The sequence below is a fragment of the Desulfitibacter alkalitolerans DSM 16504 genome (assembly GCF_000620305.1).
Classification (GTDB): Bacteria; Bacillota; DSM-16504; order Desulfitibacterales; family Desulfitibacteraceae; genus Desulfitibacter; species Desulfitibacter alkalitolerans.
In genome coordinates, this window is record NZ_KK211101.1 from 173015 (window position 1) to 230685 (window position 57671).

Here is a 57671-nt window from a genome sequence, read left to right on the forward strand (position 1 = left end):
TGAGGAAAAACCAAAATACATTGCAGTTGCCTTTGATAAAGGGAAAATCACCTTCAGAAATGAAACATTTAAGGAGTATAAGGGTCATAGGAAAGCCACTCCTCCTGAGCTTAAGCCCCAGTTTCCCCTTGTTCAAAAAATCCTAGAAGCATTAAACATTGCCTTTTTTGAATTGGACAACTATGAGGCGGATGATATTATTGGAACCTTTGCCAGGCTTGGCGAAAAAGATGGACTGACAAATATTATAGTTAGTGGAGACAAGGATACCCTTCAGCTCATATCAGAAAAAACCAGGGTCCTTCTAACAAAAAAAGGAATAAGCCAAACAGAGTATATAGACTTGGCTAAGCTTAAAGAAATGTATGAGCTAACACCACGGCAAATGGCTGATTTAAAGGGACTAATGGGTGATCAATCTGATAATATACCAGGTGTGCCCTCTGTGGGTGAAAAGACAGCCTTAAAGCTTTTAAAACAATTTGGAACCATTGAGGGAATTTATGACAATATTGATCAAATTAAAGGAGATAAGCTAAAAGCCAATTTGCTTGAAAATATGGACAAGGCTTTTTTAAGTAAAGAGCTTGCTATTATTGAATGCTGTGTTCCCATGGCCATAAACATACAGGAGTGTTTGTACCAAAAACCTAACTACAAGCAATTACTAAGCTTATTTAAAGAGCTGGAGTTTAACAGTCTGGTTGGTAAATTCCTTGAAGAAATGGAGCCCGACATTAGTGAGAGCCTTACACAAAGGCTTTCGGTCAAAGAGTTTATTAGCAACTACAATCAGAAGAAGTCAGTTTCACTTATTTTAGAATTGTGCGGAGACAAAACAGACCCTCAGTTTGCGTCTGCCGTAATGGTACAGGCAGGCCTGGCAGCCAGCTTTGAATCCTCCCACGAAAAGGAATTTATTGAGTTTCTGCAAAACCATCCCCAAATAGATCTTATAGTCCATGACTTTAAAGATTTGTACAAATATTTTAAGTTTCAAGGCATACCAGTAAAAAGAGCACAGGATATTCAAATTGCAGCCTATCTTTTAAACCCTGCCCGTTCAAGTTATGGGATAGAGGAATTGGCTCTGGAATACTTAAACTCAGCCCTGGCTGAGGGCAGTGATCCCATTTATAATGCCATAGAAAAAGCAGCTGCCCTTCTGGAGCTTTTTATAAAACTTAAGGAACAACTAGTAGAAAATAATTTATACGATCTGTACCTTAATATAGAACTCCCCCTTATAACCATATTGGCTGATATGGAATTAGCAGGCGTTACTGTTGAGAAAAATGTTCTTGAGGAAATGGGACGAAAATTAGAACAAAAGTTAGAGCAGCTTACTAAAGACATTTTCACCCTGGCTGGTGAAGAATTTAATATTAACTCCCCAAAGCAGCTTGGTACTATACTTTTTGAAAAAATGGACCTGCCAGGGGGGAAGAAAACAAAAACAGGATATTCCACTAATGCAGAGGTATTAGAGCAGATTACCCATCCCATTGGAGAAAAGCTCCTGGAGTATCGACAGCTTACAAAGCTCAAGGGTACATATATTGAAGGTCTAAAGGAGATTATTAATGAAAGAACAGGGAAAATACACACCACCTTCAAGCAGACAATAACAGCAACAGGGAGATTAAGCAGCGTAGAACCTAACCTGCAGAATATTCCCATCCGGCTTGAGGAAGGAAGAGTGTTAAGAAAGGCATTTGTTCCATCTAAAAAGGGTAATGTACTTATTGCAGCAGATTATTCCCAGATTGAATTGAGGATATTAGCCCACTTATCCAGGGATGAAAACCTCATGGATGCATTTAAAAAGGGTCAGGATATTCATACAAGAACAGCTGCTGAGGTTTTTGGAGTTCCTATGGAAAGTGTAACATCCCAGATGAGAAGAAGTGCCAAGGCAGTTAATTTTGGCATCGTATATGGAATTAGTGATTTTGGGCTTTCGCGTGACCTGGGAATAACTCGTAAGGAAGCAAAAATGTATATTGAAGAGTATTTTAAACGATACCAGGGTGTACATACATATATTAATGATACTATTGCAAAGGCTAGAGAAAATGGTTATGTAACCACCCTTCTCAATAGAAGAAGATACCTGCCAGATATTTTTAGCCCCAATAAAATGGTTAGGGCTTTTGGGGAAAGGACTGCAATGAACACGCCAATTCAGGGGAGTGCTGCTGATATTATTAAAATAGCCATGATCAAATGTCATGAATTCATTAATGAACAGGGCCTTCCCATTGAAATGCTTTTACAGGTACATGATGAGCTTATCTTTGAATGCCCGAAAACAATATATAAAGAGGCCGCTGCTTCAATAGTAAAGCTTATGGAAAATGCTTATGAGCTTGAAGTACCCTTAACTGTAGATGCAAAATATGGTTTGAACTGGTATGATTTAAAGAGCATAGAATAATAAGGTGGTGGAAGTAAATTGCCTGAATTACCGGAAGTTGAAACAATAAGAAGGAGCCTTGAAGAAAAAATAAGTGGCTTGACTATAATTGGCGTTGATGTATACCTGGAGAAGGTTGTTAAGGAACCTGCTAATATAGACAGTTTCAAGGAACAAGTTATTGGCAAGAAGATAGAAAGACTGGACAGAAGAGGGAAATATCTTTTATTATGCTTATCAGATGGATACGTTATAGTAATCCATTTGCGCATGACCGGACGATTATTGTATGTTGCCCAATATGAAGATGTAACAAAGCATACCCATTTAATATTTCAGGTTAGCAATAACTATCATTTGCGGTTTGTGGATATTAGACAATTTGGAACCATTTACCTCTTAAAAGAAGACGAGTTAGAAACTATTAAGGGCCTGGCTGTCCTTGGCCCTGAACCTTTATCAGAGAACTTTACTGTGGAGTTCTTGAAGGAAAGACTAAACAAAAAAACAAAAAAAATTAAGCAGGTTCTTCTGGATCAAGATGTGGTAGCTGGTTTAGGGAATATCTATGCAGATGAGGTCTTATTTGAATCAAGGATACTCCCCGATAGAAGGGTAAACACACTTACAGAAGATGAAATATACAGACTGTATCACAGTATTGTCAAAATAATTAAGGAAGCCATTTGTCATAGGGGAACTAGTTTTAGGGACTATGTGGATGGTGAAGGGGAAAAGGGTGACCATCAAAACTACCTAAAAGTCTATCAAAGAACTGATCAAACCTGCAATCGCTGTCAATGCCACATTAAAAAGGAAAAGATAGCTGGCAGAAGCAGTCATTTTTGCCCTGGATGCCAGAACTAGATTAATTTTTCCCATACATGCACCTCTAGCCTTCCGAAGCATATGATGTAATTATCATAATGTAGACACGGGAGGCGAAAGTCTTGGAAATATTATCTGTCATCTTGTTCTCATTGGCAGTTAGTGTTGATGGATTTGGTGTGGGTCTGGCATATGGCATGAGGAGTATCCGTATTTCTTTAATACCACTCCTGGTAATTTGCATAACATCTGCTGCAGCCATAACCATATCCATGTATTTTGGCACCCTTGTGGCGTCTTTATTCACACCTGAGACTGCTGGTAGATTAGGTGCTTTTATATTAATAGCAGTTGGCTTTTGGATTATTTTTGAGGCCTGGTCAAAGTGGAAAAAAGTTAATGAACCTAATATTAAAGAGAAAAAGGATCCTTGTTTAATGCGTTTTAGAATACCGGGGCTTGGCATTGTAATTCAAATATTAAAGGAGCCTGAAGAGGCTGACTTTGATAGATCTGGGAATATTAACTCTAAAGAAGCCTTGTTTTTAGGTTTTGCCCTTGCAATGGATGCCCTGGGAGCAGGCTTTGGAGCTGCAGTGGCGGGCTATCAAATGTTTTTGGTACCTATATTTGTAGGAATTTTTAAGTTTGTATTAGTCTCAACAGGCTTGTGGCTTGGTCAAAGGAGCTGCATAAGCAGTTTAGGAATAACCGGCTCCCTGCTGCCAGGTGTAATTTTGATCATGTTAGGAATATCACAGTTTTAGGAGGCAGTATGAAGGTAATAGGTCTTACAGGTGGAATTGCCAGTGGAAAATCCACAGTAGCCTCAATTCTTGCTGAATTTGGGGCTACTATAATTGATGCAGATAAGGTTGCCAGAGACGTGGTAGAGCCTGGACAGCCTGCCTGGCGCGACATACGCAAAGCATTTGGTGAGGATGCTTTGCTTGCTGATGGCAGTTTAAATAGGCAATGGCTGGGGAATTTAATCTTTAATGATCCAACAAAAAGGCAGATGTTAAACTCCATTATACATCCAAGAATTATAGAAGAATGTCAAAAAATACTTGAGCATTACAAACAAGCTGGTGAAAAGGCAGTAATCCTCGAGGTTCCCCTGCTCATAGAAACGGGAATGGATACCATGGTAGATGAGGTGTGGCTGGTAGCTGTTGAAGTTGAAACCCAAATAAGCAGGCTAATTAAGAGAGATGGTCTGTCAAGGGGACAAGCATTAAAAAGAATAGAATCCCAGATGTCCTTGGAGGAGAAAATCCCAAAGGCAGACATAATCATAGATGGCCAGTTGACTATTAATAAATTAAGATCCTACCTAAAAACTTTATGGAATAATATTTTAGCAATTGGAGTAGAGGTAAAGGAGAAGGATTAGAAAATGTAGTGAGGGGAATGAACTGATACTTGGGATTTATAAAAAAGCTCTTATTTTTAATTTTTATTTCAATAATATTTCTATATGCATTAGTACCAATTGGTCTTAGGTTGTGGTTTCCCTATTATCACCGGGAAGCTATAGAATTTTATTCTAATCAGTATGACCTTGACCCTCTTTTTGTGGCCTCAATAATCAGGGTCGAGAGCAAATTTGATACCATGGCTGAATCTGTAAAAGGAGCAAAGGGATTGATGCAGTTAATGCCGGAAACAGCAGAGTGGGTAAGTCAGCAGATAAATGTACCCTATGATGTACAAAAGCTTTATGAACCTGATTATAATATTAGGCTCGGCTGCTGGTATTTGGCCAATTTAAGGAATGAATTTGACAATAACACCAACCTTGTCCTTGCAGCCTATAATGGAGGAAGAGGCAATGTAAAAAAATGGATAGACACAGGTGTATGGCAGGGTGATGAAAGGGATATAGATAAAATACCATTTAAAGAAACTAGAGACTATGTAAGGAGAGTTAATGCTGCATATAAAGTGTACCAAAAACTTTATGGAAAATAGTTGTTAAAAAGAGGTTTTTAGAAAAGTTTAACGAAAAATAACCTGATATAAATAAACCTGGCCTATATGGTTGCAGATATTTTGTTTAGTGAACGGAGTGATGGCTTTGGAAAGAAATGAAGTAAATTCCCTGGAGCAGGTGAAAAAATTAAAAATAGAAAAGGATAGGCCTTTTTTTTCAGCTCAGCACGAGGAAATAGCCAATGGAGCAGTTTCGGACATATATTTCATAAGAACCAATGAAATACTTAAGAAACAGGGCCTGTTAGAAACAACAGTTACAGCTGAGGTATTCCCCAGGAGAGATGGAGTTTTGGCAGGCATTGAAGAGGTTAAAAACCTTCTTAGTGGGAAAAACATTAAGGTTTGGGCTTTAAAAGAAGGACATGCCTTTAAAGCTAAAGATGTGGTTATGAGAATAGAAGGAGCCTATGGCGAATTTGGAATACATGAGACTGCCCTCTTGGGAATACTTGCACATTCTAGTGGGTGGGCAACAGCTGCCCACGAAATCAAGCAAATTGTAAAAGAAAAACCTTTTTTTTCCTTTGGTGCAAGACATGTTCACCCCAGTGTAGCTCCTGTTATGGATAGGGCTGCCCTTATTGGAGGTGCCAGTGGTGCCAGCTGTATTTTAGGTGCCAAGCTTTTTGGTGTTGAACCAGTTGGAACGGCTCCCCATACGCTTTTTTTGATTGTTGGAGATACAGTGAAAGCGGCTCAAGCTTACGACAAGCATATGCCAGAGGACGCATTACGCTTGATGTTGGTTGACACTTTTAAAGACGAGGCTGAGGAGGCCTTAAGAGTTGCCGGTGCCTTAAAGGAAAAGCTTTATGGCATTAGACTTGACACACCTAGTGAGCGTGGAGGCGTAAGACCCGAGCTTATAAGAGAAGTACGTGCACGATTAGATCAAGCAGGCTTTCAGCATGTGAAGATTTTTGTTTCAGGAGGACTGACTCCAGAAAGAATAGAAAAACACATTGAGGCTGGAGCCGACGCTTTTGGTGTAGGAAGCTACATTTCAGGCAGACCGCCAATTGACATGACCATGGATATTAAAGAAATTAATGGAAAGCCTGCGGCCAAAAGAGGAAGAATACCTGGAAGAACTGCAGTAGAAGGAATCGAAAGAATATTATAAAGGAATAATATGATTAAATGGTTAAAAGTGCATTTAATTATTTAGTATATGATTTTATACAGGGCAAAAACTAGAGTTAATATGATTAACCCTGAAATGGGGGATGAAATGATTGATTTAAGATATCATATAGCTACAGTTGCTGCCCTTTTTCTTGCTTTGGGACTTGGAATATTTATTGGAAGTACTGTGATAAGTGATGGTATTTTAATTAAAGAGCAGGAGCAATTAATTGTCCGCCTTGAAAAGGAATTTGATAAGCTGCGGGATGATAATCGTTCTTTAAAAGCAAGTGTGATAAGCCTTCAAGAAAGCTTAAATGCATATGACGAATTAGGAAAGGAAATTTTTCCGGTACTAGCCCAAAACAAGTTAGCTAGAAAAAGTGTTGGGCTTATTATTACAAACCCAGACTTTAACCCAGAAGAGTTTATTGGAGTGCTAATGGAAGCTGGAGTAGAAAAGGTACACCAGGTACGGATTACAAAAGAGTTTTTTTTCAATAAGCAAAGTGAAAATATAGTGCCTGATATTATAGCTATTATTGCGGGGGTCTTTGTATCTCTTGGGCAGGAACAAACGTCAGGAGAATTGATTGGATCAAAATTTGTTAATGGCAGTATGGCAGGCCCTGTTGACTATCTATTAATCATTGGAGGCCATACCATAAATACAAGTATAGATTATGCAAAACTTTTGGATATGCCCCTGGTAAAGGAAATTATGAAATTAGAGATACCAATTATTGGCGTTCAGCCCAAAAATGTGAAATTGAGTTATATTCCTACTTACAAAGCTTTAGGAATACCTACAGTTGAAGATCTTGATACATTTATAGGCAAGGTCAAGCTAATTCAGCTTTTGGAGCAATAAGTTTTATCAATGGTTCTTCATCAATGGTTTTTTATCATTTACATGCTAAAAATAATCTGTTATAATACCTTTTGAGTAATGCGAGAGTGCTGGAATCGGCAGACAGGCATGTTTGAGGGGCATGTGTTCATTAGGGCGTGCGGGTTCAAGTCCCGCCTCTCGCACCATTATAAATAAAATCCTTATAAATTAAGGTCTTGCCAAATTGGTGATTGTAATTTTATCATCAAATACATGCAGGATTTTTTTATTGCACGGATCTTTCCATATCCTTCAGAATTATTGGAAAGATTGGTTTATATTTACATGCTGCAGGCCATTTACCAGAACATATGTACGTGGTATAATTGAAACAGAACATATGTTTTGGAGGGCGGTTTAAAAGATGGAGGATAGGATTATAATGCATGTAGATATTAACTTTGCATTTTTGGCAATGGAGGCTGCTTATCGTTTGCAATGTGGAGAAACGCTAGATATTCGTACCATTCCATCTGTAATAGGAGGCAATGAAGAAACCCGGCATGGCATAGTACTGGCAAAATCCAACCTGGCAAAAAAGGCCGGGATAAAAACAGGAGAAAGCCTTTGGAACGCCAGATTAAAATGCCCTGGCTTGCTTGTAATTCCTCCAAACTACAAATTATATATCAAGGCAAGTAAAGCGTTAACTGAAATATTAAAAAGGTTTGCACCAGTTGTTGAACAATTTTCTATTGATGAAGCCTGGATGGATTATACAAATATGGACAAAAACTTTGGCTATTATTATACTAGAGCAATTGAACTTAAAGAGACAATTAAAAAAGAGCTTGGCTTTACAGTAAGTGTGGGGATTTCTTCAAACAAAATATTAAGTAAAATGGCTTCAGATTTGAAAAAGCCTGATGCTGTCACTACCCTGTTTCCCAATGAAATAAAAGTGAAGATGTGGCCTTTACCGGTGGAAGATCTGTTTATGGTTGGTTCCAAAACAAAAAAGAAGCTCAATGATTTAAACATTAAGAACATTGGCCAATTAGCTGCATCTGATCCTCAATTAATCTATGAAAAATTAAAATCACATGGGTTGCTTATCCATGGTTATGCCAATGGGATAGACAATTCACCAGTTAGAATGGGTCAGCGCTTTGAAATGAAGGGCATAGGTAACTCATCCACATCATCAAAAGATTTAACAACCAGGCAAGAGGTTGTACTTTTTATTCGCTCCCTGGTTGAAACCATGGCAAATCGAATGCGAGAGGCAGGTAAAATGGGCAGGGTATTTTCTTTGGGCCTACGCACATCCGGTTTTATGTATTATTCTCATCAAATTAAATATCCTGTGCCAACAAACATTACTTCTGAAATTATGGAAATTTATGAAAGGTTATTAGATGAATTATGGAAGAAGGAACCTTTAAGGCATTTGGGAGTAAGAACTTCAGAGCTTTATGACGAATACAGTTATCAACTAACCTTTTTTGATAATCCTAGAAGAGAAAAACTAAAAGCATTAGATCGAACTATAGATGAATTAAGGGATAGATATGGCAGCAATTCTATTTTTTCTGCAAGTTTTATTAACAGTGGTTTAAGGTGTTTAAATGGCGGTTATCCGGAAGATGAATATCCTCCAATGAGCAGTATGCTATAAGAATGCAGGGGAGGTGAGTGAATGAAAAATTTACTTGTAGATGTTTTAGGGTTATATTTAGCCAATGGTAAAATTAAACCTCTGAGATTTAAATATGATGATCAGTTGGTAGCTGTGCAAAAGATATTAAAGGTGGAAGTGGAAAATATTGCAGGAAACAAAAGGGTGGTATTTACATGTTTACATGTAAATAACCATACACGTTTTACATATCAATTAAAATATGAAATAGAAAGTCTTAAATGGTACTTGTTCTATTAAATATGCTATTTCAAATAAAACCTCACTGAAGTTGACTTTAACTAGTTAGGACCCGGATAATCACTTATATTTATTTCAGTGGGCGGCTTTATGTTGTCTTCTCTCAAATCCACATAAAGCTTTCCTTCACTGTCTAAGGTACATAAGCTTACCTGGTCAAGAGAGGTTATTTTTTGTTTTTTTAACTCTTCCATAAGCCATTTTTCAGTGAGTCCTATCATCTCTAAATTTTGATATATTATTTGCCCATCATATATTAATTCGGTTGACATGCCTTCATATTTAGTAGGTATTTTAAGATCAGCAGGTGTAAGAGTTCTTTTTTGGGACTTCTTCTTAACTGACAAATAGCCATTGGTTTCTAAAACTGCAAATTCTACATCCTTGGGATCGAAAACTCCACGAATTCTCAGCTGCTGCATCAATTCATCCATATGGTAATTCATTTTTGCCATGTTCCTTTCAAGAATTTTACCGTTATGAATAATAATGGTTGGCTCTCCCAAAAACCACTTTGCTGCTACTCTGTTCTTAATAGTAACTGCTCCTAAAAGCCATGAAAAAAGAAACCAGACAGACATTCCCAGTAAATGTGTATAAGGCGGCGAATCCAGTTCGGTAGTCATTGAGGCGGCAATAGAGCCAACAGTTATACCTACAATATAATCAAAGAATGAAAACTGGTTTATTTGCTTTTTCCCAACAAGTCTGCTAAATAGGAGGAGAAAGGCAAAGGCAAAAAAGCCTCTTAAAGCTACATTTAAATAGTCCATAATAATTCACCCCTTAATAGCTTAACCAAATAGTGTCTAAAAAACCGTCACATGTCAAAAGACTAGACAAATTATAAGTATATTAGATTAATAAATGTCGGAATTATCAATGCTATCATGTTGGCATGAATTTTGCAAGATATAAATCTTAGCACATTTATTTTGCCGTTTATAAAAAAGAGGGGGAGTTAAGATGAGTAATGTGGCTAGAAAAGTAGTATTAACTGTAGCGGAAAATAAGCTTGTAACAAATTTCGTAAACAAGTATGGACTCACTCTTGGAGCTAGTCGTTTTGTTGCTGGAGAAAAGTTAAAGGATGCCATAAAAGCTGTAAAACAGCTTAATGCTAAAGGCATATGTGCTACTCTAGATAATCTGGGTGAAAGCTGCCATGATGAAAGAGTAGCTGCAGAAGGCACCAGGGAAGCAATTAGGATACTTGAAGCTATTAATGAAAGTGGAGTAGACAGCAACCTTTCAGTAAAATTGACACAATTGGGTTTAGATATAGACCATAATTTCTGCCTCGGCAACATGATGGAGATAGTTGGCAAAGCAAATGAGCTTAGTAACTTTGTGAGAATTGACATGGAGGATTCCTCGAAGGTAGATGCTACCATTGCCATCTTTAGAGCATTGAAGGAAAAATACCCACAAAATGTTGGTTTAGCACTTCAATCATACTTATATAGGACTGAAAAGGATATGGATGACCTCGCTGATTTAAAGCCGAGTTATAGATTAATGAAGGGTGCTTACAAGGAACCGAAAGAGGTTGCGTTTCCTAAAAAGAAAGACGTTGATGATAATTTAATAAAAATCATTAAAAAGCATTTAGACGCAGGTTTCTATACTGCAGTTGCTTCCCATGATGAGAATATAATTAATGCTACAAAAGCATATGTCAAGGAGAAAAATATTCCTACTTCCCAGTATGAGTTTCAAATGCTTTACGGTATCTGCTCTAATCTTCAGGAGCAGCTTGTGAAGGAAGGACATAAGGTTCGCTGCTATGTTCCCTATGGAACTGACTGGTACCCATATTTCTCACGAAGACTTGCTGAAAGGCCAGCAAATATTCTATTCATTCTAAAGAACCTTCTCAAAAAATAACAGTGGTATATATTTCCTTTTACGGGTATAATAAAAAGATGTATAACCCATTAGGAGGATTGCTATGTTTAGAAGAACTATAGAATTAAAAGGTCATATTGTTGACAGCAAGGTATTGCCCACAGTTTTTGAAGAAATTGAAAAGCTAGGCGGAGAGATTTTTATTGAACATAGCGTTATCGGCAAAAAAAAGGAAGACTATAGTTATTTAATTATGGAAGTTAGTGCTCAGTCTCAAGAAACATTGGATGATGTCCTTAACGTTGTTGTAAAACTAGGGGCAAACATTCTAGATGAAGCAGAGGTAGTTCTTGAACCTGCTCCCAGGGATGGTGTTTTTCCTGAAGGGTTTTATTCTTCCACAAACCTGCCTACATTTGTCTGGTACAATGATAGTTGGATTAAGGTAGAAGCTATGGAAATGGATTGTGCTGTTGTTCTAGAAGAGAAACCTAATCTCAAGGCTTACTGTGTACCCATCAGCAGGGTGAAGAAGGACCAATTAATAGTAGTGGGCAAGACAGGTGTAAAGGTTTTGGCCATAGATGCAAATGCGGATAAAGAAGTATTTAGCTTTATGGGCAGCGAGGTTAGCAGCGAAAAGCCCAAAAACCTGGTTATCAAGGATATTGCTTCTCAAATGGAAAGCATAAAAAGAAGAAATGGCAAAATCCTTTTTGTACTTGGTCCTGCTGTAATTCATACAGGTGCAGGAGTTTGGGTTGAAAAGCTTATTGAAAATAATTATTTGGATATTATTTTTGCAGGAAATGCTGTTGCAACCCATGATGTTGAGAATGCTTTTTTTGGGACATCCCTTGGAATATGCTTAAAGTCCGGAAAGTGTATACACGAAGGCCATTCCCATCATTTAAGGGCTATTAACAGGATTAGAGCAGCAGGAAGCATGGAGGAAGCAGTTATTAAGGGAGTCCTTACAAAGGGACTTATGTATACAATGATAAAGCATAAAACCCAATATGTACTTGCTGGTTCCATAAGAGACGATGGTCCAATGCCAGAGGTAATTACTGATGTTATTAAAGCTCAAGAAGCTATGAGATCAAAACTGGATGGTGTGGAAATGGTTATTATGCTTTCCAGTATGCTTCATGCAATAGCTACAGGAAATATTCTGCCAGCTTCCATAAAAACTATTTGCGTTGATATTAACCCTGCTGTAGTAACAAAGCTTGCTGACAGGGGAAGCTTTCAAACTGTCGGTCTGGTTAGTGATGTTGAATGGTTCCTGCGCCAATTAACTGAACACCTGGGGATTGATACCAAAAATTAGCATATTATAATAAGCAGATTTTATGTTTAATCAAAAGAAGAAATCAGTATAATAATTATAAAAAGCGGTTTTCTCTATGTTAAATAGAGTTAGTCGCTTTTTCTTATCCTATTTTTAGGCCCCAAAGTCACTTAACTTACTGTTAGCACTAATAATACTAATAAAGCTGTTTTTTAAAAAAATAGAAGGGAGATATTAAGGTGGAGGTCTTTAAACCCAAAAGGGTGCTGTTCGAACAAAAATCCATTGATTACCCCCTTGGGGAGAAACTATACGAAAAATTTAGAAGGGATCCTGATGTTATTGTAAAGATGATTGGATCTCACAACAGGGTCATGGGAATACCAGGCAAGAACTCACAGGAAGGTTTTAGAGAGGCAAAAAGAACTCTGGTGGTTGGTGTTAGAAAAAGTGGGGAATTCCAAACCTGCAAGCCTTCAGCACATTATCAACTGCCATTATCAACCAGCTGTCCTGGTATGTGTGAGTACTGCTACCTGCACACTACCCTTGGGAAAAAACCATACTTAAGGATTTATGTTAACATCCACGAGATTCTAGCTAAAGCCAGGGAATACATTAATGAAAGACTACCTGACATAACAGTATTTGAGGGAGCAGCTACTTCAGATCCTCTAGCCTTAGAACACTTAACAGGTAATTTAGAGGAAAGCATTAAGTTTTTTGCCAGCCAATCCCACGGAAGGTTCAGATTTGTAACAAAATACACCAATGTTGATTCTCTGTTAAACATAACCCATGGAGGTAATACTCGCTTTCGTTTCAGTATAAACACACCTTTTGTAATAACCAAATACGAGCATAATACTCCTGCCTTAGATGATCGTCTAGAAGCAGCCAGGAAAGTAGCAGCTGCAGGATACCCTCTAGGTTTTATTATAGGGCCGGTCATAGTATATGACGGTTGGGAGGTTGATTATAAAACACTATTTTTAAATTTACAGGCTGGTTTAGCCAGGGTGGTTAAGGAGCCCTTAACCTTTGAAATTATAACCCATCGCTATACAGCAAGAGCTAAGAAAAACATAATGGATATTTTTCCAAAAAACAATCTCCCCATGGATGAGTCAGAACGCCAGCTAAAATATGGCCAGTTTGGCTATACAAAGTACTTATATCCTAAGGAAGAAATGAAAAATATTAATCAAGTTTTTGAAGGCTTGGTAGAGAAATACTTGCCGAATAGCAGGATAGAATACTTTGTTTAGAAAAACAATTTACCTCTCAATTTCGTAAGCTGCTTCATATGATGGAACCTGCTAATAAGAGCAAAAGATATTATGAAGGTAAAAAGCATTAAGGAAGCTTAATGCTTTTTAAATGAAGGAGTAAAAGGATTTATGTAGAAATGTAGTTTATAAACAGTTCAATGCAAAGAACAGAAAGTAGGTTTGATATGGCACAAGTAATTTCATTTGTTGGTAGATCTAACGTGGGTAAAACCACCCATTTAGAGAAGGTGATAGCCGAAATTAAAAGACGGGGCTATAAACTAGCTACAATCAAACATGATGTACATGGGTTTGACATTGATGTACCAGGTAAGGACACATGGAGACACGGTCAGGCTGGTGCAGATAGTGTTGTTATCTCATCGCCTAATAAAATTGCTATAATTGAAAAAGTTTCAGAGGAGAAAACCCTGGATGAAATAGCACAAAAACTGCAAAATGTGGACATAATTATAACTGAAGGGTACAAAAGAGGTAATAAGCCCAAGGTTGAGATAGTTAGAAGGGAAAGATCAGCACAGCCTATATGTGAGCCCATGGAATTATTTGCCTTAGTTACAGATTGTGATATTAGCATGGATGTACCCAAATTTGGTTTTCACCAGGTAGCAGAGCTGGTGGATCTAATTGAAGAAAAATTCATTAATAAAAAAGACTTTGTCTAAAGATGACAAGGTCTTTTTTATTCTCGCCCCTTTTTGTCAATATTCATAAACTTGCTTGAAAAAAGAAGAAATTGTGGAATTTTAAAAAATAATTAGGTGTTTTTAATTAATAATGTAGAAAAAATAGCAAAAGAAGGAAATAATAACCATATAAAGAATACACTAAAGTGGTTAAAATATTACAGCTGGTTTGGAGGTATACCATGGATTTTGTTAAAACCCTTATTATTGCAGGGAGCATGCTTGTTTACCTAGGCTTTGCTCCTATTACAACTGACCATTATACTTTGAGTCACCAAAGCAATAATCACTATGAGCAAAAGGATCATGAAACCTGGTGGGAAGAATATCATAAACTGCCCAGGAAAAGTGGGGCTTTAGCTGACAGGATTACTCAAGCCCTAGAATATAGTGGATGGCTTAACGAACCATTAGAAGATGTCATTGTTAAACTTGAGGAATTTTATGGAGAGCCTTTGTTAAGTGAGATTGTTAAATCTGTATCTGAATTTAGAGCAACCCCAACTGACTGGCATTATTTATATAAGGTAGATAGTGTGTATTTGCTGCAAAAGCATGGTGAAAAAACATATTTAATTGTTGAGGTGCTGGAACTACTAAATGATGAAATAATTGATAAGGCCCTTGCACTAATTATAATTAATAGTGATTCTAAGATAATTGAACAGGATTTCAGGTGGGGGTATTAACCTAGTATTTCTTTAAAAAAATTACAGAAGTCTTGTCAATTTCACCATGTTATTTTATACTTAATGTTGCTGGGAATAAAGTAATGCACATTAAATCTAACTATTCTAGTATAAAAAATGTAAAAAACATAGAAGTATTGTACAAAAAGGAGGAAACTTTAAATGCCAACTTACGAGTATAAATGTGAAAAATGTGGTGTTTTTGAAAAAATGCAGCCAATTACTGAAAACCCTTTAACCAGCTGCCCTGAATGTGAAGGTAGGGTTCAAAGACTTATCAGCAAAAATGTGCATGTAGTATATAAGGGTGGTGGTTTCTACACCACTGACAATCGCAGCCCAGATTATAAGTGTTCTGAGGGTAAATGCTCTGATGGTAAATGTTCAAATGACTCCGGCAGCAAGGCCAGCTAAGCTGCCTTTTTTTCATATACTCTTTAATGTTAAGGAAAGGTAATTATGGGTCGAGAATTAAAGGAGTTTTTAATTAATAAAATAGCTGCAGGGCCTTTGCGATTTTATGATTTTATGAAATATGCGTTGTATCATCCTTGTTGGGGATACTATGTAAAGGATAAAATTAAAATAGGGAAGGAAGGGGATTTCTATACTAGTCCCCATGTACATAGTGCCTTTGGACATTGCATAGCAGATCAACTTCACGAGATGTGGACAATCTGCCATAAGCCCAAGGACTTTTACTTAGTCGAGGCGGGGCCTGGGACAGGCTTATTAGCAGGTGATATCCTGGAGTACTGTCAAAAGCATGAAGATTTCTTTACAGCAATTAAATATGTATTAATGGAAACCAGCCCTTATATGATTGAGATACAAAAGAATAAACTGGAGAAATATGCTGCCAAATGCATATGGATAAAGTCCCTTGCCAGCTTGAACAGCTTTACAGGAGTAGTTTTTTCCAATGAATTGTTAGATGCTTTTCCTGTACATAAGGTTACAAAAATAGGTAATGAATTAAAAGAAGTCTATATCAATTATCAAGATGGCTCCTTTTATGAGACTCCTGGTGAAATATCTACCCATGATATTATGGTCTATATTAATGAATTACATATTGAGTTAAAAGATGGGCAAGAATTAGAGATAAATTTAGAAGCCAAAGAATGGTTGACAGAGCTGGCTTCAAAGCTGGATAAGGGTTTTGTAATAACAATTGATTATGGTTACAAGATAAGCGAATTAGATGAGCCCTTCAGGTTTAAGGGTACATTAATGAGCTATTCCAACCATACAAGCACTGAGGATGTTCTGGGGCATCCAGGAGAGCAGGATATAACCTCCCATGTGAACTTTTCTGCTTTAAAGCATTTTGGGGAAAAGGTCGGATTACAAACTGCAGGGTACACCTCCCAGATGAGATTTCTAATTAACTTAGGTATAGCAGATAAAATGACCCTAGGACCTGATGTTGAAGGTGTAAAAAACTCATTGGCATTAAAAAGACTTACCTTGCCTGATGGCATGGGTGAGAGATTTAAGGTTTTGGTACAGTATAAAGGGTTGGAAGTAACAAAATTAAAAGGTTTAAGCGGTTTTTTTGATACCTTAAAAATATAAAACATGAAATAAAGGAGGATAATTTTCAATGGAAGGAATTTGGTTTACAGAAAAACAACTGCCAGGATTAGCTGTTTCTTGTCTAGTAAAGAAAACATTGCACCATGAAAAAAGTGAGTATCAAGATGTGAAGGTTGTTGAAACTGATACCTTTGGTACAATGCTGCTTCTTGATAACGTTATACAAACTAATGTAAGAGATGAGTTCATCTATCATGAAATGATTAGCTTTCCAGCACTTAATACCCATCCAAACCCTGAAAACGTACTGGTCATAGGAGGAGGAGATGGAGGAACCATTAGAGAGGTGGCTAAACATCCCAGAGTTAAAAAAGCCACTTTGGTTGAAATTGATGGAGTAGTAGTAGAGGTGAGTAAAAAGTATTTACCGACAATTGCTGCTGGATTAGAAGACCCAAAGGTGGAGGTCAAGATTGATGATGGCATTAAACATGTAAAGGATAACAAGAATACATATGATGTAATCCTGGTTGATTCCACAGATCCAATTGGGCCAGCGGTTGGCCTATTTGCAAAGGAATTCTATACTGATGTATTTAATGCATTAAAGGAAGATGGAATCTTTGTTGCCCAAACTGCTTCACCTGTGTTTAATGGAGAAATGATTAAGAGAATCCATAAGGATTTAGGTGAAATCTTCCCGGTTAAAGACCTCTATGTTGCCACAATACCTACATATCCTGGTGGATACTGGTGCTTCACCATGGGCAGCAAAAAGCACAGCCCGAGAGAAGTGGCAAAGGAAAGTATTGCTGCACCCAACACCAGGTACTACAGCCCAGATGTTCATTTTGGAGCCCTTGCACTTCCTCCCTTTGTTGAAGAATTAGTAAAGTAGCAGGTATAAAATAATGGAAAACAGTTTTTATAAAAGCGGACAATTTTTAGGAGCAGTTTCTGAATATGATGGAGCCAGGGCTGTCATCTATGGTGCTCCCATGGATTTTACTGTCTCCTTTAGGCCTGGCACTCGCTTTGGCCCTGAGAAAATAAGAAGTGTTTCTATTGTATTGGAGGAATATAGTCCATATCAGGACAGGCATCTGGAAGAGGTAGTCTTTTATGATGCAGGTGACCTTGCATTGCCCTTTGGCAATGTTGAAAAGAGTTTGCAGATGATATACCAAGCAACAAAAAGACTCCATGAAGATAAGAAGTTTCCAATTCTTCTTGGTGGAGAGCATCTTGTAAGTCTACCTTCAATTCAGGCTGCCCATGAACATTTTAGAAACTTAAAAGTTATTCAATTTGATGCTCATGCGGATTTAAGAGAGGATTATGAGGGAGAACCTAACTCTCACGCTACTGTTATTCGAAAGGCGGCAGAATTAATTGGTGGCTCCAATGTATTTCAGTTGGGAATCCGCTCTGGAACAAGGGAAGAGTTTGATTACGGGAAGAGGAATACAAACTTCTATTTTAATCAGGTAATAGAACCTTTAAATGAAATCGTTGAAAAATGCAGCGCAGATCCGGTATATATAACAGTTGATATTGATGTGCTTGACCCAGCCTTTGCACCTGGAACTGGAACACCTGAACCTGGGGGATTCTCTGTTAGAGATTTATTATATGGCTTCAAGGAGCTTGGTAAATTGAACATTGTAGGTTTTGATTTGGTAGAAGTGTCTCCTGCATATGATAAATCAGATATAACATCTATAGCAGCTGCAAAGCTCGTGCGAGAAGCGCTTCTGGGCTTTGTCAAAACATAATACTCTTGCATTTATAATGCAAGAGCATCCAATTTTTTAGGGCACTTAATCTATTTACCGATAAAAACTATTTTATATGATACTTCAAAAAGGGCTTGTTATAATACAAGAACCGTGCTATAATAATCAAGCGTTAGGACGGAAAGATAAATTACCAAGAAATTTCTTTTGACATTTATCTGAGTTTGATGTATACTAAATCTTGTCGGATTTAAGGGGAGCTGTGGTGTAGTGGTCTAACATACCGGCCTGTCACGCCGGGGATCGCGGGTTCGACTCCCGTCAGCTCCGCCATTTAATCTGCCTCGGTAGCTCAGTCGGTAGAGCAGAGGACTGAAAATCCTCGTGTCGGTGGTTCGATTCCGCCCCGAGGCACCATTTTCATGCGGGAGTAACTCAGTGGTAGAGTGCAACCTTGCCAAGGTTGAAGTCGAGGGTTCGAATCCCTTTTCCCGCTCCATTTATGAAATGGCGGCATAGCCAAGTGGTAAGGCAGAGGACTGCAAATCCTTTATTCCCCAGTTCAAATCTGGGTGCCGCCTCCATTAAAATACTAATATAATACTTCCTGCCGGGGTGGCGGAACAGGCAGACGCACAGGACTTAAAATCCTGCGGGACTTAACTCCCGTATCGGTTCGATTCCGATCCCCGGCACCACTTACACAAAGGTTTCAGCGATTTAGAACAGTTGCCTAATAGCGGCTGTTTTTTTGATTCGTTGCCATGATTTTTTCTTGCCTTAATGTTATGACAGTGATACCTTCAGGGCCCTATGGCTATCATAAAGATAGAATGGGTTTATTTTTATATTATTGGAAAATGAAGTAAAAACTTAAGCTATAAGTAGGAAATTGGAAAAATTTATCGAATTTAACAGTGTAGTTACCTGTTAAAAGTAATGATTATAAATTGATCAAAGAATTAGTTTGCCGATTGGTATAGGTGACAGAGTTCAGGAACTGAAAGAATATGGGGGTTATGGAAAGGAAAATGAAAAGGTTTATTTATTATCCTGATTTTGAAGTGAGGGACGAGACTTGGTTGAAGTTTGCACCATTGTATCTTGAAGAAATCAATCCAATAATCCCATTTTCGGGAGAAAAACATCTAAGCAAAGAGTTTGCAAATCTAATTGAGAGTTCTGATTTAATTAAGCCAATTAGACCAACAGACAATCAAGGCAGGACCTCTTCCTTAGATGCAACAGGAAAAGATATGCAGATGAAAAATACGAATTTGCTAAACTATATTCTGAGTGTTTGGAATTAATTGAAATATATATACCCCACGATTTCCTTTATCATAAGCTATATAAAAATGCACTCAAAACAACACTTTTAAAGTCATTTAATATAAAAAAAACAGTAGCCTGGCTATTAGGTAAAGATTTTGAGTTATTTGAGTGGGTTACATTACCTCAAGATGCTCTATATGTAAGTAAACAAAACTGGTACAATGAATTTAAGTCTAAAACCATAAATATAAATTATTTAGATAGACTAGATAGTTGCCGCAAAGAATTATCGCTAATGCTAAAAGAAGCATCTGAAAAGTATTTAGTGTTACACAGCAAATTAAACTAGCATACCAAAGTCAAAATATATAAACCTAGAAATGAACAGAAAAAGAAGCAATTAGAGCAGATTAAACAATCTGCATCCAAGGAAAAATGCTAAAAAGGCAAATAGAGAAAACCAAAACCTTGAGGCGCTACCCCAAACCCCGGGATTTATCGCTTTCATTCTCCAAGAGTAAAAAGAAAAAGGGCAGCAAAGTGTACTACCCTTTTACTCTTTATAGAATCCCGACAGGCGCTCAGGTTGCATCCCTGCAGAACCCTAATATAAAACTTTAAATTAATTACGATGTAAAAATTTTGAAGGAAACGTGCTATAATGTAGGTAGATAGAAGACAGATAAAGGGGTTGGGTCAGATGAATTTCGTGAGAAAACTAGTCAATAGCAATATTTTTTCCGGAATAATTGATATTCCTCAAAGTATGAAAAATAGAAAAGTTGAAGTTATTATTAAGCCAGTAGATGATGAGGCTGATAAGAATAATAATACAGCAAGCATAATTAAACTACGAGGAGCCTTAAGTAAATACAAAAAACTTGACCTAATAGATGAAGAAAAAAGAGCCTGGTCTATAGCAGTGGTGGAAAAACATGAAGATAACAGACGCTAATATAATACTAAGATACCTATTAGAAGACGTACCTGAGTTATCCAAGAAAGCTTCTGAAATTCTAGAAACCAATGAAATATTTATACCCAATGAAGTATTTGCTGAAATTGTATATGTTTTGGAAAAAGTTTATGAAGTAGACAGAGAAGAAATAAGCTCTACTCTTATGGAGTTAATTAATACTCAAAATATTAATGTAGCAGATAAAATAGTGCTGAATAAGGCATTAGAGCTTTACTCAGCAACAAAGTTTGATTTTATTGACACTATTTTGTACTCCTATAATAAATATAAGAATTATAAAGTTTTTACTTTCGATAAAAAGTGGATACGCTATCTTTTAAGTCTACCATCCCAAAACACATTTTTCATTTTTAGTGCTATGACCAAATGACCCACTGCAAACAAGCAGTAATAATAGATATACAGTAATGCTCCTGGAGTTAATTATTAAATTGCTGATAACAGGATTGGTTTCAGGCATAAACATTTCAGACTTACTAAGAAATAATGTTTCTACGTAGAAATTCCATAAATATGGTTTTCTGTCAGTCATTCTTAAACCAACAAGCGATAGCTATATAAAAAAGAGACGGCTACTATGCACACCGGCTCTTTAAATTTAGCTATTTATTTCTTAGATGCTTCTTTTTAGCCTTATAAGATAGAATATCTCCTTTAGCCTCACGTAACTTCTCCTCAAAAACTGTCTTAAACCAAGCAGTTCGGTTTTTAGTTGGCGGATACTGATACAATTTATCGCTTAGCTTACAAATAGCTTCAATCATCTCGATTTGACCATAAGCTAACTCCTTGGCCCTCTTAACAGCTAGAGGCAATAGGTCATGGAACCCGGTGATAACAAAGAACTCTTCTAACTTCCTATTTTGCATATTACCGTTAGGGTTCGTAATAAATTGGGTAAACATACTCCAATACCTCCTTTATAAAGGTCTAATAAAGCTTCTTAAAAAGCTTAAGCTATAGATACTACAATAAGTTCCTTTAAATCCTAAGGTTTATTCCTCTTTTGAAGCCTGTAGTTTTCACCATTCATATTTAAAATAGTAGATTGATGCACCAACCTGCCTATTAAAGCAGAGGTCATATGCTCATCCTTACCAAGAAAGGTGACCCATTTAGAAAATTCAAGATTAGAAGTAACCATAATGCTTTTTGTTTCATACCTAGAAGCAAAGATTTGAAATAGTAAGCTTGCACCGGCAGCATCATAAGAAAGATATCCCAGTTCATCGATTATCAAGGCGTCGCAGGCATTAATGTTCTTTAAAAACCTGGTTAAGAGTTTTTCATTAGCAGCCTCAGTCATTTGAGTAACAAGCTCAGAAGCTCTTCTAAACTTTACCGTATAGCCCTTTCTAATAGCCTCAACACCAAGAGCAGTAATGATGTGGGTTTTTCCTGTTCCACTTCCACCTATTGCAACGACGTTTTGTTTTTTTGCAATAAACTCACAAGTAGCAAGTTCCATCACAGTATCCTTCTTAAGCTCAGGCAGTCTGTCTTGATCAAACTCAAAAGTATCCAGGGTTTTTACAATAGGAAAGGCAGCATTTTTTAAACGATACCTGTATCTATTCTGGTCCTTAATAGAAGCTTCCGTAGAGAGCAGATTATATAGGAACTCTTGCTTGGTTAAATCGTTTTTCATATACTCTTTGTAATCAGCAAAGGTATAAAGCTTCAAATCCTTTGCCATAGCCAGTATCTTTTCATGAATAGAAGAATTATCTAGTGCACTTGTCATTAGTATCAATCCTCACTTTCTAATAGTTCATCATACTTATTAAAATCCACAGATGAAACTTTAACTGCATCATCAACATGCAGTTTATCAGTCAGGCTTTTTTCCTGTATCTCAAGATAAAAACATACCAGTTCATAGGAAGGACTACCTGTCATATTTGCCTGCTTAACTGCCCAAAGAAGAGTATCTTGGGGTATCTTTTTACCCAACAGCAGTATGTTTACCAGCTGATAATTTCTATCCTTACCCTTACAAAGGTGCATGAAATCAGTTAGTTCTTTAGGCATAATACCCCTATTAATAGGAGCAGCATTTTTAATAGCCCTGGGCTTTCTTTCTAAGATCTTAAGATAATGCTCTGGAATATATTGATGATCAGATGAGCTAAGAGCCTTTTTGTGCCTATATATTAAAGAACCCTCGTGATAGATATCCACATTAAAAGGAGATAACTTAAGGGTTACAGATAACCCCACATAATCTGCCGGTACAGAATACTTTGTACAACCTAGTCTAACTGTCAAATCATGATAGACTAAAGCCTTAATCTCCTCAGCAGGGTCAAAAGGATATACTGGTAAAGGTAGCAGATGTTCTTTTTCCTCATCAAGCATCTGCTTTATTGACCTTGGGCGATCCTTAATCTTATGGTTTAGGCAGTACTCCATACATTTATGGGTTACATGCTCCTGCAGCTCATTAAAATTTGCTGCATGCGGCATGGGAGTAAAGGCAATTTTACGAACAATGGATACAAGGTTCTCGACAGCACCCTTTTCCCACCCGCTATAAATATTACAAAACACCGCTTCAAAGGCATAATGGGCTTCAAGCTTTTTAAACTTTTCCTGTTTAATGGCATCCTTGCCTGAGCCTTCAAGAACAGCACTTTTTAAGTTATCATAATTATTTAGTATACTAAATAATTATGATTATGCCGCAGAAATGATTATCTGAGATAAATACGCCAAACCCATCTGTCAGGGCATCATTGTTAAAAACTGCGGAATAATTTTTTAGTCCAAAGAGTACAATTTCTTACGAATATCCGGATCCTTCCACAACTCAATTCCATCCAAGTGGCCTTCATTTGCCTTTTTCATTGCCTCACTTACCATATCCCAGGTAACAAAAGCATAGAATCCGGATGTAGTATTCATGCTTGAGTGTCCCAGTAGTTCCATTATCGCAGGCAGCTGTACACCCGCGATGTATAAGTGCATCGCTCTGCTCTTTCTTAGAAGATGACAGTGGATTCTATCCGGGATGTCTGGGACTTGCTTACGCGCTTTGTCAGCACTTTCCTTTAAAACTCTGCTTACAGAGTCTACAGATAGCGGCCATAGTGATCCTGTCCGTCTTGTGTAAAATAGTGGGGCATGTCTATCCATTTTAGGATGAAACTCATTCAAATATGATTGAATAAGCTTAGCAGTCTTGGGCGACAAAGTAACGTTTCGAAATCTATCGCCTTTTCCGTGCAGAGTCACAAAAGAATCGCCTTCTGTACCAGACTTTTCATTTAAAAAAAGATCGCCAACTTCAATGTCAACGAGTTCCTGTACTCTAGCAGCACTATCATAGAGCAACGTTAACATAGCTATGTTCCGCCTACCCATGATTCTCCTGCTGTCGGGTGCACTCATAATAGCCATTGCAGCTTTATTGGACATGTATTCAATCTTATCTTTTCTAACTTTTTTTGATGGGACTTCAAGGACTTCACGACTGACCGATTCATTGGTGATAACATGGCGCGCACAATAACGCAAAAATGTCTTAATCGCGGAGAGCCTTAAATTACAGGTTCTCGGCCTGCAATTTAGTTCTTTTGACATCCATACCATAAAGCCTTCAATGCAGGCAGGCGTTAACGCTCCAATTGTGATGGTGTCTCTGGTAAGCCCCGAATTTTCAATATATTTGATTAAGGTCTCAAGCGCTTGTTTGTAGGCTTTTACGGTATTCGGAGAGACTTCCCTTGCGTTTGGCAAATACACCTTAAGAAAGGATCGAGCCAAAGACCAGAACTCATTTACATCAGAGTCTTGTTTCCTTTTACTCATATGGAACCTCCAAAATATCGGGCATCATCCAGTCCAGGTCCGTTTTGATCTGGGTTATTTCTTTTCGAATAGGCGGTGATAAATGAAAGTAATACTGAAAACTTTCTGGTAACTTATGTCCCATATGTCTCATTAAATATGGCCGCAGAACATTTACATCCTCTATAGCCACTCCGCTGCGCATGCATAATTCGACATTTCGATATAGAAAATGATGGCGAAAGTCGTATAGCCTGGGCTCTCCGCGCCTACTGGGCAGGATGTAGGAGACCCAAATTTCCCTAAAGTGTTTGGAAAAATCATCGCGTGACCGGTTAACAGAAGCAGGAAATAGATACTTGTGACATGGGAATATCTTTTCGATCACAGAATTGTATTTGGAAAGAACTTTAGACAACTCATCGCTCATATACACAACCCGGTCTCCGGTCTTAGAGTCGACAATGGTGACTTCTCCGGTTTGAAAATTCACATTTTCCATCAATATTTTCAATTCACAGGTTCTTACCCCTAAACAGTGCATAAACAAATATGCCGCTGGAAGTACAATATGCAATGATGGCTCTTTCTCATCCGGCTTCAATTCAGTGCATGCGCCAAAGAATAATTCGATATCATCTTCTGAAAACAGATACGGCGGTTTTGGAGTCCCTCCTTGTGCAGTATCTTCTTCAATTACAAAGGCTTTTGGGTACCCAATACTTGTAAGGTATTTGCCAAAAACTCTGACCGACCCTACCCGACCAGCACGTGTATTTGGATGTTCATCGCCCCGTTTCAAAACCCATTTGTCAGCCAACTGTTGCGGGGTAAGGAGTTCATTTTCTTTTGATGCGCAAAAAGCATCGAAAGTCCTCAGACGATACCCGGCTTGTTTGTACTTAAAACCACTAGATATTTTAAATGCAATAAAAGTCGATATTTCCTCTGCGTAAGGACCTGCGATGTAATTTCTGTCCGGGATAGAAAAGGCGTTTGAACAGCCAATTGCTGTAAGGTAGATACCAAAAGCTCTAATAACAGAAGTATTCCTGCTGCGCTTGCTACAACTGCCATCATCTTGAGTAAGTAAAAATTTATCCGCCAACTGTTGAGGGTTCAATTCCAAATTGGACTGCTCATTACAAAACCTATCAAAGTCCTTTAAGCGAAACTCCTCATTTGTGTACTTCAAACCAGAAGACCTTTTTGTTTTAAGAAACGATACAATTTCTGGCGCAAATAAACCTGTGTATCCAGTAAACGCCGGTTTTGGCATAACTCCATTTACATAAGGAACCTCAAAAGATTTCAAACTACTCTGCATGGTGAGATACATGCCGAACTCTCTGATCATCCCAATATTAGCTGTGCTTTTTTCTTTAACAATCTTGCACCAGGTGTCTGCCAACTGCTGGGGAGTCAAAAATTCATTCTCCTTCATTGAGCAAAATTTATCAAAAGCTTTTAGGCAGTACTCCTCGGAAATATATTTTCGACCCGCTGATCTTTTTTGTTCAACAAACGCCTTGATTTCACTGGCAAAAGGACCGGAATTTATACTAAACAGCTTGGGAGCGTTTCCTTTGGCGCTAAATACAGTAAATGCTTTGGGGTGTCCCTGTGCGGTAAGGTACTGCCCGAGCTGCCTGACACAGCAGCCACCATCATATTTCGGTTTATCATTACCTGGCTTTACCCAAGCTTCAGCTAATTGCTGAGGAGTTAAGGCTCGGTTTTCCACAGCATTACAAAATCTATCAAAGGCTTTTAACGCAAACGCAGAGCTTGTATAAAGGGATCCTGATTGCCTCTTGAAATCAATAAACTCCCCGATTTCTTTAGCTAATGGGCCGATAAGGTTATATTGTTGTTTTTTATCAGCAATCATGTCATCAACCATTCTTTCATTGAATTCGGTATAGGCAGACAGATCGATTTCATTTTTTTCATATCCAGTTCAGTATATAAATCAACGGAGTCTTCGCCAACGTGTCCGATAGAGGCAGCGGCCTTTTGTATGGGAATACCTTTTGCAATCATTCGTGATACTAAACTGCGTCTTAGTGCTCTTGGACAATGAAGGCCGTCGGCAACAAAAGTGACACCGGCTTTTTTTAATGCATTTTTAAGAATATGATTGCAATTTTCTGGCGAGATGCGACGGTAGGGAGCCCCTTTAGTAAGAAAAATATATTTCAACCCTGTTCCTTTTGGACGTTCTTCTGTCATATATCTGATAATCGCTGACCCCATCACCGGAAATAGCTCAATGTTCATCCATTCACCTGTTTTGCTCTGAATGAATCCGATACTGCCGTTGCTCCAATTAATGTCATCAAGTTTGAGACCGGTGATATCTACTGGTCTCATGCCCGTTGCCAGCAGTATCGTCACTATCGCCTTTGAGCGCAAATCTACATCGCTACTTTCAGTGTACTTCCAGAGGACTTCTATGTTTTCAGTGCTCATAGCGTGAACTGGTTTCCTCTTATGCAAGGTGTGAAAACTCGCAAATAGTATGAGGTCAATAGGGAACTCTGCAAATTTCAGGTAGGTTTTCAGAAGCGATGGAACAATCTGCAGACTCCTATGCGACCATTTACCGCCCAAATCAGTAATAAATTCCCGAATATCAATTACTGTAACCTTAGATGGAACACTCTTTTTTTTCGTATCAAGATAAAGCAGAAATTTTGTTGCTACCTGAAGATATGATTTTATCGAATCCTTTCTTTGTTCTTGCACTTTGAGATGCTGCTCATAGGCATTTAGACTTTCTCGTAGAAACTTGGTACGGATTTGATCATCTTCTTTTTCAATTGTGAAAACATGGGCGGCGTCAACTGCTGTTGCGGTCAAGTTAAGAAGTGCTTTTCTTTGGACGCTTCCGCGAGCATGGTTAGGACTCCTTTGTTTGCCTTCTTCAATATACTGAGCTATAAATTCTGCAGAGAGTTTTTCTGCGTTTAATAAATCTGCAAAATGTTGAAGATCGTTAAACCTTTCGTTGTAGTGCCATATTGTTGACTTCTGATACCCCTTTGCTTTCACCAGCAACTTTGCTTTCACAATTAAATCTGATATTGGTATTTTTTTTAATTCATTCGAGAGCTTTATTCGCTCACTTAATCGAGGCATATTTACACATCCATTCTATGTTGTATTACAGCATAGAGTCTTCCCTGGATGTGCTATATTATTCCGCACTTTTTAACAATGATGCCCCTGACAGGCGGCTTTGAAGTATTAATCGCCGATAATCATTTCTGCGGCATAATCATAAATACATCTTAAAGGCACACCACCAAAGTACTCAAAGGCCATCACATGACCGGTAAAAAAGCTTGAGCTTGTCTTATCAGGAAAAACTGCGGCAAATATTCCAAAGCTGTAGGGAAGTACTGCACAAAAGATAGATACCCTTGTTTTAACCTTATTTATATACGCATAAACATCACCCCAATCAAATTCAGCGGCTTCACCTGGTTCAAACTCTAAGGGGATAAAAACCTCCGGCTTGTCTACACGCATCTCTTGAATATATTTTCTAACAGTAGATTCGCCAATTGAAAAACCTGCTCTAGTAAGTATCTGCCAGATGATTTTTGCATTTAACTTTTGTTTTTTAGGAGCATCTTTATTGTCATTTATGATTTTAATTATCTCAGCCTCAATTGTTAAACGTAGCGGATTCTTCTCTATTTGATACTCCTTTCTAATACCGGGCAGGATAGCACCGTTACAATATTTTCTAATTGTGGTTCTGCTTACCTTAAGGTGTTTTGCTATTTGTCTTTGACTTAACCCTTCTACTGCATAAAGTCTTCGTATCATTTTGTATGTCTCAGTATCAATAGTTGGCACTGTTAGCACCTCCTGATGCAGTTTTATTGTGACTAGGAAGTTTCCCCAGGGAAACAAGATGGTATTCTATTAGTGCACTAAAGCGACTAGTGCTGTCATATACCACCTTTAATACTCCTTGATAGTTTTTAATATCATCAGCTTTTGTACTGGCAAGATACATTTCTATTTCAGATATGAGCTTGATTAATAGCCTCATTGCTGCATTAAATTTAGTAATATTTATGCTGGCATCTTTAGCTATATCTTCATCAGCACATTTTTTAATCATTACTGGATGAAGGTTATCTGCTGCTGTAACTGGATCTTTTATGATTTGTTGTTTTAAGCTTTCCGGGGTAGTTTTACTGTTATATGCACTAACCAAACGCTCTACTGTAGACTTTGGAATATCTTTTTTGTAGATTTCCGTGGCAAATTTATGCTGCACTTCATTTGGAAGACGTGCAATGTCTGCAGCACTTGCTGGACATATCTGCTTTTTAAATACCATTTCGGAAACGTTAGCATTTAATTGTTCTGCTAAGGATAGCCTTTTACTTACCCAGGATTTTGATTTAAAAAGAGCCTCCCCTAGCTCTTTTTGTGTGTAGCCCCCGCTTGTTAGCAGTTCCCTTAGTATTAATCCTTCTGACAATGGGTTTAATCCTTTTTTAAATGAGGATAGCATTAGAATTGCTTTACAGGTATCTGCTTTACTTTCTAGCTTTGTTACAAAGACATCAGCTTTTTTTACATCCATTTCTTTTAAGACTTCCAGCTCGTTTTCTCCTGTTAGTGTCATTAGTTCCCCTTGGTGGTTTTCCATGACCACTATTGGGCTTAACAGGCCGTACTGAAGTATGCTCTTTTCACATAGGGACCTTTGGGTCTTTGTTATGCCTAGTGAGAGCATTTTATTTCTTGGTATTAGTTTAATTTCTACTTCTTTTATGGGATATTTTAGTGTTTGCATCCCATATCACCCCCTTGCCATGATAGTACTTGTATTTTTGGTGCAAGGATATATGGGTTTAGGATCTGTGGTGCTTTTAAATGATGAATTTTACCTTGTGGTTATAGTAGCTATAGTTTAGTAGGCTACTGTATTCTATGGTGTGAGTGATGTTTAGTACAGGACCTAGTACTGTAAGTAGTATGGCATATTTTTTTAAATCTTCATCCTCCCAGTGCTTTCTATGGACTAGTTTAATGGATAGTAGATCAGTTTTTATCTTAATGGCTGGTGCTTTGATAAGCTCTAGTAGTTCTTCTGCTATTTCTTTTAGTTTTTTTAGGCTTCTTGATATGGTGGAGTGGCTAAATGTATCTAAGCCAAATTTTTCTTTTGTTTTTGCTGCTGCTGCTCGCATGCTTAAGCTGCTGCTCAAATACAATGCTACTGCATATAGATGGACGTATACTGGGTGTTTTCTATTGGGGAGTTTAATTGAGGGCCAAAGGACAGTATTTTGTGCATGAGGATTTTTTAGCAGGGGACAGATTTGCACAAGTTCGCGGTTTTTGATAAACAGTTTATATGAAGCTGTTTTTCTGCGCATATACCCACTTTTGGATAAGTTTTCTAGCGTCTCTTTGCTTAAAGTTGCTTGGGAATTTTCTAAATTAATATTGATTTTATCGTGTGTCAGTGTTATTATCATATTGCTTTTGGGAAAAGAACTTTGAGAGTTAAATGTTGGCGCATTTAACATAAACATCTCAAAGTTCTTTCGTTTTTCCTCTTTATTTTCATAATATTTGCTGCTAGAGTGTGGTTCACTTCATGGCCCCATTTTTTCTTAGCACGCTAAAAAAAGTATACCACATGTTTGGTATACTTTTGCTGTAGCATTGGTTGCATTTTTGGTACACTTAATTCGTAGCGTATCCAAAAAAGTTGAGCAAGCTATTAACTTAGGAAATCTCAATACAAGAAACTGCCTCGAATGAAATATAAATAGGGCTCTAGCTGCTATTTGCCAAAACCCTATAATAGAAAGATTGTATGGATTTTCTGTTATCAATTAAGTTACCTTTAATTTATTTGATAAGGTTATGCTTAGGACGACACCCGTCCCCGGCACCATCCATTGAATACCAAGGCTTTGCAGGTTTTTACATGCAAAGTCTTTTTTTATTTGTTTTCGTTAGACTTTTAAAAAATCCACCCTATAGTCCTGCGCACCCTTAAATTAAATATTATTTTACCGTTAAATATAACAAGGTACGTATCCCCTGCTAAGCAATCGAGCAGATGCACCAGAAGAAGCGGCTAAGGCCTATACTAAACGATGGAAAATTGAAGTTTTTTATCGTACAGCTAAGCAGAACCTTGGATTAACTTCATGTTACGCTAATCGGAATCAGCTCACTTCGCACATGTGGAATTATTTCCGGCCAAAATTTTTGACACTAAGGTTATGAAATTGGGATTATTATCCTGGAATTGCATAACTACTGTAAGTGTGATAAGTAGATTGATCGAATAAAATTTGCTCAACTAGCTATACGTATAAAAGAGAAGGTTGAGGAAAAACATAGAGCCCAATGCCATCATAGAGGGTTTGTGCGTGCAAATCATGCATATAGACATTATTACAGGAATTGTTCCAGTGGAGCAGATATTTCTTTTTGGTTCATATGCAACTGGTACACCACATTCTGACTCAGACTTAGATATTTTTGTTGTAATAAAAGAGGATGCTGATATTCGAGAAATTGATGCAATGAAACTGATAAACAAAGCAATTAGAGATAAAAAAACAATGCCTGTAGATGTGATAGTTAGCAAGAAAAATAAATTTAATCAACGAAAGTATATTCCATCTATAGAGCGTCAAATAGCGCAGGAGGGTGTGGTGCTCTATGGATAATTTAACAAGTGCAAAGGAATGGCAAAGGTTTGCAGAAATGGACTTAATGAGTGCAGAATATCTTCTTAAGATGCGTCCTGTTCCTATTGAAATTATCTGTTATCATTGTCAACAGTCAGCTGAAAAATATCTAAAGGGATATCTAGTACTGCATGAGATGAATCCACCGAAGACTCATGACCTAAATCAATTACAAAAGCTATGTGCCAATATATCTGGTAGTTTTTCAGATATAACAGATCATTGTTCTGATTTGACAGCTTATGGGGTACAACCTAGGTATCCGATGCAATTAATGCTAGAGGAAAGAGATATGCAGGATGCCTTAATAAGTGCGAAGGCAATTAGGGATTTTATTATCAATATAGCACCACAAATGGTACAAGAAGAGTAGGAGTATATATGATAATAGAACTACCATCCTCCGTAGGGTATGACACATCATATAGGATGCGACGCGTTTGATGGTTTATGCGAAGCTATGACATATCCTTTAACCAAGAGAGTAAACCTTAGAAATACTAAAGAGTAGCCAACAAGATAGCTACTCTTTTTTGATGTCATTCGAGACTTTTTATGACAATTAGATTATAGACTCAGCCATTTTGATTATTTCTTCTTCATTTATATTGCCGCTTATTATAAAAACAAATGTTTTATACTGCCATATCATTTGAACCCTATCCTCGAAGACAATTAACGTTGCATCACTTCCATTAACAGCTATAGTTTTTTCTTCAATACTTCCTCTAACATTATGTGAAAAACTAGTGGCACCAGTAGTAGGTATTTGAGTCACAATAAGCTTGTCATTGACATCAGCAGTAGAAAAGTGGATCTCAATAGATGTTGAAATAGATTGTGGATCATCTATATAAATACCATCAAACATAAAGCCTAACGGTACATAAGAAGGCATGTTAATAGGATATTTAACCATCTGACTTGCTTCATCCATTGACAGCAGGTCTTTTTCTGTTGTTACTCCCAATGGATTAATAGGTGTACCCTCTTCAGTACTAGTTTGTTCATTAGTAGAGGTAGTTATGTTTATACTTGTAATTCCATCAATAGTGGTTCTAATTTTTTCAATAAACCACATGTAGCTTAGCAAATTAATATCGGAAATTTAACCAAATATTATCACATTAAAATAGGTGACACAAAAGAGTAATCCTACTGGAAAGTGCAAAAATATTTTCACTTTACAGTAGGATTGTTTATTGTAAAATATTTTGCATAGGAGAGTGATCTTACATGCAAATATTTTTTACAGTATTGGAAGGCATAGAGGAATACATCGAAAAAGGGAAGGGTTATCCGTTTCCTCCACCCCCACTTAGAAGATGTCACAACCACGATTGTAATAAGGTAGTGCAGTTTAAGAAGCATGGATTTTATCAAAGGCATTTGATTACTAATATCTACAGGGATAAAATCTTTATCAGGCGCTACATCTGTCCCATCTGCGGCCATACCATTTCATACCTGCCAAGCTTTTGTCTGCCAAGATTTGTGCATGGGTTGAAGGAGATTATTATGTACCTGGAAAGAGCTTTTTTACGTAAAGGAACTTTGAAGGCTTGCCTAGATAAGCTTAATAGCATAAATGATGGTCTGAGTCTTTCAAGACAGCTTGTGTATCACTACATGAAAAGGTTTATGCAGAACTTAAGTCTAATCCAGACCGGATTACGCCAACTAAACCCGAAGCTAGAGCTACCAAAAGCTACCCTTTCAGCAAAAGAAAGAGCAAAGAAGTTAGTGGTTATGATGAAGGATGAACCTGACCAAGAGAACTCCTTCTCACAAAAATTTTATGAGACAACCAACAAAACTTTCCTTACTCTTTGCAAATAATTATAGCATTAAAAAAAGCATATTTTAAGACCTGGTTAGAAAAATGTGTTCCAACACTTCATTTTCCTATGTTTGGGCTAACATACTTGGTAATATTAGTATAGAGCCTTGACCGGTCACGGCTTCCTAAGTTCATTTAAAGGAGGCCTTAACAAGTGCTTGATGAAAATACCAGAAATGCAATAGCTTTAAAAAGATTTTCTCTGATAAGCCCAGTGCTCAATGGACAAGTTACAAACAATACAGCCTATTACTCTACTGTTACCGAAAAGCCTATTGAGATGCCCTATTATGGTGCCAGAAAATACTCACCAAAAACAGTTGAATCCTGGTACTGCGATTATATGCGTGGTGGGATTGATGCATTAAAGCCTCTCCCTAGAGGGGATAAGGGTGGCAGCCGCAGGATTAATGAAGAACTGGGAGCTAAGATAATTGAAAAGAAAGCAATGCATCCCAAAGCACCAAAAACCGTCATTTATGAACTTTTGATAAAAGATGGTGTAATAGATCCTGCCAAAATATCAATTAGCACCTTATACAGATATCTAAAGGCAGAACGATTAAAAACTTCATTGGCTAAAGATGAAGAAGATAAAGAGATGAAGCGATTTTCTCATGAGTACATCAATCAACTTTGGCAAAGCGACGTAATGTACGGACCGTTCATCAAAGATGGGAAAAAGAGAAGACAAACCTATCTTTTTGCCTATCTGGATGACGCTAGCCGCCTGGTGACTCATGCTCAGTTTTACTTTTCCCAGAGCTTTGAGTCGTTAAGAGATTCCTTTAAGCAAGCTCTCTTAAAAAGAGGGTTTCCAACCATGATTTTTACCGATAACGGAAAAATTTACCGGTCGCAACAATTTGAACTGGTATGTGCAAGCCTAGGCTGCAGTCTAATCCACTCTAGGCCCTACGAGCCAAACAGTCGGGGCAAGGTTGAAAGGCTATTTCTAACGGTAAGAAAAAGGTTCTTAAGCACATTAGATATGGACAGCATAAAGGATATTGATGATTTAAACAAAAGGCTTTTTAAATGGCTTGATGAGGACTACCATAAAAAGCTCCACAGTTCTCTTAATGGTTTGAGTCCCCTTGATTTTTTTATGAGTCAAGTGGATAGGGTTAAGTTATGTAATGACCCCAAAAGTCTTGATGAAAAATTTTTACTTAGAAAGAAAAGAAAAGTCAGTCATGATGGGACATTTAGCATTGACAACATCCTGTTTGAAACTAAGATTAAGTTTGCTGGTATGCAAGTGGAAATCAGGTATGAACCAGCGTGGCTTGAAACACCTTTCAGGCCAGTTTTCATCTATTCCGATGATAAAAAGGTTGGTGAAGCACTGCAGGTTAATTTTCACGATAATGCTCACATGAAACGAAAAGGCAGACCTCCATCTAATCCTACTGGTAAAGATAATGATATCAAAAAGACCCCCTTGGATGAGCCACCGGTAGAACAGACAATTTCTTTTACTCAAATGATGGAGGAGGAAAATTAAATGTTTACCCAATTCTTTGGATTAAAGTACAATCCTTTTTTAAAAGAATTTGATGTTAATGATACTTATGAAAGCAATGATATTACAGAATTCAAGTCACGGTTTAAGTACATTCAATCATCCCGCGGCATATTGCTTCTTATGGGAGAGCCAGGAACGGGCAAGTCTACTGCTTTAAGAAATATTACTGCCGGGCTAAACCCAGGGCTTTTTAAACCTTGTTATTTTACCTTATCTACAGTTACGGTAATGGACTTCTACCGTGGGCTTTTAATGGCTTTAGGTGAAATTCCTGCTAACAGGAAGGTCACTATGTTTCATCAAATACAGCAGGCTATCAGCTCACTGTATTATGATCAAAAAATTACTCCTGTGATTATGCTAGATGAAATCCAATTAGTGTCTAATGGCATACTTGAAGACATACGGCTCCTTTTCAACTTCAAAATGGATTCTGAAAATCCTTTTGTACTCATTTTAGCAGGACAACCACAGATAAGAAACAAGCTGAGTTTGTCTGTCAATGCTCCTCTTAAGCAGAGAATCAGCATTAAGCATTTAATGCAGGGCTTGAAAAAGGAAGAAATGGAGGATTACCTAGCCTCAAGACTTAAAGCAGCCGGTGTTCTTGAGAATATCTTTACCCCATCTGCAGCTGAAGCTATCTTTTCAGTTTCTAAGGGAGTACCCCGCTTAGTTAATAACCTGGCTACTGCCAGTCTAATGTATGCCTGCTCAAAGCGTCAGAACCAAATTGATGAAGAAACTGTTTATCAAGGACAAAAAGACTTTGATATTTAAGAGAATCAAAGGTGTCTTTTTTGGAGGTAATTAGTGAAGATTATTCTACAACCAGAAACTATTGATGAGGTTGGGGTAAAGTATAACGACGATGGTATAAAGCTTTGTTTTCAAACTCAGAGTGGAGATAGAGTTTTTCTTGTACTTGACGATGAAGTCCTGGGGCATGTAATTGAACATTTGATTTATTATGCATGGGGAACAACTGTTGAAGAGGTGTTTAAATTTGCTGATGAAAAGGATAATACTGGGGTTTCAATTAGTATTAATGATTCTGCTTCTTCGGAAATACCTTTCTAAAATGTAGAGGAGATGGTTTGATGCAGTTATCTTTTGAATGCCAAATGAAGACTGATGATGGCATAGAACGTTGGAATGGGATCATTCCCAGGGTTGTAAATCATGGAAGTCACTTTGAAATTGGGATTGAAAGTAGATCAGGCATCACGGTTGTATTTGGAAAAACCTCAAATGGAGGGTTTGCGTGCATGCCTGACTACAATACCGGCTGTCATCTTAGTAATCTTAAGGACAAGTTCTGGAACACTGAAAAACTTACTGCTGTTTTAGGGGAAGTTGATGGGATTACTGTTGCTCAGGCGTTGTATGTTTTAGCAGATAAGCTTAATCTCTAATTGCATACTGTATATGGTAAAGGGCAGAAAACCTGCTCTTTTACTATTTTTCCAGTAATATTAACAAATCTACCTAATAGATTCAAACCATATTTTGTAAGCAAAAACACTGATAATACTACTGTAATATGAAAATTTTAATTATCTGTCCTGATTTAATTTGAAAGAATTCACTAATATCTGGTAAAATGGACCTAAATTAATTTGAGAATTTACTCTGCTTTAATTTGATAATCTACACCACAGGTTTGCAATTGCCTGATTATTAGAAAGAATACTGGTAGAAACAATGATAAGTAGAATAACTGCTGCCACAAGAAAAAATCTAGGTATTCTTTTCCTCTGACTTTTGTTGACCTTTACAGGCAGATTTTTTTCAAAGTCCACCCATGCCTGTTCTATATCAGGCACTATTATAGATTCATCATAGCCTTTGAATTCATCTCTTATTTTATCGTCTATATCTTTATTCATAACGATTAATCACCTTCCCATAGCTCTGTTTATCCTCAAAAGCCTTTTTTAGAATTTCCTTCGCCCTATGAATACGGCTTTTAACAGTTCCATTAGGAATTTTTAATAAACAGGAAATTTCTTGTTCTGATAGATTATGGTAGAACTTTAATAACAAAACTTCAGTATATTTTTCAGGCAAAGTTCTCAATTCAGTAATCATTTCATTTCTGGATTCTTTAATAAAAAACTGATCTTCTGGGTTATGTGCATTAAAGTTCATATAGTAGAGAATAGCTTTATTTTTAATTCTATTGGCTTGATTGTTTTTTCTAATTATATCAACTGCTTTGTTAACAGCTATAGCAGATACCCATGCTGGAAACTTAGTTTTATCCTTAAGGGTATCTATATTACGGAATGCTTCACAAAAAGCCTCTTGAGTTGCTTCTTTTGATAATTCAGCGTCTCCAGTAGCAATAAATGTAGATTTATAGACCCTCTCATAGTGAAGTTTAAACAGAATTTCCATTGAATTTTTCTCCATAAACTCTCACCTCAAAATAAAAATTCTATATTTACAAAAATTTACCTCTAAAAGTGGAACCTTTTTTTTAAAAAAAACGACTAAGTATCGAAAAAACAAATTTTTAGGAGGTCAATTAAAAATGAAGGCAACAAAAATTATTATTGTAGTGCTTTTAATTCTTTGCTTAAGTTCTACTTTGTTAGTGGCTAGTGAGGTTATTAGTGAATCTGAAGTAACTTTCAAAAGAGAAATGGACAGCGGGGTTATTTATGGGATTGAAGCAACGCAGCAGTATTTAATCGAAGAGTGGAGAGCCAGGATTCGTGATTTGGGTAATGGAGTTGTAGAGATATATGGATACACCTATACCAACCAAACTGCAAACTACATTGATGTAGATGTGATTTTGCAGCGAAAGGTCAACGGAACATGGGTAGATATTCACAGTCAAAAGTGGTACAGCCACTACACTAATAAGGTTAGTGGAGCAAAAAGCGTTTCAGTTGCTAAAGGATCTGAGTATAGGGTAAGAACGGTACATAAAGCAACAACAAATACGATACAAGATACAACTACAGCAGTTACAGGGGCATTGTTTATTAATTAAGATTAGGCATTGTAATCATGAAGTGGAGGTGGTGCTTATGAGAGTGGAATAATTATTCTACTAGTGTCTATATGTAAAAGATAGCGTAAGTTTATAAACTATCATACAAGGGAGTGAATTAATATGAATATCAGTAAAAGATTTTTTATAATAATATTAACAGTGCTGTTTGTTTTTTCCGCTATGTCTATGGCATCGGATAGTGACTTTGAATGTCTGGAAGAGAGAATAAAATTTGACCGTGAAATCGTACAAAGAATTGCAAATGGAGAAGATATACTCTATGATGAAGATGGAATAACAATTTTGTTTTTGTGGGAAAATGATGGTGAAATATCACCTCATTGGGGTAGTCAAGGATCAGCAAAGGTACATCAATGGATGGTAAGCAGAGCACTTGCAGTTCTAGAAAATGACTTTGGCTATTGGGTAACAGATCCTTTTTATGCGGGTGGTCATATAGGTCAAATGATGGCTGGTGCTGATTGGCCCGATATATGGGAAACAGACGGACTTTCATTTGCGGGGCACTTTTACAACCCAACAACAGGAAGGAACTACATGGGCCAGACTAGTCCTACGGCCAAAATAAGATTTGAGCAATGGTCGGATCAAGCAAGGAATCATTGGAACTCAAATAGAGCCTTAGCATTACATTATCTAGGATGCTCATTACATTACCTAAGCGATCTTTCTGCTCCACACCATGTTCATAACCATACTGCGTTAGATTCTGACCATACTGCCTTTGAAGATTGGGCGGATGCAAATAGAAATAATTATAGGTTAATCAATGGTAACCAATATCATATTGGTGGTTCCTGGAATGTAATGAGAGCAAACATTGCAAATGGATGTGCCTATGCCACTTATTACGATTCAACATTTATTCTTGACCAATCCCATCCAGATAGAGATGTATATAGACTTCTTAACTGGGGCTCAACAGCAAATAATACACTAAAACATGGACAAAATTATATGGCGGCTTTTCTCTATCGTTTCCTGCAAACGGTAGGTGAAATCTAAAAGGTTAAGATGAAGGAAAACAGGTGGTGTTACTATTTGGCTATAACAAAAAACGATATTATTGCGTATAAAGTAGATATGACTAAATATGAAGTCAAAAAGTTAAGCAGAGTAGAGTTTAAAATGCGCATACAGGCTCAATGAAAATTTAAATTAGTTTTAAAAATAAGGTTGTCCTCGGTTGTATGATACAATTGGAAAACCTTCACATCATTGCTTGGCATTATCCTACAGTTTTGAATGGGATGCATTTCCAAAACTACATGCGGGGAAACCTTACTGTAAGTGCTAGTAAAAAGATTGACCACATTGATTTTACCCCATTTGGTGTTATTACTCGGGGTCGATTGGTAAAGTAACGCTAGGTCAAAAGAGCGGCACCTGGTCTATACTACCAATAGTATTATTCGTAGGCCCAGGAGCTGCTTTTTTGTATACAGGTGAACTTGTTCAGACAAGCTGTACATCCGTTTAGCCAGATGGAGACTCTACTCCGCCGGATTTAGAGCTCACTTATAGAAGTGGGGGTCTTAACCCGAATAGAATATTAGAAAAAAAGTTTTTATACTTAAGTGTAACTAATCAGCATTCAATGGTACTAATAAGTAAGACTTAATATTAGTGCTAGGTAAAAACTTTACAGGGTCAGAGGTGATGAAATGGAATTATCTTTGAAAAAAAGAGCAGACCACATAGTATTTTGGTCCATAACAATTTTCATTATTATCATATTCATTTATTTTTTTTACTCATGTCTAGGTGGAAGTGGTGCTAATTTAGCAAGGTACCAACACAGTTCTGATAAAAGTCCAGATAAAAAAACACATAGCTGGGCAGACGCTAATTTTCGTGCCAATAACGCATATTATTATGTTGTAAAAGGTAAGGTCTATACACATGAAAGAGATTTAATAGTAGAGCTAACACAAAATAATACTGAAGGCTATTTTGTTTATGAAGACAAATTATATTACGCATATAAGTATGGGAAAGAAAGACAAATAAGAATTCCAACTATCGCTGGACCTGTTGGGTACAACTTTATAAAGTATAGATATGGGAAATTAGATATCTCCTGTTTAACAGATAAAAGGATAAGTCGAATAGAATACCGTATGCGTTATTGGAAAGTTCATGATTACATTAACAAAGCTAATAACTCCCCTTATTAATGGAATAAATTCATAGATTTTTTGGTCGTAGTTTCTATATGAGGCGTATTAGATTTATTGTAATAACATAAACTGGCAGGAAGGAGCCAATATGAAGCTTAATAGGGTTGTATACGCTTTATTGCTACTAATTGCAGCTATTTCAATTTATCTTTTTTTCAATACGAGAGTGGTAGTATTGAAAAAGCCATATCTTATACAATTTTTTGGGGTACGGCAATGGCAGGCTATTTGATAGCAATTATAAGACCCAACTTCTTTATTAATGTATTTAAAAATAGGAATGTATCACCTCTAGAGGCATGGTGGCTCATAAGGATACCTGGTGTAGCCATATTACTTATAGGTGTTTACAGGATATATCTTATATGGTAGCAGATATTTACTATCTTTTGGCTGTCTCTGTGGGCAGCAGTACGGATATAGACCAACCTTTGAATTTTGCCCAATATTTGTGTCCAACTATACTTCATGTATAAGCAGATTAACATGTATGGGTTGATGATAAACAAAGTTTACTTCTTGAAAGAAATATTGGCGGTTCCGTTATATTAGATTTATGTGGATTTTCTAAAGGGGTGTCCAAATGAATAAGTTTATTTTAAGTATATCTATTATTTTCATACTTTTAGTATTTTTGGGGTGCCAAAAACCAAGTATAATAGAGAAGTTTAGCAAAGAGTCGGAGATTTCAATATCAGACGAGGTAATGCCCATTCCAACTAAACTCTCCATAAGCTTAAAGAATGACAAATATGGTTACGTAGATGAGAACGGGAATACAGTTATTGAACACCAATTTGATTATTCAACAGATTTTTATGATGGATATGCAATAGTGGGGTTTGGTAAATGGACTGATAGTATTCATTTTGATGGGAAATATGGCTTAATTGACTTAGAGGGTAATGAGGTTACTGAGGTAAAATATGATTTTATTACTGCTCATGAAGCAGATTTCATAAAGTATAAGCTTTTTATTGTGAGGGAAGGAGAAAAGTGGGGAGTATTGCATCAAAGTGGTGTAGAGGTTGTAAAACCAATCTATGATTCCATGCAGTACTACAGAGGTGGAGCAGCTTTAGTATTGAGAGATGGAAGATATGGTTTCATAGACATTAACGGGCAAGAGATAATACCAGTAATTTTTTCCTATGCAGATTACTTAAATGATGATTTAATAGTAGTTCTAAAAGGAGATTATGTAGCTAAAGATTATTACGATGTTTTTGTTGGCCATATGGGCCTTTATGACGTTAATGGAAATAAATTGTTGAAGGTTGAGTATGACCAAATTGAACTAGCAGAGGATCTTGGGAAGTTAAGAGTTGTTAAGAATGATAATATAAGTTTATTAAGTATAGACGATATTTATATAGATAACCGTTGAGATCTCCCGCAAGAGGCGGTGGAGGAGCATCTGAGGTTAACCGGCTGGGCTTACCCTTGAAAAGACCATAAAGTATTATGCATATAAGAATATTACAATAATGCTTCTATAGACAATGGCGTATGATTTATCTGCAAAAAACCTACTAAAAAATACCATCAACCCCTTGACAATAAATCCAGGGGTATGTTAAAGTTTACATGTTAGCTAATAAGCGAACAAGCGTAAATAAATGAATGGTTATTGATATTAAGTGGAGTGAAAAATTTATATGAAAACTGAAAACATTAAATTTGGAGATTTTATTAAAGCGAAGAGAATGGAAAAAGAAATTACATTGAGAGCATTAGCGGACGTTTTGAAGGTATCACCAGCATATTTAAGCGACATTGAAAACAATAGAAGATATCCAATGGACAACAGTAAAATTGAAATTTTAATTGAAGAGCTAAGAATAAGCCCAGAAGAACAGGAAATTTTGTATGATTTAGCTGGCAAAGCACGTAATGAGGTGTCCCCTGATTTGTTGGAATACACAATGGACTCTGAGGTATCAAATTATGTTAGAGCTGCATTAAGAAAAGCAAAGAAGAACGATGCTACCATTGATGATTGGAAAAAAATTATTGAAGAATTTGATCAAAAGGGTAAGGATTAAAGTATGTTAAAATTCTCATGGAATAAAAGAGATAAGAATAGGGTTCCAATAATGAGTGCAAGGGAAATGGATGAGCTTGCAGAAGAGTTGGTGAGTGACTATAAACCTGAATTAATAAAAGATCCACAACCTATTAATTATGAGCATTTTTTAGAGTTTTATTTAGGTGTAAATTTAGAATATCAAGATATTAGATCGGACAACCCTGACGAGCATATTCTTGGAATGACTGCATTTGGTGATGATTTTGCATTGGTTTATGATAATGATGCAGGACGTATGAAAAGAATTGATGTAAGGGAAGGAACAGTTGTTCTGAACACTGAACTGTTGGCAGAAGAAAAAGCTGGCCGCCTACGTTTCACAGCCCTGCATGAAGGTGCAGGACACTGGTGGTGTCACCAGGACTATTATGGAATTGATAAGAATCAGCTAACCTTTTTTACTGAGGAGCGCCCTAGAGCAATAATGTGTCGATCCTATAATCTAGAAAACTTTGCTTATAGAAAGTGCGCAACACCTGTTGACTGGATGGAGTATCAGGCAGATTATATGGCATCAGCAATTGCAATGCCAAAGACCCCCTTTATGGCAGCTGCTGCTAATGTATTAAAGACCGCTGGTTTTAAGGAAAGGTTTATTGTCACTGGTGTAGATGTTGAATATGACATATATGCAGAGCTAGGTCTACCGGCCCAAATTGCAGATATGTTTGGAGTATCACGAAAGGCAGCAGAAATAAAGCTTAAGAACTTTGGGTTTATCAAAGATATTAAAAAGGTTAAAGAGGAAGCCAAGCAGCGTAGGTTATATTAAAGTGGTTTATATTTTAGGTCAATAGCAAGAAGGAGGAGTTTATGTCAAGACAAGTAAAATGTCCAAATTGTAATAAGAGATTATTTGACATAAATACTGAGGGCACAGGGGCAATTGGTATAAAATGTCCAAAGTGCAAGCAGATAATAAACATTAGTTTGAATTGAATTAATCACAGAAATATGATTATTCATACCGAGCAGCGGAGTCAATGAACTACCAAATAGCCGGATGATTGCTAAACCATTAGCGATTATTCGGCTATTTTTGTTTTTAAACATCCCATGTATTTTAGCTTAAAGTTCGTTAGATGTTAGATGTTTAAATGGTAAGCGCAAGACCACCAAAACAAAATTACATGAGGTGATCACAATGAATAAAGTTAAAGCATACAGAAAGAAGGTTAGGCTTAGCCGCAGAGAGCTTGCAAAAAGAACAGGGCTTTCAGTTTCTAATATATGTTTTATTGAAACTGGTAAAGTGGTAGCTAAGCTATCAGATGCCTGCAAAATAGCAGATGTACTAAACCGATCTTTAGATGATTTATTTCCGCCATTTATAATATCAAAGGAATAATTAGTTGGCCTTCAGAACTTGTTGTTTTAGATAAAAGAGAGCTTAAGAACGTTAGACTTGTATATTTTTTTTATGGAAAAATTATCTATTCTTGCAGGAACTTAGCCAAAAATGTTGAAGTTCTCTACTTATAAATTTGTAGGTGGGATTTAAAGTGCAAATAGCAGAATTGCTACTAGAAAATATTAATCTCACGGTAGTTTTCCGTGAGCTTGATAAGGATTTAGTTCGACGAGACATAATAAAAGGACTTTTTACAGATGAACAGCTTCAAATTGCAGAGGTTCCTGAAATATTAATAGTAAATTTTAAAGATAGAAAAGCACAGGCCATATATTCTGATAGACGGTTATTTATTAATACTCAATATTTAAGTAGTGATGAAACTAGTAGTTTTTTAGCTACATCATGTAACAACTTTCTTGAAGCTGTTCCAGGTGCAGAAATTGTTTCCTATGGTTTTAATATTGAAGGAATATGCAAAACCCCTGATTTTGATTATAATCAACATTTGCTAGAGGCTTGTTTTGCAGGTGGATATAATCTCAGCAAAAAAATCAACTCAGATATAATTGCTGTGTCTCCTGGATTTAGTTTTAATATTAAAGAAGCAAAGTTTTCAATAAACTTCCTGCCAATTGAAGAAGTCAGGTATAGCCAAGTCGATTTCAAATGTAATATTCACTTTGATAAAGTGACTCCAACTAGTGAATTAATTATAAAGCAGTTTCCTGAATACTTAGGTTATTTAAAAGAAGTTTTGGAGAAGCTTTAAGGAGGGTAATAGAACATGGAGACTACTACAGCTTTTTGTTCAAATACGGAAGCAATGCTTGCAGGTTCTTTTTTAAGATATAAATCATATATTGGTACAGGGGATTTTAGTAATAAAGAATTAATAAAAAGAGTCTTTGTAGGCAGCAAAAGGTCTTCAGATAGATACAGATCCAATACAACAGATTTAAAGAGATATGATATGGATATTTTATTAGATCTGTTTAAATTAAGTTCATCTATTCCCCACAAATGTATTTTAGGGGAGAGTATTATTGAAATGGACTATCCAAAGAGCAATTCTTTATATGACTTAATAGAGTTTTTAGCCAACATGGATACTACTGAAAAAGTGTTTTATATTAGAGATAATAAGAATATCAGCATTTGGGTTGTTTCAACAGTTTCGGATATCAAAACTCAAAGACAATATTGCCATGCTTTTGCTGAAAAGGTCGAAGAGAATTTTGAAGAAGACTATCTTTTTGATTTTCGTATTTTAGCCCCCGAAAGTCACACTTTACAAGCATTACCCAGCACAGCAAAACTGTATAAAAGAGGTTAAACTGTTAAAATGGACTTTCAAAACCATCGGAAAAAGTTTTCCAATACTGAAGCATTGATACATGAAGCTGTTATGGAAATAGAAACAACTACTCACTTTGATTGGTTGGCAGTAATGATGTACTATTCTTGCCTTCACTTAGTTCACTCACATTGTGCTAATAGAAAAACCCCTTATCACCCACAAAATCACACTCAGGTTTTAAATGAGGCTAGAAGAGTTAAAAAAGGTAGAGTAGTTCAAGCAGAAATGTTGGTATTATATAATGCAAGTATGGATGCAAGATATGAGGACAAGTTTTTAGGCAAACAAGATCTAGAAGAATTAAAAAAGTCATATGACACAATAAAGGCCATTTTAGCTAGCTGAAAATGATAGTGAAAATAATTTTTCTTTGTAAGAAAAGATGCTTTTGTCAGTATTCCTGATGGGCATCTTTTTTAATTATCTCGATTACAGTATTTGCTATAAAATGTTTACAAAATGGATAAGAATTAGCTTCAGGTCTGTAGTAAAATGGTATGTAATGATACATGGAGGTATATTAATGAAGATATTAATAGCTGATGACGATGAATTAATTGTAAACTTGATTAAGCAAAACCTTGCTTTGGAAGGCTATGAGACAATTTCAGCTTACGACGGGGAAGAAGCTATTGAAAAAGTGAAAAAGCATATTCCGGATTTAATTATCCTGGATATTATGATGCCTAAAAAAGATGGCTACCAGGTTTGCCGGCAAATAAAAGAAACAGGAATTCCCATTGTAATGCTAACTGCAAAAACTGATATCTCTGATAAACTGATTGGCCTAGAACTAGGTGCGGATGATTATATAGTAAAACCCTTTGAGAGCAGGGAATTAATAGCAAGAATTAAAGCAATCTTTAGACGCCTAGAAAAGCTCCAAGCTAATCATAAATTTGCTGCAGCTGAAAGCCAGGCAAAAGGGCAGACATGCCTACAAGTATTAGAAGATTCCAGGAGAGTAACCATTGATACAGATGAAGTGAAGCTAACTCCTAAAGAATATGATTTATTGCTGTTGTTATATAAAAATCCTGACAGGGTTTTTCCTAGAGATGAAATATTAGACAGAGTTTGGGGCTATGACTATTTTGGAGACACAAGAACTGTAGATATTCATGTACAGCGATTGAGAAAAAAGCTGGGTCAAGAAGGGGAATTAATTGAAACAGTTTTTGCCATAGGATATCGCTTTAAGGGGAGAGAGAATGAAGCTAAGAAATAAAGTATTTGCTATCAATGCTACTATTATTATTATAGTTTTTTTACTCATGGGAATAGTGGCCATTGAAAGAGTATATGACCATAATTTGAATAATATTTATAACCAGCTATTAAGCCAGAGTAATTTCTCACAGAGATATTTAATTCAATATTTAGAAGCTCGATCGTCTGATGCACCTCAGTTGTTGATAGAGGAGAATAAAAACTCATTAGAAAGTGAACTAATGAGACAAGTTGGTTATCCGGTTGCAATTACTGGGCCAAATGAGTTTGGTTTAAGACCAGAGCAGAGAGAAGCATTAAAAGGTAACAGGGCTTATTTCATAAACACAGCCGATGACCAAAGGGTTTTCTCTTTCTCCTTTCCTATTATTTTTGATGAGCAAATATTAGGGTCAGTTACCTATCAATATTCATTATTTGAGCTAGATAAACTACGGCAAGATTTAATAGTAATCTTTTTAGTGCTCTTTATCGCTGCCATTATTTTAGTCTTTGCTCTTAGCTACCTATTTTCATTCCGCTTGATAAATCCTTTAGAAAAGCTCCAATCGGCTGCTAAAGAGTTTGGTAAAGGTAACTTTGATAAAATAGAAAAAATAAAAACGGGAGATGAAGTAGAAAGTCTTGCTCTATCCTTTGAAAAAATGGGCCAGGATATCCAAACCATGATCCAAAACCTAGAAGAGGAGCAGGCAAAGCAAAAGAGATTCTACGATAGTGTCACTCATGAGATTAGAACTCCACTGACTAATATTATTGGTTATGCTGATCTAATCACCAGGATAAAAGATGATGCTGAGAAGGAAAAGAGCATTAAATATGTTCAGCAGGAAGGTAGTACCTTACTTAAAATGGTAGAAAACCTATTAGAACTTTCTAAACTTAAACAATATGACCTTAAACTAACTAAAAAAGAAGAAAACTTAAAAGAGATAATAGAAAACGTCCTTGAAGCAATGGCACTTAGGATGAAAAAATTTAGTCTAACTACTGAAGCTGACTTAGCAGAGATTAAAGCAAAAGTAGACGGCGAGAAGATTAGACAGGTTTTAATTAACTTAATAGATAATGCCATCAAATACTCTGAAGGAGATAAATTGGAGCTTAAGCTGTGGCATGATGACTTAATTTATATTCAAATAAAGGACAAAGGTAAGGGGATATCTAAAGATGACCTAGAGAATATAGTTGAGCCATTTTACCGGGTGGAAAAATCTCGCAGTAGGAAGCTAGGAGGGGCAGGCTTGGGCCTTTCTATCTGTCAAGAGATTATTAGTAAACACGGTGGGGAGTTAACTATTGAAAGCGAATTAGGTGTGGGTACAACTGTTACAATTTGTTTACATCCTTGAAACATTATAGCAAAGTCATTTTATTAAACTATAGGTAACAAACATGAGGGGGACTTACAAAATGCGGAAAATTATACTTTTAATTATGGTAGCTTTGCTATTAGTAACAATAGCAGGATGTAAAATACCACAAAACCAGCTAGTGGTAGTTGAAGAAAATGATGAAGTGACAGTTACAGATGATATGGAAAAGGTAATTGCAGAGTATATAGAAGAGCAAGTAGCTCATAAATCTCATAATGGTATATCTTTTTCAGCTCAAGAGTTTTATGGAACAGAACAAAAAAATGACGGCCAAATATATGTTTATCTATGGACCTACTACCAGGAATATTACCTGGAAAATGGGGAATTAGCATCGGAATTAGGTGGTGGGTCTAGTTTGCCGCTGGTAATAGTATTAGAGGAAGATGACCATGGAGAGTTTAATGTTATAGAGCATCATAGACCACTAGACGGTTCCGAGTACGCATCTTCTATTCGCAAACTATTCCCGGAAAAGTACCATGATAGAATTTTTTCTAGAAATAATGTTCATGATTTAGAGCCATTAGTAAGGCAGAAGGCAGAAGCATATTTTAACATTAATATTAGTGAAGCATTAGGGAAAGCTGAAGAATTATTAACTCAATCAGATAAGGTGGATATCACTGCAGCAGCATTTGATGGCAGTAAAAATATAAAATTTAGGCTTATGGTAGAAAAAGAACCATCAGAAGCCGAAGCGATTAATTTATTTAACCAAATATTAGATACTTTTGTTAGTTATACTAATCGACCGGGCTTTTGGAATTATTATAATGGTTATTTTGATATAAAGAGTTATGAAAGTGGTGTAATATACGAAGCAGAAAAAATGCCTGGTAAGAACTTAAAAATATATTATAAGGGGCAAAAAATTTATCAAGGAGCAGTAGTTGAAGTAGAAAAGATTTTAAAGGATTTAGGTTTTCAGTTTGATGAACTTCTTCATACTGAGGAAGTTGACAACGGATTTTTTGTGTTCTATGTAAGTGAAGGGAAGTTATCACATGGTTATCTGGAGCTAGAGGAAACACAGGAAGGGCATTGGCAAGTGATAACAGGTGGCGATTATATAAACTTACTAAGCGGCGGTTATGCTACTGCTGTTTACGGGGAAGCACCAACATTTTTGACCTATGCAGTTGCAACTAATTCTGATGTTGAAAATTTATTAGTAGACAACGAACCAGCCACACGGGTAAAAGCCAGTGAAGAAATTGAAGTTTGGTTTGCTATTACAGATCAACCTGCTCAAGAGACAGATATCGTAGCTCTAAATAAAGACGGAGATGAAGTACCTTTAACTTCCTATGAACATATCCAGGTTTCTGAAGAAGATCAAAAAGTAGATGTAAATATAATGTTATGGGGCACCGGCAGTCAAACTGGTCTGTTAACATTTACTATGAACAGATCTTATGAAAATGAGACTGGATCTCCCCTATACTTTGAGGAAACAATTATTCTACCAGGCTATAGGATATTTAGGGAGGATGTACCACCTAGTGATATCCTCTCTGTATCAGAAAACTTAAATATCGAAAGAACTGGAAATGGTTATAAAGTATCAGGAAAAATTGAGCCCTTTGAAACCCAGTCCATAACTTTATTGCACCAATATGACAGTTCCCTTGTAGGAGGAGCAAAAGGTAAAACTGGCTGGTATTTTGGCCAAAATATTGATTTATATAATTATGGTGAAAACACAAGGCTTAATTCTATCAATGTTAATTTCAAATTTCCTCCAGGAACCACAGATTTGAGTAATAAACTGCATTTAGCTGTATGGGATAAAGGTACTGTAGCTGCAATTGAACCTCATATTGATAAAGAATTCTTAAGCATTTCTTGGATATTAGAGGATAAAAAAGTTCCCATGCGTGCTGGGGGAGATGCGGTTAATGAAGAAATGAATTTAGCAGGTATAGAATTTGCCTCAGTTGGTATGAATTACTCAGTAAGAGTTAACTCTCTTCCACATTACCTAACTTATTTGGCTATTGGGCTAGGTTTAGCAGCGTTAGCATATAGCTACCTGCTTTCTAGAAGGATTAAGAAAATGCAAAGTGATGATAAAGCACGAAGCTAGTTTACAGCAGATGCAGTACAGTAACTGTGGATAGCAAATTGGACAAAACCATTATTTATTACAATGAAAATGGCCTAGAGTATTATAAGAGAACTATAGGAGTTAAAATGCATCACCTGTATCAGCTATTTTTGATTTTGCTTCCTAGAGGAGGCAAAATTTTAGATGCAGGTTGTGGCTCCGGTAGGGATTCCTGTATTTCATAAATAGAGGTTAATATGGTAACCTCAATGGATGCCTCACAGACAATGGTCAAGCTGTGTCAGAAATTAACTGGACAGGCGTGTCTAAACCTCAGATTCCATGACATGGACTTTACAGAAGAGTTTGATGGCATATGGGCATGTGCATCATTGCTGCACGTGCCTCGAAGCGATATCAATGAAATTATTTTAAAGCTTATAAATGCAGTAAATAGACAGGGCGAAGTTAGAGAATGTGTTAAAGACTATGGGATGGTTATAGTAGATGAAGCTGTTATACTTGGACTAAATTAGAAAACCTTTTAAACACAAGGGTTTCACTGATTTAGTCCAATTTTTTTATGCCGAAAAAGGCAAATAACAGCAGTTTTGAGGAGGTTAAGATACGAATGTGTAAAATTATAGCGGTGGCGAACCAAAAAGGTGGTGTCGCCAAAACAACCAGTGTCCGAAACATGGCATATTCTCTTGGAGAACTTGGTAAGCGGGTATTGGCAGTGGACTTTGACCCGCAGGCCAATTTGACAGCATCTTTTGTGGACAACAGCACTTCTGTTCATACAACAATTGCAGAAGTTATGAATAAGGCTATGGATGAAGAAGAACTACCAAATAAGGCAGAGTACATTCATTCTCACGGCAAAGTAGATTTTATTCCGAGCAGTATTCATTTATCTGTTGTTGAAGCTAACCTGCGTATGGAAATGGGAAGTGAAAAATTGCTCTCTAATATCCTGGAACCATTGCGCAGCAATTATGATTTTATCCTCATTGATACGAATCCCTCGTTGGGTCCATTGACCATTAATGCACTATCAGCTGCCGACAGCGTAATTATTCCGATTAATCCTGAATATTACGCAACAATGGGACTTACAGACTTAACGAAAACCATTTTAAAAATCAGAAAGAGAATTAACCCCGGAATTCAGTTTGAAGGAATCTTGATGACGATGTGCGATATGCAAACCAATCTTCATAAGGAAGTTTGTGCTGAAGTTACAGAAGCCTATGGTAACGGGATGAAAATTTTTAAAGTGCATATTCCTCGCTCTATCCGGGTTGGTGAAGCAAATCGTTACGGTATGAGTGTCATAGACTTTGATAGGAAGTCAAAGGCGGGGCTTGCATACGGTGAAGTTGCAAAGGAGTTGATAGCAAATGGTAACAAGACCAACAGCTAAGAAGGTAAAATCTCTTGATGAATTATTGCAGGCTGCTGAACCAGCATCAATGCTATCTAAATCAGAAAAAAATTGGATTTTGATGATACCTTTTGATAAAATCAGGCCATATAAAAATCACCCATTTCGTTTATATAGTGATGAGCGATTGGATGACTTGGTAGAGAGCATTAAATCAAATGGTATTTTGATGCCGATGATCGTAAGAAGGATTGAATCTGACGAAAACGGCCATGAATACGAGATGCTTGCCGGTCATAACCGAATGAACGGAGCAAAACTGGCAGGACTTACAGAAGGCCCTTGTATTGTAAAGGACAGCTTGTCTGATGAAGAAGCCCTCATGTATGTGGTAGAAACAAATGTAATTCAGCGCTCCTTTACAGATATGCTGCCGTCGGAAAAAGCGGCCGTGCTTGCTCTCAGGCACTCTAAAATGTTTTCACAGGGCAAAAGAAATGACATCATCAACGAGTTAATAAGGCTCGAAAACCCTGAATATAAAGGGAGTGATGAAACTTGTTCCCCAGTGGGGAACAAGTTAAAATCTCTTGATAAAGTAGGGATTGAATATGGACTTTCAAGAAATACTGTTGCTCGTTTGTTAAGAGTTGATAAACTGATTGCCGACTTAAAGCGCCGGGTTGACTGCGATGAAATTTCCCTGCGATGTGCGGTTGATCTTTCTTATCTTGCTGAGACGGAACAAGAAGAAGTTGAAAAGGTTCTTTCGGAAAACGAGTTCAAAGTGGATATGAAAAAGACTGAAATGCTTAGGAGCTATTCAGTAAACAGCAAACTTAACGAGAAAACCACATATCAAATTATATCAGGTGAGATAAATAGAAAACCAAAATCATTATCAGCTCCACCAATTAAAATCAAGCATAAGGTTTACTCCAGGTTTTTTTCACCTGATACCAAGGCAAGTGAAATTGAAAAGGTGGTGGAAGAAGCGCTTGAACTATATTTCCAAACCCACCCTGACAGAAAGGAGGCTAACACTGCTTGAGAAAAGATGAAAGGTTAAAAACGATCTATGAGACAATCGCTCCCCATATTACCCGGAGCGAGATTGCCTGGCGAGATTACCTTAAGTTTGCATCTAAATTCTTCAAATACAGTTTTGATAATGCACTGCTTGTATATGCTCAAAACCCAAATGTTACTATGCTTGCACCTACGGCAGTTTGGAATAAGGTTGGACGATATGTCAACAAAGGTGCAACAGGTATTGCAGTTTGCGAATATGAAAACGCAAGACTTACTATCAAGCACTTGTTTGATGTTTCACAGACCAATGGCAGAGATGCGATTGCAACAAGCTGGCAGCTTGATGAAGATATGAAGAAGCGTATTGAGCTGCGTCTTTCATATGGGCATAACATAAAGACATCAGGTTTTGCAGACTGTCTTCGCCAAATCTCTTATGAAGCTGTTATGGAAAACCTGGACACTTACCTGCAAAACTTTCAGAATGACTTTGGAAATCACCTGTTTGAAGACCTTCCGCATGACGGGCTGGAAATGCAGCTTCAAGAACTTATCAGCGACAGTGTTTCATATTTTGTAGGGAAAAGATGCGGATTAACTGATGAAGAAATGGAATTAGGATACGGAATGGCTACCATTGCTCACTTTAATACCATTCCTTTAATTGCAAAACTTGGCCATACTGTCACCGATATTTCCAAAGGAATCTTGATTGAAATTGAGCGGAACATAAAAATCATCGAGAAAGAAAGGAGAGCAGAAAATGAGCAAAATAGACGTGAGTTACACAGAGATAGACGGAGTGAATATTCCCAATATCCAAATCTCGAACAACAGCGAGGACGACAGGCCACTGGGGAAATACGGCAGGATGGCAATGGAGTATCTCAAAGAACAAAATCCACAGCGATATATGATTTTGAAAATGGATGGCACTTTGATGGCGACCATGCACTGGGTACAAGAGAAAGCAGTGGAGAAAATAGAGCACATCACACAACAGATGTTAAAGTCCGATCCGATGCCGAACACCGAGGACATCATGGAGAAAACCAGACATATGAACAGCCTGAGATCAGCAGCAGAGGAAATCGTTCTGAACGAACTGATTTACAAAGTGAGATAAGCAGTGAACCTTATATTCCAAATGTGGAGCTATCCGAAAAGAATGAGTCATTAACGGATGGCTCTTTTTTTATGCCCGAAAATGATCCCATCGGAGATTATAATATCCCTGATGAACTCCAAGAAATGAAGGGAACTGATGAGCCGAAGATAAAGGAAAAACTATTGAAAGTTTTGGTAGTAGAACATGACAAAACGCCTTATATTACTGAAATCCATAATGGATATAAGGAGCTTCAAAAACAAGTCGGAGGTACTTTTACTACTATTGAAATTACAGAAGGTATTGATGCGATATGTGCTGATGACGTGGACTTTGACAGCACTTCTATTAACCGCATTGTTAATGGACAGCCGATTTTTGGAACATTTTTGGTTGCAAGAGTGAATTATAACACAGGTGAATATGTTTCTTTAACCGATGCGGATATCGATAAGTATTTTAAGCAATTTGAAGCTCCATTGATTGAAATTACTAATCTACTGCAAGAATTCGAGGATGTAAAAATAAGGCAAGAGGAAAAGGCAAGCGAGCCAAACTTTCAGGAAATAGGCTTTTATAGAATGATGCCGGTAGGTCAAGTATCTCTACCTACAGCTAAAACAGCAATTCAGGATAACCCCATCTATTCTCAAATTGAAGATATTTCAAAAGCTCATAAAGTTGAAACCATTGAAGCAGAGCCAATGCAGAGTAAACAAATGAACCTGTTTGACGTGACACCTAAAAGCCTTGAGGAGCAGCTTATTGAAATTGTGCTTCTTGAAGGTAGTGTAATGCAAGATGGTAAGAAGCGGATATATGATTTTGCAAAGACTAATCCGACAGGCTCAGCATTTAGTGCGTTTTTGAAAGCCGAATATGGGGTTGGAGGTCATTCTGTAAATAAACAAGGGATTGGATTTGAAAACCACAACAGCACTGGTATTGAATTTGACTGGGCCGATGAAAACGGAGAAAAGCATAAAACCAATATAACATGGCTGAGAGCTGCTATAGTTATCCGAAAACTGATTGATGAAGGACGGTATTTGGATTTACAGGAAGTAAATATAGACCAAGATGAAAAGTTTAACTCGCTTAAAAACGAGCTTGAAGAAGTAAAGGCTGAGTTGATTGAGATTGAGAAGAAGTGGGAATCGGGAGCAATTTTTTCTTACAAACAGTCGGAGTATTGGCAGGACCTTGAAGACTTGAAAGATGAACTTGAAAAGGAACTGGCAGAAATAGAACAATACCATACACCGGATGAAAAGGATTCGGAAGAAAAAGAAAGCAAACCGCAGGAGCAAACGGCTAAGGATATTCCCTTATCTGTCGAAGCAAAGTCTGGACAGTCCCGTCATACCAAGTTGAATTTCCGTTATTCCGAGGATTATAACCTATATCCAAACGGAGCAAAAACCAAATATAAAAATAACATTGAAGCAATCAAACTCTTAAAGCGGATTGAAAGTGAAAAACGCCTTGCCAATCCCGAAGAACAGATTATCCTTGCACGTTATGTGGGATGGGGTGGCCTCGCCAATGCCTTTTCTGATACAGCATCAGGATGGGAAAATGAGTATCAGGAATTAAAAGTTTTACTTGATGAAAAAGAATATGAGGATGCCAGAAATTCTACTATTACAGCTTATTATACTGAGCCGGAACTAATAAAACGCATCTATAATGCCATTGAGAAGTTCGGTTTTAAAGGCGGCAGGGACAGAAAGATTCTTGACCCTGCGATGGGAACGGGAAACTTCTTCTCCGTTCTTCCCGATGCAATTGCTGACACACCCCTTTACGGTGTTGAGATTGACAGCATCACAGGGCGAATTGCAAAGCAACTTTATCAAAAAGCCAACGTTTATGTACAGGGATATGAAACCACAAACTTTGAGGATAATTCTTTTGATGTGATTCTTGGCAATATTCCATTCAATAATATAAAGCTGTACGACAAGAGATATGCTGATGAGGATTTTCTGGTTCACGACTATTTTATTGCCAAATCCCTGGACCTTGTAAAACCGGGCGGTATCATTGGTTTCATCACAAGTAAAGGAACAATGGACAAAAGAGATACTGCGGTAAGGGAATATATAGCACAAAGAGCCGATCTGGTTGGTGCTATCCGGCTACCGAACAATGCATTTAAAGCACTTGCGGGGACGGAAGTTACGGCAGATATTTTATTTTTTCAAAAGCTTGACCGCCCAAGAAAAGTTGATAATTATTCATTGCCGGACTGGGTTTTTACCAATACGAGAAAAACAGACTACATCAACCTAAATCAATATTTTCATGAGCACCCTGATATGGTTTTAGGTGAAATGAGGCACAGCAGGAATATGTATGGAAATGAGGAGGGTACAGCCTGTATTGCACCGGAAGGGCAAGATTTATATGCAGAACTTGACAAGGCTATTAATAAGCTCCACGCAACCTTTACCGCAGAAGCTGATAAACCGTTAGAAGCCGCTGAGGAAGAATCAGTGAATGAAGTAACTGAACTGGATGCTCCTAAAGGAACTAAAAACTATACCTATGTGGTGCTGGATGAAAAAATATATTATTGTGAGCATAACAAGTTGATACCACAGGATTATACAGGGAAACGAGCCGAAAGGATTAAAGGGCTTTGTGAAATCAGAGGTGCGCTTTTAAATGTCATTGCTGTACAGACAAGGGATTACAAGCCTGATGAACTTCAAAAAGCGCAGAAAAAACTTAACAGCGTATATGATAGGTTCGTTGACCGATGTGGGTTTATCAATGACAAATCCAATATTGCAGTATTTTCGGATGACGACCAATTTCCGCTCTTACGTTCTATTGAGGATCAGAGCGAGGATAAACAGTCATGGGTTAAAGCACCAATATTTTATAAAGCAACAATCAAATCATACCGTTTGCCGGACAGAGCGGAAACAGCAAAGGAAGCACTTGAAATCAGCCTTAATGTTAAAATGAAAATAGACTTGCCGTATATGGCAAACCTGACCGGTAAAACCGCAGATGAGCTGATTGATGAACTTGGAGACAGAATCTATTTAAATCCACAGAAATACTACGGCAACTATTACGAAGGCTGGGAACTGAATGAAGAATACTTAAGCGGACAGGTCAAAGATAAGCTGCTATATGCAAAAATAAAAGCAGAAGAATATCCGGACCTTTTCACACGAAATGTAGAGGCTTTAGAAGCAGTGCAGCCTCCAAGGCTGCTGCCCGGGGATATAGATTTTCGCATTGGTTCTCCCTGGATACCGATTGAATATTACCGCCAGTTTATGCATGAAACCTTTGGAACTCCTTATAATCTAAGAGATGTTATTGACATTGATTATATGGAGTACACCACCCAGTGGCGCGTTTTGAACAAAACAAGGGACGCCAGTTCTGTTAAGGTTAATAAGACCTATGGAACAAGCAGAGTAAATGCCTATCAGATTTTTGAGGACTGCTTGAACTTACAAAGTACAACAGTGCGTGACCCTGTACCTTATGTGGATGCAAACGGGAAAGATCAAGTAAAATATGTTGTCAATGCCAATGAAACCATGATCGCAAGAGCTAAACAAAATCAAATTAAAGAAACTTTTGGAGCATGGCTGTTCAGTGACAAAGACAGGGCTGAGGTGCTTCTTAATATTTATAATGAAAGGTTTAATACCATCAGACCTCGTGTGTATGACGGTTCTCACTTGATATTCCCCGGTATGAGTGATGAGGTAAAATTACGACCGCACCAAAGGAATTTTGCAGCGAGGGTTATTTATTCAGGTACAGGTTTGGCAGGACATGTGGTTGGTGCAGGGAAAACCGCAGCCCTTATTGCATCAGGGATGTATCTGAAAAGCATTGGAGCCATTAAAAAACCGATATATGTTGTTCCTAATCATTTAACAGAGCAATGGGCAAAAGAGTTCTACCGTTTCTTTCCGCAAGCCAATATTTTAGTGACAACCAAAAAGGATTTTGATAAAGCCAACCGCAACAAGTTTGTTTCCAGAATCGCAATGGGTGATTACGATGCCATTATAATCGGTCACAGTCAATTTGAACGTATTCCCATCTCAAAAGAGCGCCAGGAAAAGCAATTGAATGAAGAAATTAACCAACTATCTTACATTATCAAGAAAATGCGTGATGAAAAGGGCGACAATTGGTCAATCAAACAAATGGTCATCTTTCAAAACAACCTCAAAAACAGGCTGACAAAGCTTGCTGCTGAGGAAAAGAAGGATGACCTTTTAACTTTTGAACAGCTTGGTGTAGATTACATGTTTGTAGACGAAGCCCATGTTTACAAAAATTGTTTCAGCTATACAAAAATGAGGAACGTTGCCGGTATCGGTAAATCGGCAAGCCAAAGGGCTACCGATATGCTTTTAAAGTGCCAGTATTTACAAGAAATTAATAATGGGAAAGGTGTGGTATTTGCCACAGGGACACCTATTTCCAACAGTATGAGCGAGATGTATGTCATGCAGAGATACTTGCAGCCGCAGACGCTTCAAAAAATGGGCTTAAACTACTTTGACAGCTGGGCTGCCACCTTCGGTGAAGTAGTGTCTTCTTTGGAAATAACACCGGAAGGTTCCGGCTATCGCATGAGAAACCGTTTTGCAAAATTTCACAACTTGCCTGAACTCATGAATATGTTTCAACTCGTAGCTGATATTCAGACTGCCGATATGCTGAATCTCCCGACTCCAGATATTGAGGGTGGTAAAGCAGCCATTATCGCAACAGAAGCCACACCATTTCAAAAAATGCTGATGGATACCTTTGTTGAGCGAGCTGATAAAATCCGAAGCGGCGAAGTTGATGCTTCTACCGACAATATGCTTAAACTCACGAATGAAGCTAAGCTCATGTCCATCGACCCTCGATTGATTATTGAAGATGCCCCAAATGATCCGAACAGCAAGCTGAATATTGCCATTGATAAAGTGTTTGATATATGGCAGAAGACCAAAGAAAAACGCTCCACTCAGATTATTTTCTGTGATTCCGGCACGCCTAAGCCCGGACAGTTTAATGTCTATGATGAAATCAAGCAGTGCCTGACTGAAAAGGGTATTTCTGAAGAACA

The 57671-nt window shown here is 37.2% G+C and carries 58 protein-coding genes and 6 tRNA genes (2 of these 64 running past the window's edge); 51 read left to right on the top strand and 13 right to left on the bottom strand.

Going from position 1 to position 57671, the window contains the following annotated elements; all coding sequences use genetic code 11:
• The 10 genes from polA to K364_RS0112635 all read left to right on the top strand — a co-directional run.
• On the top strand, window positions 1-2437 hold the 3' portion of the coding sequence (gene polA, locus K364_RS0112590) for a DNA polymerase I (RefSeq protein ID WP_028308316.1). Its footprint begins 149 nt before the window's first position; the window shows 2437 of its 2586 coding nt (coding positions 150-2586); its start codon lies off the left edge, out of view; the stop codon is at window positions 2435-2437.
• Window positions 2438-2455: 18 nt separating this feature from the next.
• The gene (mutM, locus tag K364_RS0112595; protein WP_028308317.1) at window positions 2456-3283 is read left to right on the top strand and encodes a DNA-formamidopyrimidine glycosylase; all 828 of its coding nucleotides are present in this window, start codon (window positions 2456-2458) and stop codon (window positions 3281-3283) included.
• 83 nt (window positions 3284-3366) lie between these two features.
• Window positions 3367-4011, top strand: coding sequence for a sporulation membrane protein YtaF (gene ytaF / locus K364_RS0112600; protein ID WP_028308318.1), 645 nt, complete (start codon window positions 3367-3369; stop codon window positions 4009-4011).
• A gap of 8 nt (window positions 4012-4019) precedes the next feature.
• Complete coding sequence (coaE, locus tag K364_RS0112605; RefSeq protein ID WP_028308319.1) at window positions 4020-4640, top strand: dephospho-CoA kinase; 621 nt, start codon at window positions 4020-4022, stop codon at window positions 4638-4640.
• A gap of 29 nt (window positions 4641-4669) precedes the next feature.
• A complete protein-coding gene (locus K364_RS0112610) occupies window positions 4670-5218 on the top strand; it encodes a lytic transglycosylase domain-containing protein (protein WP_028308320.1) in 549 nt (182 codons plus the stop codon).
• 100 nt (window positions 5219-5318) lie between these two features.
• Window positions 5319-6365 carry a nicotinate phosphoribosyltransferase gene (locus K364_RS0112615; RefSeq protein ID WP_035269242.1) on the top strand — a complete coding sequence of 349 codons (1047 nt, stop codon included), beginning with the start codon at window positions 5319-5321 and terminating at the stop codon, window positions 6363-6365.
• Between the two features lie 108 nt (window positions 6366-6473).
• On the top strand, window positions 6474-7238 hold the full coding sequence (locus tag K364_RS0112620) for a copper transporter (RefSeq protein WP_028308322.1): 765 nt from the start codon (window positions 6474-6476) through the stop codon (window positions 7236-7238).
• 80 nt (window positions 7239-7318) lie between these two features.
• Window positions 7319-7405 (top strand) — tRNA-Leu (locus K364_RS0112625).
• Between the two features lie 218 nt (window positions 7406-7623).
• Window positions 7624-8877, top strand: a complete 1254-nt coding sequence (locus K364_RS0112630) for a DNA polymerase Y family protein (protein WP_028308323.1) — start codon at window positions 7624-7626, stop codon at window positions 8875-8877.
• A gap of 21 nt (window positions 8878-8898) precedes the next feature.
• Window positions 8899-9138 carry a hypothetical protein gene (locus K364_RS0112635; RefSeq protein WP_028308324.1) on the top strand — a complete coding sequence of 80 codons (240 nt, stop codon included), beginning with the start codon at window positions 8899-8901 and terminating at the stop codon, window positions 9136-9138.
• 41 nt (window positions 9139-9179) lie between these two features.
• Here the strand turns inward: K364_RS0112635 and K364_RS0112640 are convergent, their stop codons facing one another.
• Window positions 9180-9911, bottom strand: coding sequence for a YetF domain-containing protein (locus K364_RS0112640; RefSeq protein ID WP_051534046.1), 732 nt, complete (start codon window positions 9909-9911; stop codon window positions 9180-9182).
• A 193-nt stretch (window positions 9912-10104) separates the two neighbouring features.
• On the opposite strand from K364_RS0112640, the gene K364_RS0112645 reads away from it, so the two are divergent.
• The 17 genes from K364_RS0112645 (at window position 10105) to K364_RS24005 (ending at window position 20846) form a co-directional block, all read left to right on the top strand.
• A complete protein-coding gene (locus tag K364_RS0112645; protein ID WP_028308326.1) occupies window positions 10105-11025 on the top strand; it encodes a proline dehydrogenase family protein in 921 nt (306 codons plus the stop codon).
• 64 nt (window positions 11026-11089) lie between these two features.
• Window positions 11090-12319: an ornithine cyclodeaminase, nickel-pincer nucleotide-dependent gene (locus K364_RS0112650; protein WP_028308327.1), complete on the top strand. Its 1230-nt coding sequence runs from the start codon at window positions 11090-11092 to the stop codon at window positions 12317-12319.
• 200 nt (window positions 12320-12519) lie between these two features.
• On the top strand, window positions 12520-13548 hold the full coding sequence (gene splB / locus K364_RS0112655; RefSeq protein WP_028308328.1) for a spore photoproduct lyase: 1029 nt from the start codon (window positions 12520-12522) through the stop codon (window positions 13546-13548).
• Between the two features lie 188 nt (window positions 13549-13736).
• The gene (gene mobB, locus K364_RS0112660; protein ID WP_035269248.1) at window positions 13737-14237 is read left to right on the top strand and encodes a molybdopterin-guanine dinucleotide biosynthesis protein B; all 501 of its coding nucleotides are present in this window, start codon (window positions 13737-13739) and stop codon (window positions 14235-14237) included.
• Window positions 14238-14440: 203 nt separating this feature from the next.
• Window positions 14441-14947 (top strand): hypothetical protein, encoded by a 507-nt coding sequence (locus K364_RS0112665; protein WP_028308330.1) that lies wholly within the window; start codon window positions 14441-14443, stop codon window positions 14945-14947.
• Between the two features lie 162 nt (window positions 14948-15109).
• Window positions 15110-15361 carry an FmdB family zinc ribbon protein gene (locus tag K364_RS0112670; protein ID WP_028308331.1) on the top strand — a complete coding sequence of 84 codons (252 nt, stop codon included), beginning with the start codon at window positions 15110-15112 and terminating at the stop codon, window positions 15359-15361.
• 45 nt (window positions 15362-15406) lie between these two features.
• Complete coding sequence (locus tag K364_RS0112675) at window positions 15407-16525, top strand: class I SAM-dependent methyltransferase (RefSeq protein WP_028308332.1); 1119 nt, start codon at window positions 15407-15409, stop codon at window positions 16523-16525.
• A gap of 28 nt (window positions 16526-16553) precedes the next feature.
• Complete coding sequence (gene speE, locus K364_RS0112680) at window positions 16554-17384, top strand: polyamine aminopropyltransferase (protein WP_028308333.1); 831 nt, start codon at window positions 16554-16556, stop codon at window positions 17382-17384.
• A 13-nt stretch (window positions 17385-17397) separates the two neighbouring features.
• Window positions 17398-18261, top strand: a complete 864-nt coding sequence (gene speB / locus K364_RS0112685) for an agmatinase (protein WP_028308334.1) — start codon at window positions 17398-17400, stop codon at window positions 18259-18261.
• Window positions 18262-18478: 217 nt separating this feature from the next.
• Window positions 18479-18555 (top strand) — tRNA-Asp (locus tag K364_RS0112690).
• An 8-nt stretch (window positions 18556-18563) separates the two neighbouring features.
• Window positions 18564-18639: transfer RNA gene (locus K364_RS0112695), tRNA-Phe, on the top strand.
• Window positions 18640-18646: 7 nt separating this feature from the next.
• Window positions 18647-18721, top strand: a tRNA-Gly gene (locus K364_RS0112700).
• A gap of 10 nt (window positions 18722-18731) precedes the next feature.
• Window positions 18732-18806 (top strand) — tRNA-Cys (locus K364_RS0112705).
• A gap of 25 nt (window positions 18807-18831) precedes the next feature.
• A tRNA-Leu gene (locus K364_RS0112710) sits at window positions 18832-18920 on the top strand.
• 321 nt (window positions 18921-19241) lie between these two features.
• The gene (locus K364_RS0112715; RefSeq protein WP_156946476.1) at window positions 19242-19532 is read left to right on the top strand and encodes a hypothetical protein; all 291 of its coding nucleotides are present in this window, start codon (window positions 19242-19244) and stop codon (window positions 19530-19532) included.
• 665 nt (window positions 19533-20197) lie between these two features.
• On the top strand, window positions 20198-20452 hold the full coding sequence (locus K364_RS0112725) for a hypothetical protein (protein WP_028308337.1): 255 nt from the start codon (window positions 20198-20200) through the stop codon (window positions 20450-20452).
• Entirely contained in the window at window positions 20433-20846 is a 414-nt protein-coding gene (locus tag K364_RS24005) for a type II toxin-antitoxin system VapC family toxin (protein ID WP_051534047.1), read from the top strand. Before K364_RS0112725 ends, K364_RS24005 begins: the two co-directional genes overlap by 20 nt.
• Before the next feature lie 232 nt (window positions 20847-21078).
• Here the strand turns inward: K364_RS24005 and K364_RS0112735 are convergent, their stop codons facing one another.
• The 9 genes from K364_RS0112735 to K364_RS0112775 all read right to left on the bottom strand — a co-directional run bounded on the left by K364_RS0112735 (window position 21079) and on the right by K364_RS0112775 (window position 29673).
• Window positions 21079-21381, bottom strand: coding sequence for a hypothetical protein (locus K364_RS0112735; RefSeq protein WP_242841702.1), 303 nt, complete (start codon window positions 21379-21381; stop codon window positions 21079-21081).
• Between the two features lie 83 nt (window positions 21382-21464).
• On the bottom strand, window positions 21465-22220 hold the full coding sequence (istB, locus tag K364_RS0112740) for an IS21-like element helper ATPase IstB (protein ID WP_051534048.1): 756 nt from the start codon (window positions 22218-22220) through the stop codon (window positions 21465-21467).
• Between the two features lie 5 nt (window positions 22221-22225).
• Window positions 22226-23026, bottom strand: a complete 801-nt coding sequence (locus K364_RS24010) for a Mu transposase domain-containing protein (RefSeq protein WP_051534049.1) — start codon at window positions 23024-23026, stop codon at window positions 22226-22228.
• Window positions 23027-23236: 210 nt separating this feature from the next.
• Entirely contained in the window at window positions 23237-24286 is a 1050-nt protein-coding gene (locus K364_RS24015) for a tyrosine-type recombinase/integrase (protein WP_051534050.1), read from the bottom strand.
• Complete coding sequence (locus K364_RS0112755; RefSeq protein ID WP_028308340.1) at window positions 24279-26156, bottom strand: tyrosine-type recombinase/integrase; 1878 nt, start codon at window positions 26154-26156, stop codon at window positions 24279-24281. The genes K364_RS24015 and K364_RS0112755 overlap by 8 nt, the downstream gene beginning before the upstream one ends.
• A complete protein-coding gene (locus K364_RS0112760) occupies window positions 26153-27406 on the bottom strand; it encodes a tyrosine-type recombinase/integrase (RefSeq protein WP_028308341.1) in 1254 nt (417 codons plus the stop codon). The genes K364_RS0112755 and K364_RS0112760 overlap by 4 nt, the downstream gene beginning before the upstream one ends.
• 108 nt (window positions 27407-27514) lie before the next feature.
• On the bottom strand, window positions 27515-28132 hold the full coding sequence (locus K364_RS24020) for a helix-turn-helix domain-containing protein (RefSeq protein WP_051534051.1): 618 nt from the start codon (window positions 28130-28132) through the stop codon (window positions 27515-27517).
• The gene (locus K364_RS0112770; protein ID WP_028308342.1) at window positions 28119-29087 is read right to left on the bottom strand and encodes a ParB/RepB/Spo0J family partition protein; all 969 of its coding nucleotides are present in this window, start codon (window positions 29085-29087) and stop codon (window positions 28119-28121) included. The genes K364_RS24020 and K364_RS0112770 overlap by 14 nt, the downstream gene beginning before the upstream one ends.
• Window positions 29088-29163: 76 nt before the next feature.
• Complete coding sequence (locus tag K364_RS0112775; RefSeq protein WP_156946477.1) at window positions 29164-29673, bottom strand: hypothetical protein; 510 nt, start codon at window positions 29671-29673, stop codon at window positions 29164-29166.
• Between the two features lie 1020 nt (window positions 29674-30693).
• On the opposite strand from K364_RS0112775, the gene K364_RS0112780 reads away from it, so the two are divergent.
• Both K364_RS0112780 and K364_RS0112785 read left to right on the top strand, forming a co-directional pair.
• Complete coding sequence (locus tag K364_RS0112780) at window positions 30694-30987, top strand: nucleotidyltransferase family protein (RefSeq protein WP_051534086.1); 294 nt, start codon at window positions 30694-30696, stop codon at window positions 30985-30987.
• Window positions 30980-31381, top strand: a complete 402-nt coding sequence (locus K364_RS0112785; protein WP_028308345.1) for a HEPN domain-containing protein — start codon at window positions 30980-30982, stop codon at window positions 31379-31381. The genes K364_RS0112780 and K364_RS0112785 overlap by 8 nt, the downstream gene beginning before the upstream one ends.
• A gap of 189 nt (window positions 31382-31570) precedes the next feature.
• Here the strand turns inward: K364_RS0112785 and K364_RS0112790 are convergent, their stop codons facing one another.
• Entirely contained in the window at window positions 31571-32089 is a 519-nt protein-coding gene (locus K364_RS0112790; RefSeq protein ID WP_028308346.1) for a DUF4367 domain-containing protein, read from the bottom strand.
• A gap of 155 nt (window positions 32090-32244) precedes the next feature.
• On the opposite strand from K364_RS0112790, the gene K364_RS0112795 reads away from it, so the two are divergent.
• The 5 genes from K364_RS0112795 to K364_RS0112815 all read left to right on the top strand — a co-directional run bounded on the left by K364_RS0112795 (window position 32245) and on the right by K364_RS0112815 (window position 35791).
• A complete protein-coding gene (locus K364_RS0112795) occupies window positions 32245-32847 on the top strand; it encodes a hypothetical protein (protein WP_028308347.1) in 603 nt (200 codons plus the stop codon).
• Between the two features lie 155 nt (window positions 32848-33002).
• Window positions 33003-34355 (top strand): IS481 family transposase, encoded by a 1353-nt coding sequence (locus K364_RS0112800; RefSeq protein ID WP_028308348.1) that lies wholly within the window; start codon window positions 33003-33005, stop codon window positions 34353-34355.
• Window positions 34356-35156: an ExeA family protein gene (locus K364_RS0112805; protein ID WP_028308349.1), complete on the top strand. Its 801-nt coding sequence runs from the start codon at window positions 34356-34358 to the stop codon at window positions 35154-35156. It abuts the gene before it with no gap.
• Between the two features lie 33 nt (window positions 35157-35189).
• On the top strand, window positions 35190-35456 hold the full coding sequence (locus tag K364_RS0112810) for a hypothetical protein (RefSeq protein WP_028308350.1): 267 nt from the start codon (window positions 35190-35192) through the stop codon (window positions 35454-35456).
• Between the two features lie 20 nt (window positions 35457-35476).
• The gene (locus tag K364_RS0112815) at window positions 35477-35791 is read left to right on the top strand and encodes a DUF6618 family protein (protein ID WP_028308351.1); all 315 of its coding nucleotides are present in this window, start codon (window positions 35477-35479) and stop codon (window positions 35789-35791) included.
• A gap of 222 nt (window positions 35792-36013) precedes the next feature.
• On the opposite strand, the gene K364_RS0112820 is transcribed toward K364_RS0112815, so the two are convergent.
• Window positions 36014-36265, bottom strand: a complete 252-nt coding sequence (locus tag K364_RS0112820) for a hypothetical protein (RefSeq protein ID WP_028308352.1) — start codon at window positions 36263-36265, stop codon at window positions 36014-36016.
• On the bottom strand, window positions 36258-36776 hold the full coding sequence (locus K364_RS0112825; protein ID WP_169734757.1) for an RNA polymerase sigma factor: 519 nt from the start codon (window positions 36774-36776) through the stop codon (window positions 36258-36260). Before K364_RS0112825 ends, K364_RS0112820 begins: the two co-directional genes overlap by 8 nt.
• A gap of 136 nt (window positions 36777-36912) precedes the next feature.
• On the opposite strand from K364_RS0112825, the gene K364_RS0112830 reads away from it, so the two are divergent.
• The 17 genes from K364_RS0112830 to K364_RS24045 form a co-directional block, all read left to right on the top strand.
• Window positions 36913-37380 carry a hypothetical protein gene (locus K364_RS0112830; protein WP_028308354.1) on the top strand — a complete coding sequence of 156 codons (468 nt, stop codon included), beginning with the start codon at window positions 36913-36915 and terminating at the stop codon, window positions 37378-37380.
• Between the two features lie 123 nt (window positions 37381-37503).
• A complete protein-coding gene (locus K364_RS25690; RefSeq protein WP_051534052.1) occupies window positions 37504-38409 on the top strand; it encodes a phospholipase C/P1 nuclease family protein in 906 nt (301 codons plus the stop codon).
• A 659-nt stretch (window positions 38410-39068) separates the two neighbouring features.
• Complete coding sequence (locus tag K364_RS0112845) at window positions 39069-39581, top strand: hypothetical protein (RefSeq protein WP_028308355.1); 513 nt, start codon at window positions 39069-39071, stop codon at window positions 39579-39581.
• Window positions 39582-40167: 586 nt separating this feature from the next.
• Window positions 40168-40971, top strand: a complete 804-nt coding sequence (locus K364_RS0112860) for a WG repeat-containing protein (protein ID WP_028308356.1) — start codon at window positions 40168-40170, stop codon at window positions 40969-40971.
• A 271-nt stretch (window positions 40972-41242) separates the two neighbouring features.
• On the top strand, window positions 41243-41629 hold the full coding sequence (locus K364_RS0112865; protein WP_028308357.1) for a helix-turn-helix domain-containing protein: 387 nt from the start codon (window positions 41243-41245) through the stop codon (window positions 41627-41629).
• 3 nt (window positions 41630-41632) lie between these two features.
• The gene (locus K364_RS0112870) at window positions 41633-42445 is read left to right on the top strand and encodes an ImmA/IrrE family metallo-endopeptidase (RefSeq protein ID WP_028308358.1); all 813 of its coding nucleotides are present in this window, start codon (window positions 41633-41635) and stop codon (window positions 42443-42445) included.
• Window positions 42446-42817: 372 nt separating this feature from the next.
• The gene (locus tag K364_RS0112880; RefSeq protein ID WP_035269255.1) at window positions 42818-43021 is read left to right on the top strand and encodes a helix-turn-helix transcriptional regulator; all 204 of its coding nucleotides are present in this window, start codon (window positions 42818-42820) and stop codon (window positions 43019-43021) included.
• Between the two features lie 154 nt (window positions 43022-43175).
• The gene (locus tag K364_RS0112885) at window positions 43176-43796 is read left to right on the top strand and encodes a hypothetical protein (RefSeq protein ID WP_028308360.1); all 621 of its coding nucleotides are present in this window, start codon (window positions 43176-43178) and stop codon (window positions 43794-43796) included.
• Between the two features lie 15 nt (window positions 43797-43811).
• Entirely contained in the window at window positions 43812-44360 is a 549-nt protein-coding gene (locus K364_RS0112890; RefSeq protein WP_028308361.1) for a hypothetical protein, read from the top strand.
• Between the two features lie 9 nt (window positions 44361-44369).
• Window positions 44370-44729, top strand: a complete 360-nt coding sequence (locus tag K364_RS0112895; protein ID WP_028308362.1) for a hypothetical protein — start codon at window positions 44370-44372, stop codon at window positions 44727-44729.
• 178 nt (window positions 44730-44907) lie between these two features.
• Window positions 44908-45612, top strand: coding sequence for a response regulator transcription factor (locus tag K364_RS0112900; protein WP_028308363.1), 705 nt, complete (start codon window positions 44908-44910; stop codon window positions 45610-45612).
• Complete coding sequence (locus K364_RS24030) at window positions 45596-46966, top strand: sensor histidine kinase (RefSeq protein WP_051534053.1); 1371 nt, start codon at window positions 45596-45598, stop codon at window positions 46964-46966. Before K364_RS0112900 ends, K364_RS24030 begins: the two co-directional genes overlap by 17 nt.
• 61 nt (window positions 46967-47027) lie before the next feature.
• The gene (locus K364_RS25695) at window positions 47028-49079 is read left to right on the top strand and encodes an IolE/MocC family protein (protein WP_051534054.1); all 2052 of its coding nucleotides are present in this window, start codon (window positions 47028-47030) and stop codon (window positions 49077-49079) included.
• Window positions 49080-49297: 218 nt separating this feature from the next.
• Window positions 49298-49576, top strand: a complete 279-nt coding sequence (locus K364_RS25705) for a class I SAM-dependent methyltransferase (RefSeq protein ID WP_028308365.1) — start codon at window positions 49298-49300, stop codon at window positions 49574-49576.
• 95 nt (window positions 49577-49671) lie between these two features.
• Window positions 49672-50466 carry a ParA family protein gene (locus K364_RS0112925; protein WP_028308366.1) on the top strand — a complete coding sequence of 265 codons (795 nt, stop codon included), beginning with the start codon at window positions 49672-49674 and terminating at the stop codon, window positions 50464-50466.
• Window positions 50444-51478, top strand: coding sequence for a ParB N-terminal domain-containing protein (locus K364_RS0112930; protein WP_028308367.1), 1035 nt, complete (start codon window positions 50444-50446; stop codon window positions 51476-51478). The genes K364_RS0112925 and K364_RS0112930 overlap by 23 nt, the downstream gene beginning before the upstream one ends.
• Window positions 51475-57671 carry the 5' portion of a DUF3846 domain-containing protein gene (locus K364_RS24045; RefSeq protein ID WP_277995584.1) on the top strand. 1141 nt of this gene lie beyond the right edge of the window, so the window shows 6197 of its 7338 coding nt (coding positions 1-6197); its start codon is at window positions 51475-51477; the stop codon falls past the right edge of the window. The genes K364_RS0112930 and K364_RS24045 overlap by 4 nt, the downstream gene beginning before the upstream one ends.

Excerpts from the sequence above, each read along its gene's own strand:
- K364_RS0112890 (WP_028308361.1), top strand. The coding sequence starts at position 43,812 with ATGGAGACTACTACAGCTTTTTGTTCAAATACGGAAGCAATGCTTGCA.
- K364_RS0112770 (WP_028308342.1), bottom strand. The coding sequence starts at position 29,087 with ATGCAAACACTAAAATATCCCATAAAAGAAGTAGAAATTAAACTAATA.
- K364_RS0112620 (WP_028308322.1), top strand. The coding sequence starts at position 6,474 with ATGATTGATTTAAGATATCATATAGCTACAGTTGCTGCCCTTTTTCTT.
- K364_RS0112645 (WP_028308326.1), top strand. The coding sequence starts at position 10,105 with ATGAGTAATGTGGCTAGAAAAGTAGTATTAACTGTAGCGGAAAATAAG.
- K364_RS0112775 (WP_156946477.1), bottom strand. The coding sequence starts at position 29,673 with ATGCGCAGAAAAACAGCTTCATATAAACTGTTTATCAAAAACCGCGAA.
- K364_RS0112860 (WP_028308356.1), top strand. The coding sequence starts at position 40,168 with ATGAATAAGTTTATTTTAAGTATATCTATTATTTTCATACTTTTAGTA.
- K364_RS0112640 (WP_051534046.1), bottom strand. The coding sequence starts at position 9,911 with ATGGACTATTTAAATGTAGCTTTAAGAGGCTTTTTTGCCTTTGCCTTT.
- K364_RS24005 (WP_051534047.1), top strand. The coding sequence starts at position 20,433 with ATGAAGATAACAGACGCTAATATAATACTAAGATACCTATTAGAAGAC.
- K364_RS0112630 (WP_028308323.1), top strand. The coding sequence starts at position 7,624 with ATGGAGGATAGGATTATAATGCATGTAGATATTAACTTTGCATTTTTG.
- K364_RS0112930 (WP_028308367.1), top strand. The coding sequence starts at position 50,444 with ATGGTAACAAGACCAACAGCTAAGAAGGTAAAATCTCTTGATGAATTA.
- K364_RS0112795 (WP_028308347.1), top strand. The coding sequence starts at position 32,245 with ATGCAAATATTTTTTACAGTATTGGAAGGCATAGAGGAATACATCGAA.
- K364_RS0112900 (WP_028308363.1), top strand. The coding sequence starts at position 44,908 with ATGAAGATATTAATAGCTGATGACGATGAATTAATTGTAAACTTGATT.
- K364_RS0112755 (WP_028308340.1), bottom strand. The coding sequence starts at position 26,156 with ATGATTGCTGATAAAAAACAACAATATAACCTTATCGGCCCATTAGCT.
- K364_RS0112845 (WP_028308355.1), top strand. The coding sequence starts at position 39,069 with ATGGAATTATCTTTGAAAAAAAGAGCAGACCACATAGTATTTTGGTCC.
- K364_RS0112865 (WP_028308357.1), top strand. The coding sequence starts at position 41,243 with ATGAAAACTGAAAACATTAAATTTGGAGATTTTATTAAAGCGAAGAGA.
- K364_RS0112820 (WP_028308352.1), bottom strand. The coding sequence starts at position 36,265 with ATGAATAAAGATATAGACGATAAAATAAGAGATGAATTCAAAGGCTAT.
- K364_RS0112790 (WP_028308346.1), bottom strand. The coding sequence starts at position 32,089 with ATGTGGTTTATTGAAAAAATTAGAACCACTATTGATGGAATTACAAGT.
- K364_RS0112650 (WP_028308327.1), top strand. The coding sequence starts at position 11,090 with ATGTTTAGAAGAACTATAGAATTAAAAGGTCATATTGTTGACAGCAAG.
- K364_RS0112895 (WP_028308362.1), top strand. The coding sequence starts at position 44,370 with ATGGACTTTCAAAACCATCGGAAAAAGTTTTCCAATACTGAAGCATTG.
- K364_RS0112665 (WP_028308330.1), top strand. The coding sequence starts at position 14,441 with ATGGATTTTGTTAAAACCCTTATTATTGCAGGGAGCATGCTTGTTTAC.
- K364_RS0112805 (WP_028308349.1), top strand. The coding sequence starts at position 34,356 with ATGTTTACCCAATTCTTTGGATTAAAGTACAATCCTTTTTTAAAAGAA.
- K364_RS0112735 (WP_242841702.1), bottom strand. The coding sequence starts at position 21,381 with ATGTTTACCCAATTTATTACGAACCCTAACGGTAATATGCAAAATAGG.
- mobB (WP_035269248.1), top strand. The coding sequence starts at position 13,737 with ATGGCACAAGTAATTTCATTTGTTGGTAGATCTAACGTGGGTAAAACC.
- K364_RS0112675 (WP_028308332.1), top strand. The coding sequence starts at position 15,407 with ATGGGTCGAGAATTAAAGGAGTTTTTAATTAATAAAATAGCTGCAGGG.
- istB (WP_051534048.1), bottom strand. The coding sequence starts at position 22,220 with ATGACAAGTGCACTAGATAATTCTTCTATTCATGAAAAGATACTGGCT.
- coaE (WP_028308319.1), top strand. The coding sequence starts at position 4,020 with ATGAAGGTAATAGGTCTTACAGGTGGAATTGCCAGTGGAAAATCCACA.
- K364_RS0112725 (WP_028308337.1), top strand. The coding sequence starts at position 20,198 with ATGAATTTCGTGAGAAAACTAGTCAATAGCAATATTTTTTCCGGAATA.
- K364_RS0112670 (WP_028308331.1), top strand. The coding sequence starts at position 15,110 with ATGCCAACTTACGAGTATAAATGTGAAAAATGTGGTGTTTTTGAAAAA.
- K364_RS25705 (WP_028308365.1), top strand. The coding sequence starts at position 49,298 with ATGGTAACCTCAATGGATGCCTCACAGACAATGGTCAAGCTGTGTCAG.
- K364_RS24030 (WP_051534053.1), top strand. The coding sequence starts at position 45,596 with ATGAAGCTAAGAAATAAAGTATTTGCTATCAATGCTACTATTATTATT.
- speE (WP_028308333.1), top strand. The coding sequence starts at position 16,554 with ATGGAAGGAATTTGGTTTACAGAAAAACAACTGCCAGGATTAGCTGTT.
- K364_RS0112635 (WP_028308324.1), top strand. The coding sequence starts at position 8,899 with ATGAAAAATTTACTTGTAGATGTTTTAGGGTTATATTTAGCCAATGGT.
- K364_RS0112785 (WP_028308345.1), top strand. The coding sequence starts at position 30,980 with ATGGATAATTTAACAAGTGCAAAGGAATGGCAAAGGTTTGCAGAAATG.
- K364_RS0112825 (WP_169734757.1), bottom strand. The coding sequence starts at position 36,776 with ATGGAAATTCTGTTTAAACTTCACTATGAGAGGGTCTATAAATCTACA.
- K364_RS25695 (WP_051534054.1), top strand. The coding sequence starts at position 47,028 with ATGCGGAAAATTATACTTTTAATTATGGTAGCTTTGCTATTAGTAACA.
- K364_RS0112760 (WP_028308341.1), bottom strand. The coding sequence starts at position 27,406 with ATGCCTCGATTAAGTGAGCGAATAAAGCTCTCGAATGAATTAAAAAAA.
- K364_RS0112830 (WP_028308354.1), top strand. The coding sequence starts at position 36,913 with ATGAAGGCAACAAAAATTATTATTGTAGTGCTTTTAATTCTTTGCTTA.
- K364_RS24015 (WP_051534050.1), bottom strand. The coding sequence starts at position 24,286 with ATGAGTAAAAGGAAACAAGACTCTGATGTAAATGAGTTCTGGTCTTTG.
- K364_RS0112815 (WP_028308351.1), top strand. The coding sequence starts at position 35,477 with ATGCAGTTATCTTTTGAATGCCAAATGAAGACTGATGATGGCATAGAA.
- K364_RS0112925 (WP_028308366.1), top strand. The coding sequence starts at position 49,672 with ATGTGTAAAATTATAGCGGTGGCGAACCAAAAAGGTGGTGTCGCCAAA.
- speB (WP_028308334.1), top strand. The coding sequence starts at position 17,398 with ATGGAAAACAGTTTTTATAAAAGCGGACAATTTTTAGGAGCAGTTTCT.
- K364_RS25690 (WP_051534052.1), top strand. The coding sequence starts at position 37,504 with ATGAATATCAGTAAAAGATTTTTTATAATAATATTAACAGTGCTGTTT.
- K364_RS0112880 (WP_035269255.1), top strand. The coding sequence starts at position 42,818 with ATGAATAAAGTTAAAGCATACAGAAAGAAGGTTAGGCTTAGCCGCAGA.
- K364_RS0112615 (WP_035269242.1), top strand. The coding sequence starts at position 5,319 with ATGGCTTTGGAAAGAAATGAAGTAAATTCCCTGGAGCAGGTGAAAAAA.
- K364_RS0112870 (WP_028308358.1), top strand. The coding sequence starts at position 41,633 with ATGTTAAAATTCTCATGGAATAAAAGAGATAAGAATAGGGTTCCAATA.
- K364_RS0112715 (WP_156946476.1), top strand. The coding sequence starts at position 19,242 with ATGGAAAGGAAAATGAAAAGGTTTATTTATTATCCTGATTTTGAAGTG.
- K364_RS0112780 (WP_051534086.1), top strand. The coding sequence starts at position 30,694 with ATGCATATAGACATTATTACAGGAATTGTTCCAGTGGAGCAGATATTT.